Consider the following 56,756-nt stretch of genomic DNA (forward strand, 5'->3'; position numbering starts at 1 on the left):
GACTGCTTCAGATCGGCAACCGCTTTGCTGTCTCCGGCTTTCGCCGCGGCCAGCGCTTTAGCGTTTGCTTCCTGGGTCGCGTTCAGATCCGCGACCTTCTTCGTCAGGGCATCCACGCTGTTCTGGCGGTCAGACAGCGATTTTTTCAGTGCGGCGGCTTCTTTCTGGCTGAGATCCAGGGACTGCTTCAGATCGGCAACCACCTTGTTGCTACCGGTTTTTTCTTCCGCGAGGCTCCTGGCATTTGCTTCCTGAGCCGCCGTTAAGTCACTGACCTGCTGCATCAACCCCGAGGCTGTTTCCTGGCTCATCGCCAACGTTTTTTCATTCTCACGCTGTTTCGCATTTGCCGCTGAAAGTGACTTCTTCAGCGCTTCGGCTTCACGTTGACTTTGGCTTAACGACTGTTTTAAGGCGGTCAGCGCTTTACTTTCGCCACTGTTAGCCAGCGCCAGCGCTTTCTCATTCGCGGATTGTTTCGCCGTCAGCTCAGCAATCTGCTTGTCCTGCGCAGTGGCCCTGTTTTGGCTCTCCACCAACTGCTTTTTCAGTTGTGAAACAGCCTCGCTGTCGCGCGTTTTGACTGCGGCAAGCTCCAGCGAGTTGCTGATTTGGGCGGCAGTTAGCGCTGTAATCTGCTTTTTCAGCGCCGCATTTTGCGTTTGCAGGTCACCCAGCTGTACCTTCTGTGCATCGTCTGAAGCTTTCCCACTCGATTGCGCCTTAATGAGTGCCGCAAGCTGCTGACTTTTTTCATCAAGCTGCTGCTGTACGCTTTGCCGCTGGGTTTCCAGCTGCTCGATCTTTTTTTGCGACTCAACAAGTTTTTTCTGCAACGCAGCATAGTCTTGTGAATGGGCGTTCACCTGAGCCGGGGTGGACTCCTCAACGTTCGCTTTTTTGACGGGCTTTTTGGTTTTCTTTTCAGTAACGGCAGGTGGAAGAGAGATCGTTCTCTCCATTAATAATTCCGGGATATCACTGGATTGGGCAGTAATCACATTCAGTGAATCGACTGTCGCATTATTATCACTGGCATTAACACTAGCCGCCAGAATACTGGCGGTGACTATCGACAGTGTAAAAAAAAAATGCGCTTCCTGTTAAATATCATCTGAAGTTCTCTCCCTTGGCGATCAGCGATTCACGAACGGATTGTGCTATATCATTACAGAGCTTCTGCGTTTTATATTTATAAAGCGCATCCATCGTTCCCCGCGTCTCAGCGCCAATATCTTCACGTACTTCAGTATAAACAGCAGCATTTCTTAACAGTTCATCAAAAGCCGCTTTCTTCTGCACGTAGACGTTCTTGTTCACTTTAGAGAGGGCAAGCAGTTCGCGTTCACAGTTGGAGACCACGCCGCCCTTCGCAGCATTAGCCCTGCTCGTATTGTCACTCTGATCTTCTGTTATATTTGTCGACGAAGGGTATGTCCTCGGAACGGGGGGAATAACGGGAGTGACAGTGACTAGCGATTCAGAATCAGAATTTGGTTGTATATTTTTTTGGCAACCACTAATCATTCCTGCAACAAACAATAATAAAACGGCCCGCATTGACCATTTGCTAATACTGACGCTATTGACTAAATACATAATAATACAATCCTTGTGGCATCATGATGGCGCATGATGACTGGCAGCATTTAAGGTGAGAGATATCAACGATAAAACAGACTTAATTATCATTTCATAAAATGCTTAATTTTAACAATACCTTCAGATTCAAAACCCAGCACAAAGAATAAATGCCATGAATGATTAAAGCATCACAGCAACAATATAATTGTGATAAATCAGTGCATTACAATTACATCGACAATAGCGGGGCAAGTATCCAATAAGCTCCATGAATACATGAAGTGAAGCCCTGTGGAAAATAAGAAAAATCCCGGACCTTAATAATCCCTCGCTCACGATCGCCTGAAACGGATAACAGCGATATCGTGCCGCAACGGCGCAAAGCACAGAGAAATATCGGATGAGAGATTCTCCGCAGTGGATGTAGTTACCAGGATTATTGTGGCGGAGACGGAGATAAAAAAGGCCGGGTGGCGGCTACGCCTCACCCGGCCTGCTTTCTCTTCCAGCCCGGTTAGCATAAGTGCCACCAGGCATGACAGACTTACTTACGGCGCCAGGTAGTGCCCTGGGCACCATCTTCCAACACGATGCCCATCTCGTTCAGACGGTCACGCGCGGCATCCGCTGCGGCCCAGTCCTTCGACTGGCGCGCTTCCAGACGCTGCTTAATCAACGCTTCGATTTCCGCCACTTCGCCATCGTCAGCCTGCGCACCGCCCTGCAGGAAGAGCTCCGGATCCTGTGCCAGCAGGCCCAGTACGGCAGAGAGCTGACGCAGATGGGAGGCCATGGCGTTAGCCGCAGCCATCTCTTCGCCTTTCAGACGGTTCACTTCACGCGCCATATCAAACAGCACGGAGTAAGCTTCCGGCGTGTTGAAGTCGTCATCCATTGCCTCGCGGAAACGGGCTTCGAACGCTTCACCCCCTGCGGCTTCAACGGAAGGATCCGTCCCGCGAAGCGCGGTATACAGACGCTCCAGCGCCGAGCGCGCCTGCTTCAGGTTCTCTTCGCTGTAGTTCAGCTGGCTGCGGTAATGGCCGGACATCAGGAAGTAACGCACGGTTTCCGCGTCGTAATACTTCAGCACGTCACGCACGGTGAAGAAGTTGCCGAGCGATTTAGACATCTTCTCGCGATCGACCATCACCATCCCGGAGTGCATCCAGGTATTCACGTATTCGCCATCGTGCGCACAGGTGGACTGCGCAATTTCGTTTTCGTGGTGCGGGAACATCAGGTCTGAACCGCCGCCGTGAATGTCGAAATGCGACCCCAGCTGTTTGCAGTTCATCGCCGAACATTCGATATGCCAGCCCGGACGCCCTTCGCCCCACGGAGAAGGCCAGCTCGGCTCGTCCGCTTTCGACATTTTCCACAGCACGAAGTCCATCGGGTTGCGTTTTACGTCGACCACGTCAACGCGCGCGCCCGCCTGGAGATTCTCCAGATCCTGGCGCGACAACAGGCCGTAGTTGGGATCGCTTGGCACGGAGAACATCACGTCGCCATTTTCCGCGACGTAGGCGTGACCGCGGGCGATCAGCTTTTCGGTGATCTCAACGATCTCATGAATGTGGTGCGTCGCGCGCGGCTCGCTGTCCGGGCGCAGGATATTCAGCGCATCAAAATCTTTGTGCATTTCGACGATCATGCGGTCGACCAGCGCCACAAAATCCTCGCCGTTTTCATTAGCGCGTTTGATGATTTTGTCGTCAATATCGGTAATGTTGCGCACGTACTTCAGATCGTAGCCGAGGAAACGCAGGTAGCGTGACACCACATCGAAGGCAACGAAAGTCCGGCCGTGGCCGATATGACAGAGATCGTAAACGGTGATACCACACACGTACATGCCCACTTTTCCGGCATGAATAGGTTTGAATTCCTCTTTTTGGCGCGTCAGTGTATTAAAGATTTTTAACATTGAAGATTCCATGTGGACGTGTGTGATCGTAAACGGCGTATTCTACCCGTAATTCAATCCGGAAGCAGCACGCATTGCAAGGTGATCGAACCCGGCGGTTATGCTATAACAACCGCCTATACGTGACCCGTCAGCGGGTATTCGCACCACTATATCGGAACAGGATGCAAAAATGGTTACTTTCCACACTAATCACGGCGATATCGTTATCAAAACTTTTGATGATAAAGCGCCTGAAACAGTTAAAAACTTCCTGGACTACTGCCGCGAAGGTTTTTACAACAACACCATTTTCCACCGTGTAATCAACGGTTTTATGATCCAGGGCGGCGGCTTCGAGCCAGGCATGAATCAGAAAGCCACCAAAGATCAGATCAAAAACGAAGCCAACAACGGCCTGAAAAACACCCGTGGTACGCTGGCAATGGCCCGTACTCAGGCGCCACACTCTGCCACCGCACAGTTCTTCATCAACGTGGCTGACAACGACTTCCTGAACTTCTCCGGCGAAAGCATGCAGGGCTGGGGCTACTGTGTGTTTGCAGAAGTGGTTGAAGGCATGGACGTGGTTGATAAGATCAAAGCCGTGGCAACAGGCCGCAGCGGCATGCACCAGGACGTGCCTAAAGAAGACGTTATCATCACAAGCGTGACCGTCAGCGAGTAATTCGTGGCGACGCTTTTTATTGCAGATTTGCACCTGCATACAGAAGAACCGGCGATTACCGCCGGTTTTCTGCGTTTTTTACGCGGTGAAGCACGCAGCGCCGATGCGCTGTACATTCTTGGCGATCTGTTCGAAGCCTGGATTGGCGATGACGATCCCGAACCGCTTCATCGTGAAATAGCTCGTGAAATCAAAACGCTGGTGGATTCTGGCGTACCCTGCTACTTCATTCACGGCAACCGTGATTTCCTGCTCGGCAGGCAGTTCGCCCGCGAAAGCGGCATGATTCTGCTGCCGGAAGAACAACGTCTCAGCCTTTACGGTCGTCCGGTTTTAATTCTCCACGGCGATACGCTATGTACTGACGACGCTGGTTACCAGGCGTTCCGCGCCAAAGTACACCAGTCCTGGCTGCAGAAGCTGTTCCTCGCCCTGCCCTTGTTTATTCGCCGCCGCATCGCTGCCAAAATGCGCGACGGCAGCAAAGCCGCCAACAGCCATAAGGCCATGACCATCATGGACGTTAACCCGCAGGCGGTTGTTGAGGTGATGGAAAAACATCAGGTGCAATGGCTCATCCACGGGCACACCCATCGCCCGGCGGTACACGAACTGAATGCCAACGGTCAGCCCGCGTTTCGCGTGGTGCTTGGGGCATGGCACACGGAAGGATCGATGGTCAAAGTGACCGAAGATAACGTCGAACTCATCGCCTTCCCGTTCTGAATTACCCCAGACGCACCGAGATTTCCACATCGTCATTAAAAGGCATCGACAGATAGCCATTGGCCGGATTGCGGACCCACGCAACGTACTCCGGACTATGATCGGCATCGTCTGCGATCAGTAAAGCGCCCGGACGTAAGCGGGATTCCACACGGGCCAGAATCTCCGGGTAGAGCGCTTTCGCACCGTCCAGCAGCAGCAGATCGATTTGTGCAGGCAGATCGCGAGACAGCGTCTGTAGCGCATCCCCTTCACGAATGTCCACCAAATCACTCAGCCCTGCTTCGGCAATATGCTCGCGAGCGCGCAGCACTTTAGAAGGTTCGAACTCGCTGCTGATCAGCTGCCCGCCGCCGTTGTCGCGCAGCGCCGCCGCCAGATGCAGGGTTGAGATCCCAAACGAAGTGCCAAACTCAACAATCTGGCGCGCCTGACAGCTTCGGGCCAGCATATACAGCAGCTTCCCCGTTTCCCGTGATACCGGCAGCCACAGCGTTTTCAGCTGGCCGTAAAAGGCCGCATATTCCGTTTTACTGTGCATCAGGCGTGTGACTTCTTCGTCAGACCACTCCACGTTCTCCGCCAGGTTGGCTTCATCCGCCTGCGCAAAAAGGCGTGTCAGCAGCGGAGCCAGCGGCGCGGTCGTTAAGGTATTATTCATCTCTTTGTCCTCATAAATGTGAATAATTAATCGCATTACTATAATGAGGGGAGGTAAACTTTTAGGCTATTCGCATTCCAGAGAGGTCCAGTGATGCCGCAGAACGACAGGCTAACTCCGCGTATTTCCACAAGAAAAGAGCCAAAACAGATACGCTCTGCCAGCGTCGTAACCGCCATTTTGCAGGCGGCCACTCAGGTTTTAGCGCAGGAGGGCGCCGCCCGCTTTACTACCGCGCGAGTCGCCGAACGGGCCGGGATCAGCATTGGTTCGCTGTACCAATATTTTCCGAATAAGGCGGCAATTTTATTTCGCCTTCAGCAGGATGAATGGCAGCAAAATTCAGCGCTGCTTAAGAAGACGCTTCAGGATGAGCGACTGCCGCCTCTGGAGAGGCTAAGTCGGCTGGTGCATATCTTTGTGCGCTCTGAGTGCGAAGAGGCGGGAATGCGAGTGGCCCTGAACGACGCGGCACCGCTCTATCGCGATGCGCCCGAAGCCCAGGAGGCGAAAGCGGGTAACGAAAGCTTTTTTCAGGATTTTGTGACCGCCTTTTTACCGCTCACGCCGGAGGCAGATCGGGTGCAGGCGGCAGAATTACTGATGGTAACGCTCAGCGCCGTCGGGCACGCGTTTTCTCAGCGCCCGCGTACGGAAGAAGAGATTGAGCAGCGGGCGTCAGCGCTGGCAGACATGCTGTGTAGCTATCTTCAGTCACTTAAGCGGCAGGAGCCCCTTCCCTGACGCCCGCAAGATCAGCCGCGATCGTCTTTCGGCCCAAGGAAATAGAAACCAAACGGCAGCGAACCGATAATGGTGAACATAATGCTGTAGATGGCCGCCCATGCGCCCTGCATGAAGTACATCGATACGCTCCACTGATCCATCGGCAGATTGTACTGATCCTCAACGCCCTGGAACGTCACTTTCGATATCACCGTCACGGCAACGATAAAAACGATGGCGACGGCCGTGAGAAACTTTTTCCCGTCCGGGGTGCGAAGTATTTGCAGCATAGGTTCTCCTCATGTTCATGCTGTACTGCGCGCGTATCGCAGCAGTTTTCACAGTCAGGCAACAATTTTACCGCATTTCCCCTCACGGTGCGGCAAATTTACAGCAGCACAAACATCAGCCCTCTCTTCGCCTGATTATTACAGCGCATCGCCGTGGCGAATTGTGTTGATCTCTTCGAGGTTTTTCTTCCCGCAAGTCACGTATCCTCTCGTCTCTTTTTACCCGCTAGCGGGAAATGACCCTTCTGAGTTCAGAGGCATTTACTATGACATGGCAACACTTTAAACAAACCTGGCTGGTCAAATTCTGGTCACCGGTTCCCACCGTTATCGCCGCAGGCATTCTTTCCACCTACTACTTTGGTCTCACGGGCACCTTCTGGGCCGTGACGGGTGAGTTCACCCGTTGGGGCGGACAGCTGCTGCAGCTCGCAGGCGTTCACGCAGAAACATGGAGCTACTATAAGCTCATCCATCTTGAGGGTACGCCGCTGGAGCGTATCGACGGCATGATGATCCTCGGCATGTTCGGCGGATGCTTTGCCGCTGCGCTGTGGGCCAATAACGTGAAGCTACGTTTTCCCCGCAGCCGCATTCGAATTTTTCAGGCCATCGTCGGCGGCATTATTGCCGGTTTTGGCGCACGCATGGCCATGGGCTGTAACCTGGCAGCCTTTTTTACCGGCATTCCGCAGTTTTCCCTCCACGCCTGGTTCTTTGCCATCGCCACAGCCATAGGCTCCTGGTTTGGCGCCCGTTTCACCCTGCTGCCGATATTTCGTATCCCGGTGAAGATGCAAAAAGTCTCTGCCGCTTCGCCGTTAACCCAAAAACCGAATCAGGCCCGCCGTCGTTTTCGACTTGGCGTGATTTTCTTTTTCGGCATGATCGGCTGGGCGCTGCTGACCGCATCCAGTCATCCTAAACTCGGCATCGCCATGCTGTTCGGCATCGGCTTTGGGGTGCTTATCGAACGTGCGCAGATCTGCTTTACGTCCGCGTTCCGTGATATGTGGATCACGGGACGAACCACGATGGCGAAAGCGATTATTTTTGGCATGGCCGCCAGCGCCATTGGCATCTTTAGCTATGTGCAGCTGGGCATGGAGCCGAAAATCATGTGGGCGGGCCCGAATGCCGTGCTGGGCGGACTGCTGTTCGGCTTTGGTATTGTTCTCGCGGGCGGCTGCGAAACGGGATGGATGTACCGGGCGGTTGAAGGGCAGGTTCACTACTGGTGGGTGGGCCTGGGCAACGTGATTGGCTCCACCCTGCTGGCCTATTACTGGGACGATCTCTCCCCGCTTGCCACCCACTGGGATAAAGTCAATCTGCTGGACACCTTCGGCCCTTACGGCGGACTGCTGGTAACCTACTGCCTGCTGGCACTGGCGCTGCTGCTGGTGATCGTCTGGGAAAAACGCTTCTTCCGCCGTCGCACTTCACTCCCCCGCAATGAGCAGGAGGCCGTATGAAAACGCTCGTTCCTGATTACCGTCTGGATATGGTCGGTGAACCTTGTCCGTATCCTGCCGTGGCCACGCTGGAAGCGATGCCGTCATTGAAGAAGGGTGAGATCCTGGAGGTGGTCAGCGACTGCCCGCAATCCATCAATAACATTCCTCTCGACGCCGCCAATCACGGCTATACCGTCCTGGATATTCAACAGGATGGCCCGACCATTCGCTATCTGATTCAGAAGTAGTCTTTTGCCCCCGCGAGTAAAAGTCGGGGGCAAATTACCGCTTTTCTCTGGCATATATCTCCCCCCGACTTTATCCGCGCAACCGTTTTCCTTGCCGGTTTTCCGTGCTATTCTCTGTGGCCTTCAATGCCGTGTGATCCACACCCACAGGAGTTTTAAGACGCATGTCTTCCCGCAACAATCCGGCGCGTATCGCCATCGTAATGGGGTCCAAAAGCGACTGGGCGACCATGCAGTTTGCCGCTGAAATCCTCGATACCCTGAACGTACCGCACCACGTGGAAGTGGTTTCTGCACACCGCACGCCGGACAAACTCTTTAGCTTTGCCGAAACGGCAGAAGAGAAAGGTTACCAGGTCATCATCGCAGGGGCTGGCGGTGCCGCGCATCTGCCGGGCATGATCGCCGCAAAAACGCTGGTGCCCGTTCTGGGCGTTCCTGTGCAAAGCGCCACCCTGAGCGGCGTCGACAGCCTCTACTCCATCGTTCAGATGCCACGCGGCATTCCCGTTGGTACGCTGGCAATCGGTAAAGCAGGCGCAGCCAACGCCGCTCTGCTGGCCGCGCAGATTCTGGCGACCCATGACGCTGAACTGCATCAGCGCCTGGCGGACTGGCGCAAAGCGCAGACCGACGAAGTGCTGGACAACCCGGACCCAAGGGGTGCGGCATGAAGCAGGTCTGCGTTCTTGGCAACGGTCAGCTGGGCCGCATGCTGCGCCAGGCCGGTGAACCTCTGGGCATCAGCGTGTGGCCGGTTGGCTTAGAAGCCGATCCGGAGGCGGTTCCCTTTCAGCAAAGCGTCATCACCGCAGAAATCGAACGCTGGCCGGAAACCGCATTAACCCGTGAACTGGCGCTGCATAAAGCGTTTGTGAACCGCGACGTTTTTCCCGTCATCGCCGACCGCCTGACGCAAAAGCAGCTGTTTGACAAACTCGGGCTGGCGACCGCCCCGTGGCAATTGCTGGCAGAAAAAGCCGAATGGCCTGGCGTGTTCGATCGCCTGGGCGAACTGGCTATCGTTAAGTGCCGCACCGGCGGTTACGATGGCCGCGGGCAATGGCGTCTGCGCGCCGGGGATACGGATCAGCTGCCGGATGAGTGCTACGGCGAATGCATCGTCGAACAGGGCATCAACTTCAGCGGTGAAGTTTCGCTGGTTGGCGCTCGTGCGCACGACGGCAGCACGGTGTTTTATCCCCTGACGCATAACCTGCACCAGAACGGCATTCTGCGCGTCAGCGTAGCGTTCCCTCAGGCGAATGTTCAGCAGCAGTCGCAGGCGGAAACCATGCTGGCGGCAATCATGAACGAGCTGAACTATGTTGGCGTGATGGCGATGGAGTGCTTCATCACTCCGGCAGGCCTGCTGATTAACGAGCTTGCCCCACGCGTGCACAACAGCGGGCACTGGACGCAAAATGGCGCATCAATCAGCCAGTTCGAGCTGCACCTGCGCGGCATAATCGGCCTGCCGTTGCCGCCGCCGGTGGTGAACAGCCCTTCTGTGATGGTCAACCTGATTGGTACCGACCTGAACTATGACTGGCTGAAGCTGCCGCTGGTGCACCTGCACTGGTACGACAAAGAGGTGCGCGAAGGCCGTAAGGTCGGCCATCTGAACCTCAACGACAGCGACACTGGCCGCCTGAGTGCAACGCTTGAAGCGCTTGTTCCTCTGCTGCCGCCTGAATACGCCAGCGGCATCACCTGGGCGCAGTCAAAACTTGCTTAACCTTTCTGGCCGGGGATTGATCTTCGCCTTCCCCGGCCTCCTCTTCCGCGCGTAAAATCCCCCTATGCTTTTTCATTAAGGATTTTTCCATGACTAATGGGACGGATTTCCGCGCCATTTTGCGTACCGGAACGCCCATCATCGACGTGCGTGCCCCCGTCGAAGTTCAGCAGGGTGCGCTGCCAGCAGCCATCAACCTGCCGCTGATGAACGACGAAGAGCGCGCCGCAGTCGGCACCTGCTATAAGCGTCACAGTGCCGAGGCTGCACTCAAGCTCGGTCACTCTCTGGTGAAGGGGGAGAAGCGCCAACAGCGCATCGGGCGCTGGGTGGAGGCGTTTCACCAACATCCTGAAGCTTATCTCTGCTGCGCCCGCGGCGGTCAGCGCTCGCATATTACGCAAGCGTGGCTGCGCGAAGCAGGTATCGACGTGCCGCTGATCGTCGGCGGCTATAAGTCGCTGCGCCAGGCGGCCATCGCCGCAACAGCGGAAATCGTTCAGCGCCCGATGGTGCTGGTTGGCGGCTGTACGGGGAACGGTAAAACCGATCTTATACGGGCACATGCGGCGGGTATCGATCTGGAAGGCCTTGCCCATCACCGCGGTTCGTCGTTTGGCCGTACGCTGGTGCCGCAGCTTTCACAGGCCAGCTTTGAAAATGCGCTGGCCGTCGAGATGCTGCAACGCGATGCGCCGCGCTGGGTGCTGGAGGATGAAGGTCATATGATCGGTGCCAACCACTTGCCGGAATGCCTGCGAAACAGCATGGCGAAGGCTTCGATTGCGGTGGTGGACGACCCGTTTGAGATTCGCCTTGAACGCCTGCGCGAGGAGTATTTCACCCGCATGCATCGCGATTTTCTGCAGGCCAGTGGCGAAGAGAAAGGCTGGCAGGAGTACAGCGACTATCTGCACCACGGCCTGTTCGCCATTCGCCGTCGCCTGGGTCTCCAGCGCTTTGCTCAGCTGAAGGAAAAACTGGATTCCGCTTTAGTTGAACAACAGCGTGATGGTTCCACAGAAGCACACTTTAGCTGGCTCAAACCTCTGCTGGCCGAATATTACGATCCGATGTATCGCTATCAGCTTGAGAAGAAGGCGGAGAAGATTGTATTTAAGGGGAATTATGAGGAAGTGGCCGGGTGGCTCAGAGCCTGATTGATTGCCCGGTTGCCTGATTGTCAGGCGGCGCTGCGCTTACCTGATCTGGGGACTTCTGAAGCCCGGCGGCACTTCGTTTGCGCGGGCCTACAAATCAGCTGTAGGCCCGATCAGACAAAGCCGCCACCGGGCATTGTTCCAAATCAGAAATCGTAGCGCAGACGCACCAGATTCATGTCGCCAAGATCGTCGGTGCTTGAAGTGAAGACGTGTTCGTAGTCCACCTGGAAGCCATAGTCGAGCTTGAAGCTGATACCCACGCCGTTGTCGATGCGCTGGTAGTTCCGTCCGTTAACATATTCCAGACGGTCACCCATGAAGTATGGCTGCACGGATTTGAGTCCGTACTGACCAATTGGGAATTGGTAGCCCGCGAAGTACTCAATACCCCACGCATCGCCCGCAAAGTAGTCATTAACGGAGACTTTTTTGGTGGTCAGGTAGTTCTGATACCAGCCGCCGCCGAAGGAGAACGTCCAGTTATCCGGGGTATAGCTCAGCGCCGTGCCGAGGATATTCTGATCGTAGGTTTTACTGTCGTTGTTGTCCGGGTTACGCATATCGGCGCGGGTGTAGTTCCACGCGGAACCCCAGGTCAGATCGTCAGTGATGTGGTAATCCACGCCCAGAGAACCGCCGCCTTTACGCTTGTAGCGCAGACCGTTGCCCGGCAGATATTCACTGTCGTTGAACAGGTAAGAAGCGTACAGGTCAACGTCACCCACGGTTTTCTTGTATTTCAGCATTTTGCGGGAACGATAGGAGCCATCGTAGTCACCGTTAATGCCGTTACCCGGTGCCTGGCCAATCATGTCGTAATCCCAGATATCGGTTTTCACACCGACCACATCGTAATACACGCTGTTTTGCTGACCGAAGGTTAACGTACCCCAGGTATTACTTTTCAGGCCGGTATACAGCATACGACGCTGGGTATTATTAGCCCCATCTGCATAATGGCTATCCCAGTCGAACAACGCCGGAATATTCACGCCAAGTTCGTAATAGCTGATCCAGCTAATATCATCGAACAGATAATAATCGGCAGCAAAGCGGAAACGGGTGCCACCATCGAAGCCATTACGCTTATATGAACCTTTATCACCGTCGCCGGTCATCATATTAAACTGAGGACGGATACTGCCCCCAACGGTGAAATTCAGACGGCTCAGTGGATTGCCCGCCTGCGGGTCCTGTTTGAGCAGCGTGATTTCCGCCTGAGCGGCCATAGACGTTAACGCCACTGCGGCACCGACGGCGAGAGCCAGCGCATTTTTTGTTATTTTCATGTTATATCCCTGATAATTTTTGGTCCGGTAAATAAAAAGACGCGCATTTACTTATCGGATATTAACTTTTATTGTCCTTTTCGTATGCATGGTTTTTTAATAAAACGTGCGGTTAACAGAATTAATTTATCCTTTCGTGCGCTTAAAATAAAAAACCGGCACAATGGCCGGCTTTAATTAATAACGGTAATAAATCAACTACTGAACTGGCGGAATAACGCTTTGCCTTTCAGCAGACGTAATCCCAACCAGCCGCCGCACAGCGAGAGCAATATTCCCCCGCACAGCGGCAGCGTAATCCACAGACGCCAGTCAGGCTCCCACGGAAAATCAAACACTTTAGTTTGCAGCACGGCGAGTGCCGTCTCTGCGCCGATTGCGGCCACCAGACCAGACACCAGCCCGAGCAGCGCAAACTCCGCCCACAGCGTGGTACGCAGCAGTGACTTCCCGGCACCGAGCGTGCGCCATACCACCAGTTCCTGATGACGCTGGCGCATCCCAACCTGCACCTGCGCCAGCAGCAACAGTACGCCGCACAGCGTCACCAGCACCACCATCACCTCCAGCGCCCGACTGACCTGCTCAAGCACCTGCCCAACCTGTTTCAGAATCGCGCCGATATCCAGCAGGCTGACGGTCGGGAATTCGCGGTTAAGCTGCGTTAACAGCGCATTACCGCTATCCCAGCGGAAGCTGGTCAGCCAGCTTTGCGGCTGACCGTCGAGCGCACCGTTCGGGAAGATAAAGAAGAAATTAGGCCGCAGGCTTTCCCAGTCCACCTTGCGCAGGCTGCTCACCCTGGCGCTGAATGCCTGAGTATCGCCGGTGAAGGTCACCTTATCGCCAATACCCACGTTCAGACGCTTCGCCAGCCCTTCTTCAATCGACACCTCACCCACTTTCGGCGGCCAGCTCCCCGCAGTGACGGTATTGTGATCCAGCACCTGGCTCTGCCAGGTCAGGTTCAGTTCACGGTTGAGCGCTTCATCTTTGTTGCCGTCCGTCGACTGACCGTTAATCGCCGTCAGGCGTGCCCGGACGATAGGATAAAACGCGGACGGAATCACCTGATGGTCGGCCAGAAACGCTTTTACCGACCCCACCTGCTCCGGAGCAATATTGATCAGAAAATAATTGGGGCTCTCCGGCGGAAGCTGCTGCTGCCAGCGGTCCAGCAGATCGCCGCGCAGCACCAGCAGCAGCGCCAGCAGCATAAAGGAGAGGGAAAACGCCGCCAGCTGGCTGAGCGTGGACCACGGCTGGCGCAGCAGGCGACTCACCGCAAGGCGCAGCGCCAGCGACTTCAGCGTGACGCGCCGGAGCATCTTCAGCAGCAGCCAGCCCACCAGGCCACACAGCACGGCCAGCACTACCGCGCCTGCCAGCACCGACCACAGCAGCATCGAGCCCCCCATCAGCGCGGCCAGCAGGAGAACGACAACAATCGTCATCAGCGGAATATAGATTTTCAGCGGCCAGGCGTTCGCCACCGCATCACGCCTCAGCACGCGCAGCGGCTGGGTCGCCAGCAGCAAACGCCATGGTCGCATCCCCACCAGCGCCGAAATCACCACCATCGCACCGGTTGCCCACAGCCAGGGCCACAGGCTGGCCGGCGGCAGCGCCGCGGGCAGCACGGGTTTGAGCAACACCATCAGGATGTTTTCAAACACCCGCCCCATCACCCCGCCGGTGACCAGCGACAGCAGCAACAGCATCGCCCACTGCCCGAGGATCAGCTTGCGCAGCTGCGCGCGTCCGGCACCGAGCGTTTTCAGCACCGCCACTAAATCGTAGCGACTGCGGCAGTAATGCCCCATCGCCACCGCCACGGCGGCGACCGCCAGCAGCAGCGTCAGCAGAGCGGAGAGCAGAAGGAACTGCTGGGAGCGTTCGAGCGATTTACCGAGTGCACCTTCATCCTGATCGAGCCCAATCCAGCGCTGATCGGGTTTGAGCTGCGGCAGCAGCCATTTTTCGTAAGCACTGATTTGCTGCGGCGTTCCGCCAAACTTGTAGCGCCAGCCGACGCGGCTGCCGGGCTGAACGGCGCCGGTCTTCGCGACGTCGGCCATATTCATCATCAGGCGCGGTGCCATCTGGAAAGGATTGAAGCCAGAGTCAGGCTCCTGGACAACAGCACCGGCTATCCGCAACGTGGCATCGCCCACGTCGATGGTGTCGCCCGGTTTGAGGTTCAGGAGCGCCATCAGACGTGGGGCAAGCAGCACCGTTCCGGGCTGTGGTTTCAGGCCTGGCGGGTCGGTTTCCAGTTCGCCATACATCGGGTAAACATCCTCTACCGCTTTCACGTCTGCCAGCTGCGGCGTGTTGCCCGCATAAGTCATGGTGGCGAAACTCAGTTGCTCCCCGACTTTCAGCCCCTCTTCTCGCGCTTTTGCCAGCCACTCTGGCGGCACGGCACGAGCAGTACGCAGCGTTCTGTCTCCCGCCATAAACTCGCGGCTCTGCTGGCTGAGACCTTTGTCCATGCGGTCGCTTATGTTGCCGAGCGCCAGCACGCAGGCAACCGCCAGGCTCAGCGCCAGCCAGACAATCAGCAGCGAAGGCGAGCGCCACTCGCGCCAGAACCAGCGGGCAATCATGACTCCTCCCGCAGCTGTCCGTTCACCAGGCGCAGCCTTCTGTCGCAACGTGCCGCCAGCTCCGGATCGTGGGTGACCAGAATCAGCGTGGTGCCATGCTCGCGGTTAAGGGAAAACAGCAGTTCAGCGATACGATCGCCGGTTTGTCGGTCGAGATTGCCCGTCGGTTCATCGGCGAACAGCAAATCAGGCCGCCCGTTAAAAGCGCGGGCCAGCGCCACGCGCTGCTGTTCCCCACCGGAAAGCTGCGCCGGAAGATGATGCAGGCGTTTGCCGAGCCCGAGCTGTTCCAGCAGCGCTTTGGCGTGAACGCGTCCCTGGCTGTCGCTTTCTCCGCGCAATAGCGCCGGAAGCTCGACGTTCTCCAGCGCATTGAGCGTCGGGATAAGCATAAAGGACTGAAAGACAAAGCCGACATGGCGGGCGCGCAGCGCGGCGCGGGCCTCTTCGTCCATCCTGTGCAGCGGCTGACCGACCAGCGTAACTTCGCCACTGCTGCCGTCGTCGAGCCCGGCGAGGATCGCCAACAGCGTGGATTTCCCGGAGCCGGATTCCCCCACCAGCGCGAGCGTCTCCCCCCGTTTGACAAGCAGCTCAACTCCGGTAAGGATGGAAAGCTCCTGCTCCCCCTGACCGACGGATTTCTTAAGATGATGAACTTCAAGTATGTTTTCCGCTGGCATCTGCCGTTCCTGTTATTGTTGCTGTTAACCTGCCGCGCCGCGTTTGCCGACACGCTGTTAATCCTCGGTGACAGTCTGAGCGCCGGATATCGCATGGCGGCGAACGCCGCGTGGCCCGCGCTCCTGAATGAAAAGTGGCAGCCAAAGACCGAAGTTGTCAACGCCAGCATCAGCGGGGACACCTCTCAGCAGGGGCTGGCACGTTTACCGGCGCTGCTGAAACAGCACCAGCCGCGCTGGGTGCTGGTCGAACTCGGCGGCAACGACGGCCTGCGCGGATTCCAGCCACAGCAAACGGAACAAACGCTGCGCACCGTTATCAGCCAGGTGAAGGCCGCCAACGCCGAGCCGCTGCTGATGCAAATTCGCCTGCCTGCTAACTACGGACGTCGGTATAATGAGGCCTTTAGCGCGATTTATCCGCAGCTTGCGAAAGAGTTTGATATTCCTCTGCTGCCGTTTTTCATGGAAGAGGTCTATCTGAAGCCGCAATGGATGCAGGATGACGGTATTCACCCCAATCGTGACGCTCAGCCGTTCATCGCCGACTGGATGGCGACACGTCTGGCTCCCTTAGTTAAACACGACTCCTGAAACTCAGGCGTTGTCCTCAGGTAAAGTTATGCAAAAAACGGTCTTAATTACAGGATGTTCCAGCGGAATTGGGCTGGAAAGCGCGCAGGAACTGAAGCGTCAGGGCTTTCAGGTGCTGGCCGCCTGCCGCAAGCCGGAAGACGTAGCCCGAATGTCGGGTATGGGGTTCACGGGCATTCTGCTCGATCTGGATTCGCCGGAAAGCGTGGACCGTGCGGCCGACGATATCATTCAGCTCACCGGCAATCGCCTGTACGGCATTTTCAATAACGCCGGTTTTGGCCTGTATGGCCCGCTCAACACCATCACCCGCCCGCAGCTTGAGCAGCAGTTTTCCGCCAACTTCTTTGGTGCGCATCAGCTCACCATGCGCCTGCTGCCCGCCATGGTGCCGCATGCTGAAGGCCGTATCGTCATGACCTCTTCGGTAATGGGGCTGATTTCGACCCCGGGCCGCGGCGCTTATGCCGCCAGCAAATACGCGCTGGAAGCCTGGTCAGATGCTCTGCGCATGGAGCTGCGCCATAGCGGCATTAAGGTGAGCCTGATTGAACCGGGGCCCATCCGCACCCGCTTCACGGAAAACGTCAACCAGACTCAGGCCGATAAGCCCGTCGAAAATCCAGGTATTGCCGCACGCTTTACCCTTGGGCCGGAGGCAGTGGTTGAAAAAGTGCGCCATGCTTTCACCAGCGAGAAGCCGAAGATGCGCTATCCGGTGACGATGGTGACCCACGCGGTGATGGTGCTTAAACGCCTTCTGCCGGGCCGGATGATGGACAAAATTCTGCGGGGCTGAGTTGAAGGTTTCGCCTTCGCCCCCATGTAACAGAGAAATCGACTAAAGAGAACGCCTCATGTCTGCACAATATATCGTTAACATTACTGAAGCGAACCTGCACCAGACGCTGGAGCAGTCCGCGACCGTGCCCGTCCTGTTCTACTTCTGGTCGCCGCGCAGCCAGCACTGCGAGCAGTTAACCCCCGTGCTGGAAGGCCTTGCGAATCAGTACCAGGGCCAGTTTATTCTGGCGAAGCTCGACTGCGACGCCGAACAGATGATTGCCTCCCAGTTCGGCCTGCGCGCCATTCCAACGGTCTATCTGTTCCAGAACGGCCAGCCGGTAGACGGTTTCCAGGGCCCGCAGCCGGAAGAGGTTATCCGTAACCTGCTCGATAAAGTGCTGCCGCGTGAAGAAGAACTTAAGGCCCAGCAGGCAATGGCCCTGATGCAGGAAGGCAATTACACCGACGCGCTGCCGCTGCTGAAAGAGGCCTGGCAAATGTCAAATCAGGACAGCCAGATTGGCCTGTTGCTCGCGGAAACCCAGATTGCGCTGAACCGCTCGGAAGATGCAGAAGCAACGCTGAAAACCGTGCCGCTGCAGGATCAGGACACCCGCTATCAGGGGCTGGTCGCACAGATTGAGCTGCTGAAACAGGCCGCCGATACGCCGGAAATCCAGCAGCTGCAGCAGCAGGTGGAAGCCAACCCGCAGGATGCGGCGCTGGCTTCACAGCTTGCACTCCAGCTGCATCAGGTAGGGCGTAACGAAGAGGCGCTGGAGCTGCTGTTCAGCCATCTTAAAAAGGATCTTGGCGCGGCAGATGGCCAGGCGCGCAAGATGCTGCAGGAAATTCTGGCGGCGCTGGGCACCGGCGATGCGCTGGCGGCGAAATACCGCCGTCAGCTCTATTCTTTGCTTTATTAACTGACACATTGCCGGGTGGCGGCTTCGCCTTACCCGGCCTACAAAAACCAAATCTGCCTGGTGCCCCGTAGGCCTGATAAGCGAAGCACATCAGGCAATCAACCGCCGGGGGTATCAAACGACTACGGCTTTTTCAGCTGCTTCACCACCAGCTGATGGCGCGAGTTGTAGAATTTCCGGTAGGTCAGGTAGCAGGCAATAATGGTCGACAGGCTTGCGGTCGAGAGCAACATAAAGGTCACCATTATCTGGTACTTAATCGCCTTCACCGGGTCTATTCCGGCAAAAATCAGCCCCGACATCATCCCCGGTAAGCTCACCAGCCCCACCGTTTTAGCGGAATCCACCGTCGGGATCAGCGACGCGCGAATGCTCTCGCGAATCAGATGCTGCGAAGCCACTTTCGGCGTAGCGCCGAGGCTCAATTTTTCCTGAATTTGCTGCTGTTGGCTGCTAAAGCGCTGGCCGAGATTGTTGTAGCACAGCCCTACGGCAATCATCGCATTGCCCGCAATCATCCCGGAAATCGGGATCACCTGCATCGGCGTGAAGGTAATCGCCCCGGAAAAAATCAGCACGGCCAGGGTCAGCCCGGCCCCGGTGGTAATGGCGATAAAAGAAGAGACAAACGCATGGCTGATGTATTTACTGCGCTTTTGCGCGTTGTACGCGGCGTTGAAGCAGATGAACAGCACCATCAGCAGGGTGAGGATCGCATCGTTAACGCTGAAAATCGTTTTCAGCACGTACCCCACCGCAACCAGCTGCACCACCGCCCGGCAGATGCTCCAGAGAATGTCTTTTTCCAGCGCCAGCTTTTCCCGGTAGCTGACGATAATCGCCACCAGCACCAGCACCATGGATAACGCCAGCGATTCATTGGAAATGTTATGCCCGGTCATGAATCTGCTCCTCCATGCCACCCGCATGCGGTTTAAGGGTAATCACATCGTCCGCATGACCGATTTCACCAGCGTCATGGGTGACCCACAGCACGCCCACGCCCTGCTCTTTCACGTAGCGCTGAATAATCTCGTTCACGTTATGCTTATTACTCTCATCCAGTGCGCTGGTTATTTCATCCAGCAATAATACTCTGGGTAAAAATTGCAGATTCCGAATCAGCGAAATACGCTGTTTTTCCCCGCCAGACAGTTCATTAATTGATTTTTTCAGCGTCTCTTCCGGCAAATTAAATTGCGCCAGATCGGCCAGCAATTTTTCCGGCTGTGGGCGCCGATCGCGTATTTGCCACGGAAAAAGTAAATTGTCGTATACCGTATCGCCAAACAGCGCAGGGGTTTGCGCGCAGTACGAAACCTGCTGGCGATAGGTTTCAGGAGAGAGGCGCGTAATATCCTCACCGCAATAAAGGATGGATCCTGACGTCGGGCTCAGCAGCGAAGCGATAATTTTTAGCAGCGTACTTTTCCCACTGCCGGAAGGGCCCGTTATCAGAGTGAACTGCCCTTCGCGTAATACCAGATTGATGTTATTTAACAGCGGAATGCCGTCGGGCTTAAAACCCAGTTGGTTGACCTGTAATAATGCCTTCATTCTTTTCTCATTTTTCGCGCTTATCCCGTCGGTATTGTAGGCCTGCGCCCTTCGCGCTGAGAAGGATAAAAGTTATACTTTCAGGTATCGGGCTGACGAAGGCAGTCGGCCGCCTTGCAAAAACAGGAGGTTTTTCATGCTCGTCTTTATTCCCGTCCTGATCTTCGTCGCGCTGGTGATTGTCGGCGCCGGCGTCAAGATTGTTCCTCAGGGCTATCAGTGGACCGTTGAGCGTTTTGGTCGTTATACCAAAACCTTGCAGCCCGGCCTGAGCCTGGTGGTGCCGTTTATGGATCGCATCGGCCGCAAAATTAATATGATGGAGCAGGTGCTGGATATCCCTTCTCAGGAAATCATCTCTAAAGATAACGCCAATGTAGCCATCGACGCAGTCTGCTTTATTCAGGTGATTGATGCCCCCAAAGCGGCGTACGAAGTGAGCAACCTGGAGCTTGCGATCATCAACCTGACGATGACCAATATCCGTACCGTGCTTGGCTCGATGGAGCTCGATGAAATGCTCTCCCAGCGCGACAACATCAACACCCGTCTGCTGCATATCGTCGATGAAGCCACGAATCCGTGGGGGATTAAAATCACCCGTATCGAAATTCGCGACGTGCGTCCACCGGCCGAGCTGATTGATGCGATGAACGCCCAGATGAAAGCTGAACGAACCAAGCGTGCCTATATTCTGGAGGCCGAAGGGATCCGCCAGGCGCAGATCGTCAAAGCCGAAGGTGAGAAGCAGTCGAAGATCCTGAAAGCGGAAGGCGAACGTCAGTCCGCATTCCTGCAGGCTGAAGCCCGTGAACGTTCCGCCGAGGCGGAAGCCCGCGCCACGCAGATGGTATCCGAAGCCATCGCCGCCGGGGATATTCAGGCGGTGAACTACTTCGTGGCACAGAAATACACCGACGCGCTGCAGCAGATTGGCTCCGCCAACAACAGCAAAGTGGTGATGATGCCACTGGATGCCAGCAGCCTGATGGGCTCCATTGCCGGGATCGCCGAGCTGGTGAAAGACAGCGCCAGCGAACGGAGAAAATGATGATCGACGCCCTGCTCGTTCACCCGCATATTTTCTGGTTAAGCCTCGGTGGCGTGCTGCTGGCGGCGGAAATGCTCGGCGGGAATGGCTATCTGCTGTGGAGCGGCGTGGCGGCGATCGTCACCGGACTACTGGTCTGGCTACTGCCGTTTGGCTGGGAGTGGCAAGGCGCGCTGTTTGCCGTCTTAACGCTGCTGGCCGCATGGCTCTGGTGGCGCTGGCTGGCAAGCCGAGTCAGACAGCAGCCGCGCGCCGACAGCCAGCTCAATCAGCGCGGTCAGCAGCTTGTCGGAAAAGTCTTTACCCTGGACTCCGCACTCAGCAACGGACGCGGGCATATGCGCGTGGGCGACAGCTCATGGCCGGTGACCGCCGATGACGATCTCCCTGCGGGCTCCCGCGTGGAGGTGATTGCCGTGGAGGGGATTACGCTAAAGGTTCGCCTGCACTAACCTTTTTTACGATGACAGCAGCCGGAAAGATTATCGATAATCGGGCAGTCGGCGCTGTCATCGCCCGGACAGGCCTCCGCCAGCGCCAGCAGCTGTTCACGCATTCCCTGCAGTTCCTTAATATGCTGCTCAATATCCGCCACCTTCTGCAAGGTACGCGCTTTGACATCCGCGCTGTGGCGAGCCGGATCGTTAAACAGATTCACCAGTTCCCCGCACTCTTCCAGGTTGAATCCCACCTGGCGGGCCTGACGCAGCAGCGTCAGCTCATCCAGATGTTTTTGTGAGTAGCTGCGGTAGCCGTTATCGCTGCGCAGCGGTGGCGTGACCAGGCCCTTCTCCTCGTAAAAACGAATCGCTTTACTGGTCAGGCCGGTTTTTTTCGCCACATCGCTGATATTCATTTTTCCCCCCACAGGGCTGTCACCTCGCAGACCCACCTCTGCTTATTGTAAGGCCAACCCGGTAAGAACCAACCTCTTACGAAGACAATCTGCATGTTTAAAAAATATATCCCTCATGTTTCAATCGGTTGTCAGCCGCACTGTCTTTTCTCACCGTGATGCAGCTCACGAAAAACGGCTTACCTTCCGTTACGAATTGACGCAAATCAAAGTTGCATTCGTTTTACACCTTTAAATCTGGACGTCCCCGCACGCCTTTTATATAAATGCGAACGATATTAATTATCATTAAAATTAAGGTTCACGTTTATGATGCGAAGGACTTGTCAGGGGCGCGTTATGCTCTCCACAATTTCAGTTTTGATGGCAGGCACAGCCAGTGCCGCTTCTTTGACGACAGCACAGACGAAAGCGAGCACTGAAGAGACGCTGGTGGTTACCGCGAATCGTTCGGAAAGCACCCTCTGGAACAGCCCGGCGACAGTCCAGGTTATCGATCGCGAGACGCTGGAGAAATCCACGAGCACCTCTATTGCCGACGACCTGCAGGACATTCCCGGCGTTGAAGTTACGGACAACGCCCTGGCGGGCCGCAAACAAATTCGCATCCGCGGCGAAGCTTCTTCACGCGTGCTGATCCTGATTGATGGTCAGGAGGTTACCTACCAGCGCGCAGGTCAAAACTACGGTGCGGGGCTGCTGATAGATGAATCCGCATTAGAGCGTATTGAAGTGGTGAAAGGCCCCTACTCGGTTCTGTATGGCTCACAGGCGATTGGCGGTGTCGTCAACTTCATCACGAAAAAAGGGGGCGACAAACCGTTAGCCGGCGTGGTGAAGGCCACCTACAACTCAGCGACCGCGGGCTGGGAGGAATCTGCCGCCGCCAGGGGCAGCATCGGGCAATTCGATTATCGTATCAACGGGAGTTACTCCGATCAGGGCAACCGGGATACGCCGGATGGTCGCCTGCCGAACACCTCTTTTCGTAACAACAGCCAGGGCGTATGGCTGGGTTACACCGTAGACCGCCACAAGTTCGGGCTCTCGGTCGACCGCTATGAGCTGAGTACCCAGACCTGGTACGACGATCCCACCTACGAAGAGTTCAGCGTTAAGCTCCCGGAGCTAAAGCGTGAAAAAGTGGGCCTGTTCTATGATTTTGACGTCGCGGGCGACTACCTGAAAACCCTGCACGTTGATGCCTACACGCAAAATATCAAACGTAAATTTGAGAATAATGTTGCCGTCAACACGCCAACCGGTAGCCCGATGATCGGCGATCTGCGCGTGGCGAACCGGACCCGTTCGCAAGATAAGCAGGAGACGCAGGGCGTTACGCTGCAATCAAACTTCAGCCTTCCGGGCGATAACAATCTGGTGCTGGGCGCTCAGTATCAGCGAGACACGGTTAAGCAGACATCCCAAAGCTCGACGGACTCCTCCAGCACCAGCGGCTTCCCGGCCGCCGTCAACTACAGTAAAAACACGCTCGCACACAACCGCTCCGAACAGACAAACTGGTCGGTGTTTGGGCAGAACGACTGGAAGTTTGCCGATAGCTGGACCTGGACGCTGGGCGCTCGCCAGTACTGGCTCTCCTCAAAGCTCACCTCCGGCGATGAAACCACCACGCACTCGCAGACCGGGACAACCTCTTCTTCCCTCGGGGGCGACAGCGCACGCGATAATGAATGGGTGACCTCCACCAGCCTGCGTTACTCCGGTATCGATAATCTGGAGCTGCGCATGGCCTTTGCGCAAGGCTACGTCTTCCCGACGCTGAGCCAGCTGTTTATGCAAACCTCTGCGGGCGGTGGCGTGAATTATGGCAATCCGGATCTTAAAGCAGAACACTCAAACAACTATGAGATTGGCGCGCGTTACAACGGCAACCTCTGGGTCGTGGACGGCGCGGTTTACTATTCTGAGGCGAAAGATTACATCGCCTCGATGGCCTGTTCCGGTCAGAGCATCTGTGACGGCAACAGCAATAGCTCACGTACTGGCTATTACCACTATGACAACATCGATCGCGCCAAAACCTGGGGGATGGAGCTTACCGCGGAGTACAACGGCTGGGCGGTTTCCCCCTATCTGAGCGGGAATATTCTGCGCCGCCAGTATGAAGGCAGCACGCTCAAAACATGGGATACCGGTGAACCGTTGATCAGCGGTCGTGTCGGCGTGAAGCGCACTCAAATGTGGAATACCCTGAACATCACCACCGATCTCTTTGTGCGTGCCGCCTCCAGCGCCTCGGACAAAACCAGCGATGCCGGGACACGCTACCCGGGCTGGGCAACGCTTAACCTGGCCTTCAACACCGAGTTTGGACCGCAGGATCGGTACCAGGTCAACCTTGCCCTCAATAACCTGACCGACAAACGTTATCAAACCGCCCATGAATCCATTCCGGCAGCAGGCTTTAACGCCGCAGTGGGCTTTGCATGGAAGTTCTGACCATGAAAAAAAAGCTTACCGCTCTTTTGCTGCTTTGCGTTGCTGCGGCCAGCCACGCCGGTGACCGTATTGTGGTTGCCGGCGGTTCGCTCACCGAAATTGTTTTTACCCTTGGTGCCGGAGAGCGCGTCGTCGGCGTGGATGAGACAACTTCCTGGCCTCCGGAAACCGCCCGCCTGCCTCACATCGGCTACTGGAAGCAGCTCAGCAGCGAAGGCATTTTATCGCTGCATCCGGATACCTTTATTACCTGGCAGGATGCCGGTCCGGATGTGGTGCTGAATCAGCTACGAGCACAGAAGATCCACGTTGTTACGCTCCCGCGCGTTCCCGCCACGCTGGACAGGATGGTTGCCAATATTCAGACGCTGGGCAACGTTCTGGGCGCTGAGGATAACAGCAATGCGCTTATCGCAAATATCCGCCAAAGGCTGGAACGGGTTAAACAGGCAAACCGCGGTAAAACGCCGGTTCGCGCAATGTTCATTCTTTCTGCTGGCGGCAGCGCCCCACAGGTTGCGGGTAAGGGCAGCGTGGCCGATGCCATTCTGACCCTTGCCGGTGCTCAAAATGTGGCAACCCATACGCAGTATAAAAGCTACAGCGCAGAGGCCATCCTGGCGGCAAATCCTGATGTCATCATCGTCACGAACGAAATGGTTCAGGGCGATGTGAATCGCCTGAGCACCATCGCAGGCATGACCCGCACCGCCGCATGGAAAAAACAGCGCATTATCACCATCGACCAGGCGTTAATCCTGGGCATGGGGCCGCGCATTGCCGACGCCGTGGAAACGCTGCACCAGCAGCTCTGAGTAAAAAAGGACTTAACGCAGTAATGATTACTCCCCTCGATCTCACCCCGCACTTTGCGCAGGAAGGCGGGCAGCCATTTAAAGATCGTCATGCCACCATGCCGTGGCGCGGCGCGATGCCTGTCGCCAAAGAAGCCCTTCAGTCCAGCTGGCAGGGGCTGCTGAACCAGGCAACGCCTGCCCGCAAACGACTTCTTTATTTGCATATTCCCTTTTGCGCCACGCACTGCACCTTTTGTGGCTTCTACCAGAATCGCTTTGAAGAAGATCATTGTGCCCTTTACACCGATGCCCTGCTGCGTGAAATCGCGATGGAAGCCGACAGTCCTCTTCATCAGTCGGCCCCCATTCATGCTGTCTATTTCGGCGGCGGGACTCCTTCCGCCCTCTCTGCGCGCGATCTTGGCCGTATTATCACCGCCTTGCGTGAACAGCTGCCGCTGGCGCCCGATTGCGAAATCACGATTGAAGGCCGGGTACTGAATTTTGATGATAATCGCATTGATGCCTGCCTGGATGCGGGCGCCAATCGGTTCTCCATTGGTATTCAGTCTTTCAACAGCAAAATCCGTAAAAAAATGGCCCGGACCTCCGATGGCCCGACGGCACGCGCCTTTATGGAAGGGCTGGTGAAGCGCGATCGCGCAGCGGTAGTGTGCGACCTGCTGTTTGGTCTGCCGGGGCAGAGTGCAGAATTGTGGGCGGAAGATTTAGCCATTGCCCGGGATATCGGCCTGGACGGTGTCGATCTGTACGCGCTAAACCTGCTGCCACAAACCCCGCTGGGTAAAGCTGTGGCCGCCGGACGCGTCACCCTTCCCTCCCCCGCCGGGCGTCGCGATCTCTATCTTCAGGGCTATGAATTTATGGAGCAGGCTGGATGGCGCTGCATCAGCAACAGCCACTGGGCGCGTACCACCCGTGAGCGCAACCTGTACAACCTGCTGATAAAACAAGGTGCAGACTGCCTGGCGCTGGGATCAGGGGCTGGCGGATCGGTCAACGGCTGGTCGTGGATGGTCGAGCGCAACCTTAACGCCTGGCATGACGCTATCGCCGCCGGAAAAAAACCGCTCATGATGATGATGCGTACTTCGGAGCAAGGCTTTCAGTGGCGGCACGCGCTGCAGGCTGGCGTCGAAACCGCTCGTATCCCGCTGGCTGAACTCACCCCTCACGCAGCGGAACTCGCCCCGCTGCTGGCGCAGTGGCATAAAGCAGGCCTGACCAAAGATGCCTCCGATTGCATCCGCTTAACGCGCGAAGGCCGCTTCTGGGCCAGCAATATTTTGCAGTCGCTTCAGGAACTGATTCAGCAACTTAATACGCCACGCATTGTGGTCAGACAATCATAAAAAGGAGTAACCCATGAGCCATGTCTCTTTACACGATTTCATGAAAACCGAGCCTGACGGCACCCTGGAAGCGATTGCTGCACAGTATGGCGTGACGCTGCTGGAGGTGGTGAAAAACCTGCCGTCGCATACGCTGCTCAACGGCGATCGATTCGATGCCGTATGGGACAGCATCGCCGAATGGGGTAACGTGACCACGCTGGTGCACACCGCTGACGTGATTCTGGAATTCACGGGTGAATTGCCCTCCGGTTTTCATCGCCACGGTTACTTCAACCTGCGGGGTAAAAAGGGGATGACGGGCCATATCAAAGCAGAGAACTGCACCCATATCGCGCTGGTCGAACGTAAATTTATGGCAATGGATACCGCCTCGATTCTGTTCTTCAACGCCGCAGGCAGTGCGATGTTTAAAATTTTCCTCGGACGCGACGACCACCGTCAGTTGCTGGCCGCACAGGTTGAGGCTTTCCGCGCGCTGGGGCAGACGCTCAAAGAGGCAACGGTATGAAACCATGGTTAATTTTTGGGGCTGGTGGCACGGGCGTCGGTGCGCTGACGGCTGACATCGCGCTTCAGCAGCAACGCCCGGTTTACGCGCTGGTACGCAATCCACAAGCAGCAGAGCGCCTGCGGGCAAAAGGCGTTCAGGTTGTTGTAGGAGATGCCTGCGACGGTGAACGAGTGGCGGAAATTTGCGCGCGGGCGGGAAACCGCGCTCTGGTTATCTCAACCCTGGGTGGCGAGGCTGAATATCTGGCGAACCGCACCATCATTGATACAGCTGAACGCGCCGGTCTCAACCAGATGATTCTGGTGACCTCACTGGGCTGCGGCGACAGCTGGTCCTGGCTATCCGATCGCGCCAAGGCGGCCTTTGGTCAGGCGGTTCGTGAAAAGTCACTGGCCGAAAGCTGGCTGCAAACCAGCCCGCTCGATTTTGCCATTGTGCGCCCGGGCGGTCTGCTTAACGGCGCGCCAACGGGTAAAGCTGAACGCTCGCAGAGAAAAGAGGCTCATGGTCTGGTGATGCGTGCCGACGTTGCCGCACACGTTGCTGAGCTGGCTGGGCAGCCGTTGTTGAACAACCAGATTTATAGCCTGACTGAGCCGGGGCTGAAACCCGCCTGATGTCCTGGCGGCAGTGAAAGCTGCCGTCCCGGAGGGAGATTTGCCTGTTGAAGGATTCACTTTCATCGCTGAGCGTCTGTATTGGGCTGGCCTTCATCCTCTTCGCGCTGACGCTGGTGGCAGCCAGCCAGGGGGCGATGAAGATTGGTTTACTGTCCCTGATGGACGAGACCCGTCGCGATATCTGGCTCAACATCCGTTTGCCGCGCGTACTGCTGGCCGTTCTGGTTGGCGGTGCGCTGGCGGCGTCCGGCGTGTTGATGCAGGGGCTGTTTCGTAACCCCATGGCGGACCCCGGTCTGCTGGGGGTAAGCAGCGGTTCCGCGCTGATGGTTGGTGTAGCGATTGTCTTCCCCGTCGCGCTGCCCGCCGTATTTATGCTCTATGAGCAGATGATGTTCGCCATTGGCGGCAGCCTCATCGTCTGCGCGGTCATTTTTTTAATCAGCATGCGTCATTCCCACGGCGGAATGATGCAGCTTTTACTGGCGGGCATTGCCATTAATGCCGTGTGTGGTGCAGCCATTGGCGTACTGAGCTACGTCGGCGACGAACAGCAGCTGCGCCAGCTCACCCTGTGGATGATGGGCAGCCTCGGTCAGGCACAATGGCCGACGCTGGCAGTAGCGGCAAGCGTGATTCTGCCAGCGCTTATTGGGACGCTGTGGCTGGCTAACGCCCTGAATCTCCTTCAGTTGGGTGATGAAGAAGCCCACTATCTTGGCGTTAACGTCAGTCGCAAAAGGCAGCAGCTGTTGCTGCTCAGCTCAGTGCTGGTCGGCACGGCGGTCTCCGTCAGCGGCGTCATCGGATTTATTGGGCTGGTCGTGCCTCATCTTGTGCGCATGCTCCTCGGTGCCGATCACCGCTGGCTGCTGCCCTGCTCAACCCTTGCGGGCGCCTGCCTGCTCCTGGTGGCAGACACGCTGGCACGCACGCTGGTACAGCCAGCAGAGATGCCGGTGGGCTTACTCACCAGCCTGCTTGGCGGGCCCTGGTTTCTGTGGCTGATTTTGCGGACAAGGAGGGGGATGTGATTGAAGCGCATAAGCTTAGCTACAGCATTCAGGGACGCAAGCTGACCGATAACGTCTCTTTCACCCTGCTCGGTGGCGAAATCGTGGCCATCCTTGGCCCTAACGGTGCAGGAAAATCAACCCTGCTGCGCCAGCTGACCGGCTACCTGAAACCTGATACCGGCGAATGCCGGCTGTTTGGCAAACCGATCGCAGCATGGCAGACCGCCGAGCTGGCAAAAACGCGGGCCGTGATGCGGCAAAACAGCCACATGGCTTTCCCGTTTAGCGTACTGGAAGTGATTCGCATGGGGCGACACCCGCACCGTTCCCGCAATGGACGTGATGAGACCGGACACATCATAGCCCTGTGCGGCTGCGAAACGCTGCTCTCGCGTGATTATCGTCATCTGTCAGGCGGAGAGCAGCAGCGCGTTCAGCTCGCGCGTTTGCTGGTCCAGCTCTGGGAGCCCGTGCCGTCGCCAAAATGGCTGTTTCTCGACGAGCCCACCTCAGCGCTCGATATTCATCACCAGCAGCAACTGTTTCGCTTACTGCGAACGCTGGTGAATGAGCGGCAGTTTAACGTCTGCTGCGTGCTGCACGATCTCAACCTGGCTTCCCGTTATGCGGACAGGCTCCTCCTGCTGGAAGAAGGAAAAGTCGTGACCAACGGTACGCCGCAGGCGGTTCTCACCCAGAGCCAGTTAACACGGCTGTATCGCGCGGATTTGTCTGTCCAGACCTCGCCAGACGATCCTGCACCGCTGATTGTGCTCGAACGTTAATCCCTTTGACAAAACCCCTTGACCTTCCAGTTGCTGGAAGGTTTAACCTTTATCACAGTTGGTAAATTCACTGAGGTAAAAGGAGCCTGAGTATGTCTCAAACTATCAATCTGACGCTGGATGGCCTCTCCTGTGGCCACTGCGTCAAACGCGTGAAAGAAAGTCTGGAGCAGCGTCCTGATGTCGAAAGCGCTGAAGTGACCATCGACCATGCCGCCGTCACCGGCAGTGCCAGCGCCGGGCAGCTGATCGAAACCGTTAAACAGGCCGGATACGGGGCGGAGCTCAGCCACCCAAAGGCTAACCCGCTGGCAGAGTCATCACTCCCGTCGGAAGCACTGACAGCGGCCCCAACCGAGCTTCCGGCAGCCGATGACCTCGACGACAGCCTGCAGCTGTTGATCAACGGCATGAGCTGCGCCAGCTGTGTCTCCCGGGTACAAAATGCGCTTGCCGCAGTACCGGGCGTCACCCAGGCACGGGTCAATCTGGCGGAACGCACGGCGCTGGTTATGGGCAGTGCGTCCGCCTCTGATTTAGTCCAGGCGGTGGAAAAAGCGGGCTACGGCGCCGAGGCCATCGAAGATGATCTGAAGCGCCGTGAACGCCAGCAGGAAACCGCGATCGCCACCATGAAACGGTTCCGCTGGCAGGCCATTGTCGCCCTGCTGGTCGGTATTCCGGTGATGGTCTGGGGCATGCTCGGCGACAACATGATGGTCACCGACGCCAACCGTACGCTGTGGCTGATCATCGGCCTGATTACGCTCGGCGTGATGGTCTTCGCGGGCGGCCACTTTTATTCCAGCGCGTGGAAAAGCCTGAAAAATCGCACCGCGACTATGGATACCCTTGTAGCACTCGGCACCGGTGTGGCGTGGCTCTATTCGATGAGCGTCAACCTGTGGCCGCAGTGGTTCCCGATGGAGGCACGGCATCTCTACTATGAAGCCAGTGCAATGATCATCGGTCTGATTAATCTCGGCCATATGCTGGAAGCCCGCGCCCGCCAGCGCTCCTCCAAAGCGCTGGAAAAATTGCTCGACCTCACCCCGCCAACCGCACGCGTGGTGACGGAGGAAGGTGAAAACTCCGTGCCGCTGGCAGACGTTCAGCCGGGCATGACGCTGCGCCTCACGACCGGCGATCGCGTGCCTGTCGACGGGGAAATCACCGAGGGCGAAGCCTGGTTTGACGAAGCGATGCTAACCGGCGAGCCCGTACCGCAGCAAAAAAGCAGCGGTGAAAGCATTCATGCCGGGACGGTGGTGCAGGACGGTAGCGTACTGTTCCGCGCAAGCGCCGTCGGTAGCCACACCACGCTGTCGCGCATTATCCGCATGGTGCGCCAGGCGCAAAGCAGTAAGCCGGAAATCGGCCAGCTGGCAGACAGAATTTCCGCCGTGTTTGTGCCCACGGTGGTGGCAATTGCGCTGTTCAGCGCCGCTATCTGGTACTTCTTCGGCCCGGCGCCGCAGATTGTCTACACCCTGGTGATTGCCACCACGGTGCTGATCATCGCCTGCCCTTGTGCGCTGGGTCTGGCAACGCCGATGTCGATTATCGCCGGGGTCGGGCGCGCTGCGGAATACGGCGTGCTGGTCCGCGATGCCGATGCGCTACAGCGCGCAAGCGAACTCGATACGCTGGTGTTCGACAAAACAGGCACGCTGACCGAAGGGAAACCTCAGGTCGTGGCGGTAAAAACCTGGGGTGATATTACGCAGAGCGAGGCGTTGCGACTCGCCGCCGCGCTGGAGCAGGGTTCAAGCCACCCGCTGGCCCATGCCATCATCGAAAAAGCAGCCGCTGAGTCGCTGCCAAAGGTCAATGCATTCCGTACGCTGCGAGGTCTTGGCGTGAGCGGTGAAGCGGACGGTCATGCACTCTTATTAGGAAACCAGGCGCTGCTGAGTGAGCAGCAGGTGGCGAACGCCGAGGCTGACGCTGAGGTTCAGGCGCAGGCAGCGAAAGGTGCCACGCCGGTGCTGCTGGCGGTTGATGGCAAAATCGCCGCGCTGTTTGCCATTCGCGATCCGCTGCGTAAAGACAGCGTTACGGCACTCACTCGTCTGCATCGCGAAGGCTATCGCCTGGTAATGCTGACCGGGGATAACCCGACGACCGCCAACGCGATTGCAAAAGAAGCCGGTATTGATGAAGTGATTGCCGGCGTGCTGCCGGACGGCAAAGCCGAAGCCATTAAAACGCTTCAGGCAGAAGGCCGCAAAGTGGCGATGGTCGGCGACGGCATCAACGATGCCCCGGCGCTGGCGCAGGCGGAAGTGGGCATTGCGATGGGCGGTGGCAGCGACGTCGCCATCGAAACCGCAGCTATCACCCTGATGCGCCACAGCCTGACGGGCGTGGCCGACGCACTGGCGATTTCACGCGCCACGCTGCGCAACATGAAGCAGAACCTGCTGGGGGCGTTTATCTATAACTCGCTCGGTATCCCCATTGCCGCCGGGATCCTCTGGCCGCTGACCGGCACGTTGCTGAACCCCGTGGTTGCCGGGGCGGCGATGGCGCTGTCGTCCATCACCGTGGTCAGCAACGCCAACCGCCTGCTGCGCTTTAAGCCAAAAGCGTAACGCAAACGCCAGCCCAAAAGGCTGGCGTTTGCACCTGTGCAGGCAACGCGCTAGCATGATCTTTTCTTCAGGGAGCGCGTATGGGACTGTTTCACCGGATAAAAACTTCGCTGTGCGCTCTGGTTAGTGGGCGCTACGCGTGGCCCGGGCTCGACATATCGCTGCCTGGTGGGCAGCGCCTGCATCTGGTCGGCAGCATTCATATGGGCACGCGCGATATGGCGCCGCTGCCGCCGCGGCTGATCAAACTGATTCATCAGGCCGATGCGCTGATCGTAGAAGCGGATATCTCAGGTAACGAAACCCCTTTTCGCGATCTTCCGCCCTGCCCGCCGCTTCGCGAGCGTTTAAGCAAATCCCAATATCAACATCTGGAAACGTTGAGCGACGAACTCGGCCTGTCACTTGCCCTGTTTGATACACAGCCACTGTGGCAAATCGCCATGGTGCTGCAGGCGACTCAGGCACAAAAACTTGGTTTGCGCCCCGATTACGGTATTGATTATCAGCTGCTGAACTGCGCACGCGAAACTCAGCGCCCGGTGATCGAACTGGAAGGATCGGAGAGTCAGATTGCGCTACTGCGCGAACTGCCGGACGGTGGACTCTCTTTACTCGACGATACGCTGATCCACTGGCACACCAATGCCCGGTTGCTGCAGGTGATGATCGGCTGGTGGATGGAGCAACCGCCCATTGAGCCGCCGTCGCTTCCCAACACGTTCAGCCATTCGCTGTACGACGTGCTGATGCATCAGCGCAATCTGGCCTGGTGCGACAAACTGCATGCTCTGCCGCCCGGACGCTACGTCGTGGCCGTGGGCGCGCTGCATTTATATGGGGAAGGGAATCTGCCGTCGATGCTGAAAACATAGCCGGGATAAAAAAGCGGCCAATATTTCTATTGGCCCGTCAAAGAGGAATTTCATCATTATTATTATCCCGAAGTTAGCACTCCGGATCTTTCGATTGTCGCTCAAAGTGTCCATCACTGCCAACACAATTGCGCAAGATAGTACTATTTTTTCAGCAATCTTCAGGCGTATGCTGTTTCCCGTTTACTCCGGCTGTAAGAAGGATTGTTATGACGCCCGCCGTTAAGTTACTCGAAAAAAACAAGATTGCTTTTCAGGTTCACAGTTACGATCACGATCCCAACGAAACCAACTTTGGCGATGAAGTGGTGCGCAAACTCGGCCTGAACGCCGACCAGGTTTACAAAACCCTGCTGGTGGCCGTAAACGGGGACATGAAGCATCTCGCCGTTGCCGTCACGCCGGTTGCCACGCAGCTCGATCTGAAAAAAGTCGCTAAAGCTTTAGGGGCAAAGAAAGTGGATATGGCCGATCCGATGGTTGCTCAGCGCACCACCGGCTACCTGGTAGGCGGCATCAGCCCGCTCGGTCAGAAAAAACGCCTGCCGACGCTGATCGATGCCCCGGCACAGAGCTTCCCGACGATCTATGTTTCTGGCGGCAAACGAGGGCTGGATATCGAACTGGCGGCAGACGATCTGGCGAAGATACTGGACGCGAAGTTTGCCGATATTGCGCGACGGGATTAAACACCGTGCCAGGATTAGTTCTGTAAGCCGCATCCGGCACCGGTGTTTTCCGTTTTGCCTGATGCGCTACGCTTATCAGGCCTACAAAACTGACGGGTATGCACCAGACGTTTTTCGTAGGCCGGATAAGGCGAAGCCGCATCCGGCATTTTTCAGGCTACTGCCAGCTCACTTCCCCTTTCGGTTCGTAAGCATTCACATCCAGCGGTGAATTCTGTTCGATATATTGCTTCAGCACTTCGGCATCGATAAACCCGGTATTTACATAGCCCGGTTTGGTGTCGATATGCGGATAGCCATCGCCGCCCGTGGCGTTAAAGCTGAGCGTTGCCATACGGTATTTTTTGTTCGGGTCGACCGGCTCGCCTTTGATTTTCAGGTCATTCAGCTGGCCGCCTTTCGCCACAAAGCTGACGTTGGCAAACTGCGGATACGCGCCGGAGTCCGGCTTCATTTGCGCAACGGCAGTCAGGTATTCTGTCACCTCTTTGCCCGTCATATCGACATACACCACAATATTGCCGAACGGCTGAACCTTCAGGACGTCTTTGTAGGTGATTTTTCCCGCCTCGATGGAGTCGCGGATCCCGCCGCCGCTCATGACCGCGAAGTCTGCGTTAGTGCGCGCCATTTGCGCCGCGAGGATCAGATGGCCCATGTTCGTCTGGACGAAGCGCACCTTGCTGCGATCGCCTTCAAGATGGCCATTTACGTCACCCACTTTCACGGACAGCTGTGCTTTACCTTTGTTCTGGAACGGCGTCAGCAGCGACAGCATCTGTGGGTTCTCCGGGATTTGCGGCGTGTAAAGTACGCGCTCACTTTGCCCGTTGTCATAGGTGATCTTCTTCTTCAGATTGACCGGAATCAGCTGATAGTGCACCAGCTTCATCTCACCGTTGCGGAACTCGAAGTCTGCGCGGCCCACGTATTTCCCCCATTCGTGAGCCTGCACAATCCAGATACCGTTTTGCTTATCCGGCGCACAAGGCGTGCCCGGCACGTAATCAACCTGCTTTTTGTTTTCGGAGGCCATGCAAACCGGATCCTGTGAGTGACCACCCACAATCATCGCCAGCGAACCGGCAGGCAGGCTGCGCGCCATTTCGACGTCGCCCGGCGCGTTCGAGCCGTGGTTACCGTTGTCGTAATGCCCCATGTGGGTGGCGGCGAGGATCACGTCAGGTTTCTGCGTCTGCTGCAGCTCCTGGATAACCAGCTTCGCTTCTTCCGCCGGGTTGCGGAATTCGATATCGGTGAAGTTTTCCGGATTACCGATTTTTGCGGTATCGTCGGTGGTTAAGCCAATCACGGCAATTTTCAGCCCCTGGCGGTTGAACAGCGCCCAGGGTTTAAACAGGCGCTCGCCGGTACTTTTCTGGTAAATATTGGCGGAGAGGAACGGGAATTTGACCCACTTTTCCTGCTGGCGAATCACGCTCAGCGGATGATCGAATTCGTGGTTGCCGACGGCCATCGCATCATAGCCAATCAGGTTCATGCCGCGAAAATCGGGCTCGGCATCCTGCAGGTCCGACTCCGGCACGCCGGTGTTGATATCACCGCCGGACAGCAGCAGCACGCTGCCGCCTTCTGCTGCAACCTCTTTACGGATCCCGTCCACCAGCGTCTTTTGCGCGGCCAGGCCGTATTCACCGTACTCGCTGCGCCAGAAATGCCCGTGGTGATCGTTGGTGTGCAGGATGGTTATTTTATAGGTTTTATCCTGCTCATAAGCGCTGGCCTGCAGGCTACCCAGCAGACCCGCCGCCAGCATCGCCAGCACCACGCCGCGTTTCAACAATGTCATGACTCTCTCCCTGAATAAATTTCAACTGCCGAAATTACAATGAGTAACAAGCATAGACAAATATGTTTTCAGAATTGAGACTTTCTTCAAACGGCGGAGACCGTTATCTTAGTCTGATAATTATTACAGATAAGATTTTACCCAACGTCGCTATCGCTCCATTAACTTAAGTGAACTTCTATGGCAATCAGTGAAACCAGTCCGACGCTGCCCGGCAGCGCTGCGCCGAAGCCAAAATCAAAAACCTCCTTTGGCATCCTCGGGGCAATCAGTCTTTCTCACCTGCTCAACGATATGATCCAGTCGCTGATTCTGGCGATTTATCCGCTATTGCAGTCTGAGTTTTCGCTCACCTTTGTGCAGATCGGGATGATTACGCTCACCTTCCAACTGACCTCTTCTCTGCTACAGCCGGTAGTGGGCTACTGGACCGACAAATATCCGATGCCGTGGTCGCTGCCGATTGGTATGTGCTTTACCCTGAGCGGCCTGGTGCTGCTGGCCATGGCGGGCAGCTTTGAGGCCGTGGTGCTGGCCGCCGCGCTGGTGGGCACCGGTTCTTCTGTATTCCATCCGGAATCGTCGCGCGTGGCGCGTATGGCTTCTGGCGGACGCCATGGCCTGGCGCAGTCGCTGTTCCAGGTTGGCGGCAACTTCGGTAGCTCGTTGGGCCCTCTGCTGGCGGCGCTGATCATCGCGCCTTACGGGAAAGGTAACGTAGGCTGGTTCGTGCTCGCCGCGCTGCTGGCCATTGTCGTGCTGGCGCAAATCAGCCGCTGGTACGCCGCACAGCACCGTATGAACAAAGGCAAACCCAAAGCGGCCATTGTTAACCCGCTGCCGCGGAACAAAGTGATTCTGGCCGTTTGCGTGCTGCTTCTGCTGATTTTCTCAAAATACTTCTATATGGCGAGCATCAGCAGCTATTACACCTTTTATCTGATGCATAAGTTTGGATTATCGGTACAAAATGCCCAGTTTCATTTGTTTGCATTCCTGTTTGCCGTTGCTGCAGGAACCGTCATTGGCGGGCCCGTTGGCGATAAGATTGGGCGTAAATATGTGATTTGGGGCTCTATCCTGGGCGTTGCACCATTCACGCTTGTTTTACCTTATGCATCACTCGAATGGACCGGTATTCTGACGGTGATCATTGGTTTTATCCTCGCGTCGGCGTTTTCCGCCATCCTGGTGTACGCTCAGGAGCTTTTACCGGGCCGAATTGGCATGGTTTCAGGTCTGTTCTTTGGTTTTGCTTTCGGCATGGGTGGCTTGGGGGCTGCGGTTCTCGGCGTGGTTGCTGACCATACCAGCATCGAAGAAGTCTACAAAATCTGCGCTTTCCTGCCATTACTGGGGATGTTGACCATATTCCTGCCTGACAATCGTCATAAAGCCTGAATAACTTGCCGTCAGAGTGAAATTCTGACGGCTATTTACCTACGTTTTATCAGCATTCCCGACCATTAATAGCCTCTCTTTTTCCCATCTGTGCGTTTTCCCTCTTTAATTCTGTTTTTCTTCAAAATTCAACAATTATTCATAAACAGATTGCTGAGAATTGTCATAAACTATTACCTGGTTTTTTGGCGTTTTCGCCAGAAATGGATCTACCAGCCACGAAAGGAGACGGAATGCACCACGCCACACCGCTAATCACCACCATTGTAGGGGGGCTTGTCCTCGCCTTTATCTTCGGCATGATTGCCAACAAACTGCGCATTTCACCTCTGGTGGGTTATTTGTTAGCCGGTGTGCTGTCAGGGCCGTTTACTCCAGGCTTTGTAGCCGATACCAAACTGGCGCCGGAGCTGGCGGAGCTCGGCGTCATCCTGCTGATGTTCGGCGTCGGCCTGCACTTCTCTCTGAAAGATTTGATGGCGGTAAAGGCCATCGCCATTCCCGGCGCAATTGCCCAGATTGCGGTGGCAACGTTGCTGGGTATGGCGCTTGCAGCGGGATTAGGCTGGTCGCTGATGACCGGCATCGTCTTTGGACTGTGTCTCTCAACCGCCAGTACCGTGGTGCTGCTGCGTGCGCTTGAGGAGAGGCAGCTGATAGACAGTCAGCGAGGGCAAATCGCTATCGGCTGGCTGATCGTGGAAGATCTGGTGATGGTGCTGACGCTGGTCATGCTGCCGGCCATCGCCAGCATGATGGAACAGGGCGACGTGGGCTTTGCCACGCTCGCCCTCGATTTAGGCCTGACAATCGGTAAAGTCATCGCGTTTATCGCCGTAATGCTACTGGTGGGTCGCCGCCTGGTGCCGTGGATCATGGCGCGGAGCGCTGCTACCGGCTCCCGCGAGCTGTTCACCCTTTCCGTGCTGGCGCTGGCGCTGGGCATCGCTTTCGGTGCTGTCGAACTGTTTGACGTTTCCTTCGCGCTCGGCGCATTCTTCGCCGGAATGGTGCTGAATGAATCCGAACTGAGCCACCGTGCCGCCCACGACACGCTGCCGCTGCGCGATGCCTTCGCGGTACTGTTCTTTGTTTCAGTCGGCATGCTGTTCGATCCGATGGTGCTGGTTAACCAGCCGATGGCGGTACTCGGCACGCTGGCAATCATCATCTTCGGTAAATCTCTTGCCGCCTTTATTCTGGTGCGCCTGTTCGGCCACTCCCAACGTACCGCGCTGACCATTGCCGCAAGCCTTGCGCAGATTGGTGAGTTTGCCTTTATCCTGGCCGGGCTTGGCATCGCGCTGGATCTGCTGCCGCAGGCCGGACAGAATCTGGTGCTGGCGGGTGCGATCCTGTCAATTATGCTCAACCCGATACTGTTTGCGGTGCTGGAAAAATACCTCGATAAAACCGAAACCCTTGAGGAACAAACGCTGGAAGAAGCGCTGGAAGATGAGAAGCAAATTCCGGTGGATATCTGCAATCACGCGCTGCTGGTCGGTTATGGCCGCGTCGGCAGCCTGCTTGGTGAGAAGCTGATGGCGCAGGGTATCCCGCTGGTGGTCATTGAAACCTCACGTACGCGCGTGGACGAGCTGCGAGAGCGCGGCATCCGTGCGGTGCTGGGGAACGCGGCAAGCGAAGAGATCATGAACCTGGCGCACCTCGACTGCGCCCGCTGGCTGCTGCTGACCATCCCGAACGGCTACGAAGCCGGGGAAATTGTCGCCTCCGCTCGCGAGAAATGCCCAAATATCGAGATTATCGCCCGTGCGCATTACGACGATGAGGTGGAGTACATCACCGAACGCGGCGCGAATAAGGTGGTAATGGGCGAACGTGAGATTGCCAATACGATGCTGACGCTGCTGGAAAGCCCGCCGGTGGACGAAGCGGTGACGGGATAATTCACATTGCCTGCTGGCGCTCCGCTTAGCAGGCCTACGAAAAACCGTAGCCCCGGCCAGCAGAGCGCCGCCGGGGAAATCTTATCGATCCCAGTAAGCTTCTTCCAGGCTGTCTTCCCGCTCCGGCAGGCCACGCGTCAGGCGCGGTGAATGCTGGTTCAGCACCTGATAGCTCACGCGGTTGGCATACTTACACACCTGCGCCAGCGATGAATAGGTCAGCCAGGTAAACGCGTGCTTGCTGGAATTCGGCACGTTGTTACGGTGATAATTATTTGCCGTAATATCGTGCAGGAGCGCCGCCAGCGCACCGTCGCCTGCGCCGTTGGTGTTCATGATTTTCTCAGGGCCGCCCATGTACGGCGCAATGTGCGAGTAAATACGCAGCGGATTCTGGCAGTCTTTGTAGCGCATCGCGCGGCTGAATTCGTACTGGTTAAATTCGGCAATCGCCCCCGGCAGCAGCGGATGCTGCGTCAGGCGCTTCTTCTCTTCTTCCGTAAAGCCTGCCATATACAGGCCAACCGGTCCTGCGGTACATAAAACCAGGTCAACCCAGTCCAGCGCCTTATCGGAGGCCAGTAGCGGGTCGGCAATGCCGGTAAGCGCCTCGGCCTCTTCTTCGTTCATCGCCAGAATCGACACGTGCTCTTTCAGAAAGGCCTGCCACCACTCAGGATTATCGGCGATGACAAATTTCGTCCCGAGCGTCAGCACCACCGGCACGTCATGCTTTTTGGCGTATTCGATGGCCTTCATGGTTGCTTCCGGCATCGGTTCACCCGGCTTACAGCGCACGAGGTAGGATGTGAGCACCAGCGCAGAAGCCCCGGCAATGACCTCTTCCGGAATGCTGTCGGCACGCAGCCGGTTCATGTGGCCAGGGCTGATGGCAAAGGTGCGCTCGCCGCTGTCGCTGATAAGGGTGAAGCAGCGGCCAATCGGGCCGTTTACGCCCTGCAGATAGTTCAGGTCGGTACGGCTGGAGGTATTGCAGAGGTAGCGGTAGGCATAGCCGCCGATTTCGATGTTGCTGCACATTACACCTAGCAGCACCGAGCGGTCATCTGCCAAAACGGAGTAGTTGTGCATGGTGTTACCGATGGTACCGCCGGCAAACTGATGGGTGATCAGATTCTCGCGCACCAGCTCCTGATAAAGCGCTTCCGCCACATCGTCCTCGATCACCAGAGAATGGCCGCTGCTCAGGCCGTAGCGGGCGACAAAGGCATCGTCTACCCTGGCTTCAATATCCACCAGCGTCTGATCGATACCCACCACCCAGGAGGTGCCGGTTTCGGCTTCGGGCTGAATTTGCTGTAACAGCGGGTCGCGGGCGTTAACGGGGAAATAGTGTTTGGATTTGCGTTTACCGGGAAATTTCATGGGCTGCGATCGAATGGCTGAGAATAAGCGAAGAATAGTAGCATATTCCCCGCTTATTCGCTGCTTCCCACGCGCTTAGCGATACGGCGCTGTGAGGTTCACCATCATCTCGATATGTTCAGCATTCGCATTGAGCGCTGGAATGTATTCATACTTTTTGCCGCCCGCTTCGAGGAAGAACTCTTTATTCTGTACGGCAATCTCTTCCAGCGTTTCCAGGCAGTCCGCCGAAAAGCCCGGGCACATCACCTGCACGTGCTTCACCCCTTTTTCGCCAAGCATCTTCAGGGTTTCATCGGTGTACGGCGTGAGCCATGGCTCACGGCCAAAGCGCGACTGGAACGTCATCATCACTTTGTCGTGGGAAATGCCAAGCGCCGACACCAGCTCGCGAGTCGTGTCACGGCAGCGCTGCGGATAGTCATCGCCCTCGTCCGCGTAGCGCTGCGGTATACCATGATAAGAGAGCAGCAGCACGTCCGGCTCGCCATGTTCGGCAAACGAAGCTCTCACGCTGCTGACCAGCGCCTGAATATAGTCGCTGTCGTCGGCATAATCGCGGATAAAGGAGACACCCGGAATGCGGCGACGGGTCGCGAGGATACGCGCCAGTTCATCCCACACCGCAGCAACCGTTGAGCAGGAGTACTGCGGATAGAGCGGCAGCACGACGATATGGTCCACATCCTGTGCCAGCAGCTCTTCCACAGCGCTTTCCAGCGATGGCGAACCATAGCTCATACCCAGCGCCACGGGTACTTCCGGCAGGCGCTTCGCCAGCGCGGCCTGCTGACGACGGCTGTAGACCATCAGCGGCGAGCCCTCTTCCATCCACACGGACTGATAGAGTTTTGCCACTCGCGGGGAGCGCAGAGGCAGAATAACGCCACGCAGCAGCGGCCACCACAGCGCACGCGGCGTATCCACAACGCGGGAATCGCTCAGGAACTGACGCAGATAGCGTTTGACCGCTTCGGGGGTGGGCGCATCGGGCGTGCCGAGGTTCGCTAACAGAATACCGGTTTTCGTCTGACGCATTACCGCCTCTTAACTGGGTAAATGGCTGATAATTGTAACGGAAAAGGGAGAAAGAAGAACTAATTGCTGTGAGAGGTGCCAGTGAAGGTTGCCTGATGGCGCTGATTGCCAGGTGGCGGCTAATGCCTTACCTGGCCTACAAATGCATCGCAGACCGGGTAAGCTTGCGCCACCCGGCAATGACCGCGGTATCAGCCGAGGATTTTAGCCAGTTCAGCGCGAACATCAGCCACGGCTTTGGTGCCGTCCACTTTGACGTATTTGGTGTTACCCGCCTGCGCTTCTTTGGAGTAGTAGCCGATCAGCGGCGCGGTCATCTGATGGTATTCCACCAGGCGTTTACGCACAGTTTCTTCCTGATCGTCTTTACGGGTGGTCAGCTCTTCGCCGGTCACGTCGTCTTTGCCTTCAACCTTAGGCGGGTTGAATTTGATGTGGTAAACGCGGCCGGAGGCAGCGTGTACGCGACGACCAATGATACGGTCAACGATCAGTTCATCAGGAACGTCGAACTCCAGAACGTAGTCCACGTTGATGCCCGCTTCTTTCATCGCGTCTGCCTGCGGAATAGTACGCGGGAAGCCGTCGAGCAGGAAACCGTTGCGGCAGTCTTCCTGCGCAATGCGTTCTTTCACCAGGGCAATCACCAGCTCATCGGTCACCAGCTTACCAGCGTCCATGATGTCTTTTGCCTGTTTGCCCAGCTCGGAGCCTGATTTCACTGCGGCACGCAGCATATCGCCGGTGGAGATTTGCGGAATACCGTACTTCTCCATGATGAACTGCGCCTGAGTTCCTTTACCCGCGCCCGGAGCGCCAAGCAGAATAATACGCATTGCGAAAATCCCCTCAAATGTTGGTTCAATTTTTCAAAAGCGCTAAACGATACCACCAGACGGCGGCTCGCTCAAGGAAGGCGGGACGGCTGAAACGGTTAACGAGAGGGAAATACTACAGCGCCGGTGATTTGGCAAAGAAAATGCCGGATGCGGCGTAAGCCGCATCCGGCATAATCACAGGACTATCAGGAAACCAGCAGCTGGTTCATGCGTTTGATAAACAGGTTAGGATCTTCCAGCGTGCCGCGCTCGGCGAACAGCGCCTGGTCCAGCAGCAGCTCAACCCATTCGCCAAACTGTGCATCGTCCTGGGTATCGGCCGCGCGTTTTACCAGCGTATGATCCGGGTTCAACTCGAAGATGTACTTCACTTCCGGAACGCTCTGGCCCGCGGCGGCAAACAGCTTCGCCATCTGAGTGCTCATTTCGTCCGCTTCGGTGGTGACGATGGCCGGCGTGTCGGTCAGGCGATGCGTCAGACGAACCTCTTTCACGCGCTCACCCAGCAGGGTTTTCACACGCTCGATAAACGGCGTCAGCGCTTTTTCCGCTTCTTTGGTGGATTCATCCACTTCATCGGCGAGCTTATCCAGCGACTCGTCGGTTTTCGCGACGGACTGGAACGGTTTGCCGTCGAACTCGGTGAGATAACTCATCATCCACTCGTCGATGCGGTCGGAAAGCAGCAGCACTTCGATGCCTTTCTTACGCAGCAGCTCCAGATGCGGGCTGCTCTTCGCCGCCGCGTAGCTGTCCGCGGTGATGTAGTAGATCTTCTCCTGCCCTTCCTTCATGCGCGCCACGTACTCTTCCAGCGATACGGTCTGTTCGGAAGAATCGTTATGTGTGGAAGCAAAGCGCAGCAGCTTAGCGATGGTCTGCTGGTTAGCGCTGTCTTCCGCCGGGCCCTCTTTCAGCACGAGGCCGAACTGTTTCCAGAAGGTCTGGTATTTTTCCGCATCGTCTTTTGCCAGTTTTTCCAGCATCTGCAGCGCACGTTTGCTGAGCGCATTGCGCAGATTGCGGGTCACGCTGCTGTCCTGAAGGATTTCGCGTGAAACGTTCAGCGGCAGATCGTTGGAATCCACGAGGCCACGCACAAAGCGCAGGTAGTTCGGCATGAACTGCTCCGCTTCATCCATGATGAATACGCGCTGCACGTACAGCTTCAGGCCATGCTTGTGATCGCGGTTCCACATGTCCCACGGTGCCTGCGCCGGGATATACAGCAGGCTGGTATACTCCTGTTTACCTTCGACGCGGTTGTGGCTCCAGGCCAGCGGGTCGGTAAAGTCGTGGGCAATGTGCTTATAGAATTCGTTGTACTCTTCGTCTTTGATTTCAGACTTGCTGCGGGTCCAAAGCGCCTGGGCCTTGTTAATTTTCTCCCAGGAGACAACGGTTTCGCCGTCAACTTCTTCGGTTTTCTCAATTTCAACCGGCAGCGCGATATGATCGGAATATTTGCTGATGATCGAGCGCACGCGCCAGTCATTCAGGAAATCGTCTTCGCCTTCGCGCAGATGCAGAGTGATCTCGGTGCCGCGATCGGCTTTGGTGATATCGGCTACGGTGTATTCACCTTCGCCTTCGGATTCCCAGAACACGCCGTTTTCAGTGCTGTCGCCCGCCGCGCGGGTGCGAACGGTGACTTTGTCCGCCACGATGAACGCGGAATAGAAGCCGACGCCGAACTGACCAATCAGCTGACTGTCTTTCGCCTGGTCGGAGCCCATGGATTGCAGGAAGGCTTTGGTGCCGGATTTAGCAATGGTCCCCAAGTGATCGACCGCCTCGTCACGGTTCATGCCGATACCGTTGTCGGCGATGGTCAGGGTGCGTTTTTCTTTATCAAACGACACGCGCACGCGCAGGTCGCCGTCACCTTCGTACAGGGAGGCGTCAGACAGCGCACGGAAGCGCAGCTTGTCCGCCGCATCGGAGGCGTTGGAAATCAGCTCGCGCAGGAAAATTTCTTTATTTGAATAGAGAGAATGGATCATCAGGTGCAGCAGCTGCTTCACTTCTGACTGGAAACCGCGGGTTTCTTGTCCTTTCATCGGAAAATTCCTCAATGCCAAATTAAACAATAGAGTAAAAAAGCGTTGAGGGGGAGATGGGGTTGGGTGGGGACATTTTCAAGCACGGGGAGATAAATCTCCTCGCGCCTGTTAAAAACGAATTTTGTGACGCCCGGCAAGAGAGTGCGACAGCGTGGTGCCATCAACCATTTCCAGCTCGCCGCCGACCGGCACGCCGTGGGCGATACGGCTGGCTTCAACGCCATATTGTCCGCAGAGCTCAGCGATGTAGTTGGCGGTCGCTTCTCCTTCCACCGTCGGGTTGGTGGCGAGGATCACTTCCTTCATCTGCTCGCTGCTTAAGCGCTGCTCAAGGCGGTCGAGGCCGATATCATCCGGCCCGATGCCGTCGAGCGGCGACAGATGTCCCATCAGCACGAAGTAGCGGCCGGAGAACTGCCCGGTCTGTTCAATGGCGTAGATGTCCGCCGGGCTCTCCACCACGCAAATCTGGCCGTTTTCCTGACGACGCGGGTTCGAACAGATGTTGCACACGTCCTGCTCGGTGAACGTCCGGCAATCGGCACAGTGGCCGATTTCAGACATCGCCCGGGTCAACGCCTGCGCCAGGCGCATCCCGCCGCTGCGATCGCGCTGCAGCAGGGTGAACGCCATACGCTGCGCCGACTTCGGGCCAACGCCCGGCAGACAGCGCAGCGCTTCCATAAGGGTGGTAAGTAAAGGACTGGTTTGCATCACTCAGACTTCTGGAAAAAGAATGGGGCATAGCCTAACACTAGCCCCCGCGACGGGCATAGGAAAAGATTCCTCTGCGCCGTCGCTCGCGCAGAGAAGATGACTCAGGTACGCTGCGAATCCAGTGTTTCCTGATTCGTCACCACCTCTTGCGCCTTCTGATAGCTTTCCATCAACAGCGGATATTCGGTGAATACGCCTGACCACAGGTTTGCCCATTCCATCGCATCATCACGGTTCCAGGTGTGCTGAATTTCCGCCACGACGGCAGCCATATCCAGCGGCACAACCCCCGCCTGCACCACGCGCGCCAGGCTGATTTCCTCGGCCATTTTGGAATACGTCCCGGACGCATCAATCACCGCGAAAACTTTAAAGCCGTCAGCCACCGCGCTGATGGCCGGGAACGCCATACAAACACTGGTGACGGTACCGGCAATAATGAGCGTCTTACGTCCGGTGGCTTTCACCGCAGCGACGAATTCAGGGTTATCCCAGGCGTTTATCTCACCTTTGCGCGGCACGTACTGCGCATGCGGCGCATATTTGTGGATCTCTGGGATCAGCGGCCCGTTCGGCCCCTGGGGTACAGAGGCGGTGGTAATAACCGGGATATTGGCCAGAGTCGCCATTTTGGCGAGCACCGTGGCGTGAGTACGCAGCGTGGTCATTGGCATATCGTGGACAAGCTGGAACAAACCGCTCTGGTGATCGATAAGCAACAGCACCGCATCGTTCGGGTCGATCATTGGCTTTTGGCCATTAAAATTTGCAGGGGTCATGATTGTGTTCTCCGACTGATTAAAATTGAACGGCTACCGGGTCGGTAGCCGTTATCGCTTACCCGGCCTGCTGGCCGAATCGTCCCTGATTGAAATCGTCGATGGCCTGGTTGATTTCCTCACGGGTGTTCATCACAAACGGGCCATAGCCAACCACTGGCTCATTCAGCGGTTCGCCACTGAGCACCAGCACGGTGGCGTCGTTGTTGGATTCAAGCGTTACGCTTTCGCCTTTCGCATCCAGTACGACCAGCTGCGCTTCCCGCGCAATTTCCTGACCATTCACCTGCACCGTGCCTTTCAGCACCACCAGCGCAGTGTTCCAGCCATCCGGCAGAGACAGAGTGGTTGTGCTGTCGGGGTTAAGGCGCAAATCAAGAATGCGCATCGGCGAGAAGGTTTTCGCCGGGCCTTTATGACCGTCCAGCTCACCGACAATCACTCGCGCCAGACCGGCGTTATCCGGCAATGCCACCTGCGGAATATCGCCGTCGGTTATCGATTGGTACGCCGCTGGGGTGGATTTGTTCTTCGCCAGCAGGTTCACCCAAAGCTGTACCATTTCCAGCGTTCCGCCTTTTTCACTGAAGGCCGGAGAGTGAAACTCTTCATGCAAAATTCCGCTCCCGGCGGTCATCCACTGAACGTCGCCTGGGCCAATCACGCCGCCGCTGCCGGTGGAATCGCGATGCGCGACTTCGCCTTTATAGACGATCGTCACCGTTTCAAACCCACGGTGTGGATGAACGTCTACCCCGCGCTGGCCTTTATTGCTCGCTTTGAATTCCGCAGGCCCGGCATAGTCCAGCAGCAAAAAAGGGCTGAGCTGTTGGGCAAATTTTGCATAAGAAAACAGGGAACGAACCGGGAACCCGTCACCCACCCAATGGGATTTCGGTGCTGAGTAAACGCCAAGAATTGATTTCATTTTTCTCTCCGGTACACAGTTGTTCGATGCGTTAAAGCTTATCGACAAGACAATGATTGCGGTAGACTGAAAAAATGAACTCAGCGTTCCAATAACAGGACAATCCTATGCAGGATCTCAACGATTTGTGGTACTTCGCGCAGGTGGTGGAGCACGGCGGATTTTCGCCGGCGGGCCGGGCTATCGGGGTGCCAAAATCTCGCCTCAGCCGGCGTATTGCCCTGCTGGAAGAGCGGCTGGCAACTCGCCTGATTCAGCGCTCAACCCGCAGCTTTACCATCACCGATGCCGGGCAGCTGTTCTATCGTCACTGCAAAGCAATGATCATCGAAGCGGAGGCCGCGCAGGAGGCCATGGAAAGCCTGCAAGCCGAACCCTGCGGGCTGATTCGCCTGACCTGCCCTGTCGCACTTTTGCATGTCCATGTGGGCGAGATGCTGGCGCAGTTTATGCTGAAGTATCCGAAGGTGACGGTGCAGCTCGAAGAAACCAACCGCAGGGTGGACGTCCTGAATGAGAACATCGACCTTGCGATTCGCGTCCGTCCTCTGCCCCTTGAAGACAGCGAACTGGTTATGCGTAAACTGGCGACGCGTAATATGTGCCTGGTTGCCAGCCCGGATTTAGTCACCCGCTTCGGCCTGCCCGCCTCACCTGCCGATTTGCAGCACTGGCCGAGCCTGGCACGGGCTCGCGCGCAAAATCACTATCGCTGGGTTTTGACAGGGCCTGAGGGGCAGGAAGCCACTCTTCATCATCAGCCACGTTTTATCACCACCGATATGCTTGCGCTGAGGGCAGCCGCCGTAGCGGGAGTCGGCGTGGTCCAGCTGCCTTTATTGATGCTGGATGAACAGATGAGAGACGGGAAACTGGTGCGGCTGCTGCCGGAGTGGCGGGCGAAACCAGAAATCATTCATGTTGTATATCCTTCACGCCGTGGGCAACTGCCGGCGGTGCGGGCACTGATTGATTTTCTGGCTGAAGGTTATAACGCGTTAGTGGAAAGCTAAAGCAAAAAGGGCGACATTTCTGTCGCCCTTTCACCGTCATCAGAACGGCATCTTAAAGCCTGGCGGCAGCTGCATCCCGGAGGAGACAGAAGCCATTTTTTCTTTCTGGGTTTCTTCGATGCGGCGCGCGGCGTCGTTAAACGCGGCGGCAACCAGATCTTCCAGCATATCTTTGTCATCTTCGAGCAGGCTTGGGTCAATCTCAACGCGACGGCAGTTGTGCGCACCGTTAATGGTGACCTTCACCAGGCCTGCGCCAGACTCACCGGTCACTTCCAGTTGAGCGATCTCTTCCTGCGCTTTCTGCATTTTTTCTTGCATCTGCTGGGCCTGTTTCATCAGGTTACCCAGGCCGCCTTTTCCACCAAACATAGGCTTATCTCTCAGTCAGTCATGTTAATAGGTTCAACCGCAAGACGGGCTTACGGTCAAATGGGTCGAATACTCTCTTCATCCAGATCCGCATCGAAAAAGCGGCGCAGGGTCTGGATGTTGTTATCGGCACTGATGGCCTCGCGCGCCTGCGCGAGCTTCTCTTCGTAAATGGCCTGACGCCACTCCAGCGGCGTTAATACCGCCGGATTATCATCTTCCACGATGGTCAGTTCAACCGCCGTGCCGTTTAACTCGCTCAGCGCATCCGTCAGCACCTTCTGCGCGCTGCCGTTATTGAGATGGCGCTGGCTCGGTCGCAGATGCAGGCAAACTGCCGCGCCGTTTTGCTCTTTCCAGGCGTTAAGCGCCACCTGTTCTACCAGTTTAGGCAATTTCATGCGGCTGATTTCTGCCGCCCAACCGTCGCGCTCGATGGATTCCACTGCCAGCTTCGCGGCGAGCTCCGGGGTTTTCTCATGCTCCAGCGCTTTTTTCAGCGCCTTCGGCGTGGCAACCGCTTCCTTCACCTCTTCCACAACGGTGGTTGCTTTCCAGCGGTAGGCTTCTTTTTTCTTTGGCTGCTGCTCTTCGAGCGCCGAAGGAGACGGGCGCGCCTGAACGCGTTCCGTGACCGAGGCCAGTCTCTCTAACGCAGCACTGTTCACCGGCCGCGCGCGGGATGCGGTGGCCGGTTCACTCTTTTTTGCTTTGGGTGCTCCCTGAGCGCGTTGCAGTTGGCTGCGGGCCGCCAGCACGGAGCTGGTGGAGTCCGGCAACGTTTCGCTTTGATACGCGGGTGCGGCAGGTGCCTGCTGCTGCGAAACCTGCGTCGGGTGCATCACCGCCGTGGGTGCCACAGGCGCGAACGACTGCGGCTGAACGTCCGGCTCAGGTAGCGGCTGACGAGGATGGAACGCCAGCGCACGCAGCAGGGTCATCTCAATACCCATTCTGCGGTCCGGCGCATAGGGCAGCTCTTTGCGGCCCATCAGCAGCGTCTGGTAATAGAGCTGAATATCGGCTGGCGGCACGGTTCGCGCCAGCTCGCGCATGCGGTGTTCGACCGCCGCCATGTCGCTGCCCAGCGCCGACGGCGACAGCTGCACCATTGCGATGCGGTGCAGCAGGCTTTGCATTTCCACCAGCAGCGCTTCCCACTCAATACCGCGGGATGCCGCTTCGTGAATAAGCGACATAACCTGTTCGCCGTTGGCGGCCACCAGCGCTTCAATCAGGGAAAGCGCCTGATCGTCATCCAGCGTGCCGAGCATGGTGCTGACAGTCGCGGCGGTCAGCTGCCCGTCACCGCTGGCAATCGCCTGATCGGTAAGGCTTAATGCGTCACGCAGGCTGCCGTCGGCGGCGCGCGCCAGCAGCTGCAGCGCGCGCGGCTCAGAAGCGATGTGCTCCTCGCCCAGAATATGTTCCAGCTGCTCGCGGATCTGATCGACGTCGAGCGCTTTAAGATGGAACTGCAGGCAGCGGGAAAGGATCGTCACCGGCAGCTTTTGCGGATCGGTGGTGGCCAGCAGGAATTTGACGTGCGACGGCGGCTCTTCCAGCGTTTTCAGCAGCGCGTTGAAGCTGTGACGGGAGAGCATGTGCACTTCATCGATCAGGTAGACCTTGAAGCGACCGCGGGCAGGCGCGTACTGCACGTTGTCCAGCAGGTCACGGGTATCTTCAACTTTGGTGCGCGAGGCGGCGTCAATCTCAATCAGATCGACAAAGCGCCCCTGCTCGATTTCACGGCAGTTATCACACACGCCGCACGGCGTGGCGGTGATGCCGCTTTCGCAGTTCAGCCCTTTCGCCAACAGACGCGCGATGGAGGTTTTCCCCACCCCACGAGTGCCGGAAAACAGGTACGCATGATGGATACGACCGGACGCCAGGCCGTTCGCCAGTGCGGTCAGCACATGTTCCTGGCCGACGACGTCAGCAAAGGTTTGTGGTCGCCATTTTCGGGCTAAGACCTGATAACTCATTGGCAGGCTCTGAAACGCTGGAAGGTGGAATACAGGAGGGTAATGCTAACATAGCCTCGCGAATACGGCGAGGCTATGTGGGGATTTGATCAGTGTCCCGGGAAGGGTACCAGGCTGTAGCAATGAATACCCTGGCTTTCCAGACGCTGTTCACCGCCCAGGTCGAACAGATTGATGATGAAGGCCGCGTCGGTCACTTCACCACCGAGACGGCGAATCAGCTTGACGGTGGCTTCAATGGTGCCGCCAGTCGCCAGCAGATCGTCAACCACCAGCACTTTATCACCCGGCTTGATGGCATCAACGTGGATTTCCAGCTGATCGGTGCCGTATTCCAGCTCATAGCTCTCTGCAATGGTTTCACGCGGCAGTTTGCGCGGTTTACGTACCGGCACGAATCCTACGCCCAGCGCCAACGCGACCGGTGCACCAAACAGGAAACCACGCGCCTCGGTACCCACCACTTTGGTGATACCCGCGTTTTTAAAGCGCTCCGTCAGCAATTCAATGCTGAGGGCATAGGCTTTCGGGTCTTCCAGCATGCTGGTGACATCGCGGAAAAGAATGCCAGGCTTTGGATAGTCCTGGATGCTTTTGATGCTGTTTTTCAGAAATTCAAGCTGCTGTGCAGTTGCGGTCATAGGTGTATGCCTGATTAAAACGGTGTAACTCACAAGGCGTATTTTGCTTAAGGTTAAAGTTACATTCGATTAACCTTTAACCAGCTTCGCCCGTGCTCGAAAACGCCAGAATGTACTGGCACTCAACGTTAAATGCAATAACTCAGACGAGCATTATTATTTTTGTTGTTTTGCATCAACCACCGGAATGCGCCACAAGAAAATCAGCAGGCAGGTGAGGATCGCCAGCAGCAAAAAGCGTACCCACACAATTTTCACCAGCCACAGCGAGATAGCAAAGGTTGCAATGGTGATGACGATCGCTCGCGGCTTTGCGCCAGGCGGCATCGCTTTATACTGCTGCCAGTGACGCAGATAGCCGCCGAACCACGACCTGTAGAGCAGCCATTCATGAAAACGTGGCGATGACTGAGCGAAGCACCAGGCCGCCAGCAGAATAAACGGAGTGGTTGGCAACAGCGGTAAAAACACGCCCAGCGTGCCTAACGCTACCGCCAGCCAGCCAATGATGTTTAGAATAGTCCGTTTCATCGTGAGAATCGTTATCAAACTGAACGGCAAATGTAGCACAGGCCACGGTCCTTTCGAGGGAGAAAATATGAAAACTGACCTGTTACTGCAATCGCTGGACACGCAGCTTTCCCGGCTTGAAGCAGAGGTGGCACCGATGGCGTTTCACGCCACCCTCGGGCCGCGTTTTGACAGACAGCTTTTCCGCACGCAGAGCGCTTTTTTGCAGGCGTGTGTAGAAGAAGCACGGAGTAACCTGAAGGCGCTGCGGCATGCCGTTGAGCAGCAGCAGATTGAGCAGGTGCAGTGGCTGGCAGAGCGTCTGGTTTCACAGCTCGAAGCGATTGCAAGAGAAAGTGCGGCCTGGCAGCTGCGGGGCTGGGATAACGGCTCGCCCGCCCTGACGCGCTGGCAGCGCAAACGTCTTCAGCATCAGGAATATGAGCGTCGCCTGCTGGAGATGACGCAGCAGCGACGTCAGCTACTGGCACAGGCATCAACGCTTGAGGAGCAGCAACGGCTTGCGCGGGAAGTGGAGGCATTCAGCGCCAGGCTCACGCGTTGCCGCAGCGCACTGGAGAATATTGAAAATGTACTGGCGCGCATGACGCGCTGACAGGAGAAGCTATGTCGCTGGAAAACGCCCCGGACGATGTCAAACTGGCGGTCGATTTGATTATGCTGCTGGAAGAACACGCCATTGCGCCGGAAACGGTGCTGAGCGCGCTGGAAATAGTAAAGCGGGATTTTGAGCGGAAAATAGAGACTGCCGCTCAAAACCTTTAGGCCCGATAAGCAAAGCGCCATCTGGCGTCGAATCAAAATGCCCGGCGGCGCTTGGCTTTCCGGGCCTACAACTGTAGCACTTAAGCCCCTGCTGGCGTCGGATCGTCACCCTTCACGTCACGCTTCACTTCCGTCACTTCATCACCTTTTTCATTACGCAGGTGAACTTCGAGCTGGTTAAAGGCGATGTTGATGCCGTTTTCACGACAGAGTCTGTCGATGGTGCGGTTAATCTCATCCACAGTATAGCTGCGGTCACGCAGTTCACGCACGTACAGGCGCAGTTCGTGATCCAGCGTGCTCGGACCAAAGGTGGTAAAGAAGACCGACGGTTCCGGCTCGTGCATCACTTTCGGATGCTCCGAGGCCGCTTTCAGCAGCACTTCTTTGACCTTATCCAGATCCGATCCATACGCCACGCCGAGGCGGATCACCACGCGGGTGATGGTGTCGCTGAGCGACCAGTTGATCAGACGCTCGGTCACAAACGCTTTGTTGGGAATGATCACTTCTTTGCGGTCAAAGTCGGTGATCGTGGTGGCACGAATACGGATCTTACTGACCGAGCCCGAGAAGGTGCCGATCGTAACGGTATCGCCGATGCGCACCGGACGTTCGAACAGAATAATCAGGCCAGAAACGAAGTTCCCGAAGATTTCGCCGAGGCCAAAACCAAGACCGACCGACAGCGCCGCCGCCAGCCACTGCAGCTTATCCCACGACACCCCAAGCGAACCGAACACCGTCATCGCACCAACGGCAATAATGACGTAGTTGAGGATCGTGGTGATGGCGTAAGACGCGCCCTGGCGCATCTTAAGGCGTGAAAGGACCAGCACTTCCAGCAGGCCCGGCAGGTTGCGGATCAGCGCCCAGGAGACAACCGCAGCGATTAGCGCAAACAGCAGGCTACCGAGCGTGACGTTGCGCAGCACTTCCGTCCCCGCTTCGGTGGCGTTGTAGTGCCACAGCGTGATGCTGTCGAGATAGGCGAAGACGGTGATTAAGTCAGACCAGATAGCCCAGAACATCACGCCGAACAGCGCCACCATCACCAGCATGGTGATGCGCAGCGTCTGCTGGTTCACATCTTCCAGCGCAATCGCCGGCTCTTCCGTCGGCTCAGCGCCTTCCGCGCCCTCTTTCACCAGATGCTGGCGGCGTGCCAGCGCACGGCGGTAGGCAATACGCCGGGCCGCCACGCTCAGGCCACGCAGAACCGTCTGGTAAATCAGGTTCCAGATAATGACCAGATAGACGGTTTCAATCCAGCGCCCGGCCAGACGCAGCGTGGTGTAGAAATAGCCCGTGGCGGTGAGCACCAGCAGCGCAACCGGCACGATGGCGAGTGTGGTGATCGTCACCAGGCGCAGGCTATGTGATTCCTTATCACGCCAGCTGTCCCGACACATCGGCCATATCAGTACGGTGATCAGCAGCAGGTTGAGGAAAATGGCGAACTGACCGAGTACGTCATCCATCAGATGCAGTGGCGACAACTCTGCCTCAACAGACCAGAAGTGCAGCGGCAGCAACGCCAGACTGATACGGACAATCTGGCGACGCCAGTGGCTCGTCAGCTGCGGCGGCATGTTGAAGTGTGAAATCGCCACGCCATCCTTTTCCAGCACTTTCCAGCACAGGCCGAAAATCAACCAGAACAGCGCCAGCTTTTTACTGAACGCCCACAGCAGATCGCTGATGTTCAACTGCATTGTCAGCAGAATCAGCCCCACGGCAAGGATAATCATCACCACCGGCAGCGCGCGGATCAGGTCGAGAAGGATTGCCTTAGGCGTATGAAGCTGACTGTCGTTACGCAGCTGTCCGACTTCAGACGCCAGCTGCTGCTGATAGCCTTTCAGCCACGACAGACGCCAGCGAATCAGCCCGGCGATCAGCAGCAGAGGAAGCCCCGCCAGAAACGCGATGAACACCGCGGGCCAGGCTTTTTCCCAGTTCACGGTGATGCTCATTTTGCTGAACTGCTCTTTCAGCGCTGACGGGAAAGATTTGATCCAGTCCCAGTCCATAGGCTTGTTACTGTTCACCCAGAAAATTTGCTGAGTGAGAATAGAGCGCAGGCTTTTTGAGACGCTCATCAGCTGCTGCTGATTCACCTGCAGGTTGATGGCCATCATCAGTTGGCTACCCAGCTGTTTGTTCATCTGATCCAGCAGTTCACGACGCATGTCGATAACCTGGTTCAGCGCATCGGTCACTTCATCATTGACGTCGCTGCTGTGGCCCTCTTCCAGCTTCGCAACGTAATCCTCGTTCTGAAACAGCGCATCGCGCTGCTGATTCACTTCAAACTGTTCCAGGCGCAGATCCGCGATGCGGTTGGTCATGTCTTCCAGTTCGTCGGCAGACGGCAGCGTCTGTTGCTCCTGATAAAGAATGCGCGACAGCAGCAGGCTGCCCTTAAGCATTGAGATCTGTTCTTTAATATTGCGTTCGGACTGCAGCGCGCGGTCGAGCCAGGTTTTGACGCGAATGTTTTGCTGCACCAGCTGGTTGCCGCTTTCCGTCGCCTTGATTAACCGTTCGCTCAGCTGATGGTTAATGTCCAGCTCCTGTTTCACCAGCGGATTAGCCTGAATGCGGGCTGCATCATCAGGGGAAACGGCTTCCTGTGCCGTTTTCTCCGTCAGCGTCAGTCGCTTGCTGCTGACGGCTTCCTGTAACAGCTGCAGCTGGTGCTGCAGGCGGTTACTGTTGGCGGTCACGTAATCTCGCTGTTTTTGCAGGGTATCCTGAAGCGTGGTGTTACCGGCGAGGCTTTTACGCTGCTGATCGAGTTCAGCATTGAGCAACGCCTGCTGCACCAACAGCATGGTTTGCTGCGTCGGACGCAGAGCGTCCTCACCGACGGTGGTGCCATTCAGGCGATTGCGGATTTGCTGTAGCTGTTGCGAGGCGTTGTACATCGTATTCTGTACGCGCTCTGGCTGAGTTTGCAGCGACACCAGCTGACTGTTGTAGGTTGAAAGATCGTTTTGCGCGGTTTGAAGCTGGTCGAGCACATCGTTGATGCGGGCTTCAAGCTGGCGAACAGAAAGCGTATTCAGTACTTTGCGCGTTTCGTCGTCGTTGTCCACATCGCCCAGCGCGCTCAGGCTGTCGGTGGCCTGACGCATTTTGGCTGGCGCCTGGTCTATCTGCTGCTTGAGCAGCGCGGTTTCATCTTTGATGCGATCGATTTTATCGAGCAGCTGCAGGGTATCCGACAGATCCTGCTCAACAAGTTTGTCCTGTGGCGTGAGCTCTTTTTTCCTGGTCAGCGTGGTGAGCTGTTTTTGCACGTCAGCGCGTTCGGGCAGATCGTTCGGCCCCTGCGCCCGCGCCGGGCTGATTCCCAGGACGGTAAAAGAGAAGATAAGGACGACAATTAACGCGGAGAGTGATTTCCGCCAGAATGTGTTGTGCAGCATAGTGTCAGCATGAATGAGTTCAGGGCCGGAATCGCCGGAAGAAAATGCCTGCGCAGAATAGCACTTCTCCTTTGCGCCGAATAGCGGCCCACCTTAGGAATATTCCCGTACTTTTGGGTCATGCGGCTCAGGCAGGCTGATGGGCTCGTAGCGTTGGGCAGAACTGGTACATTTCCAGCAGGATAGCAACGTAATCACGGGCTTCGGTTTTCAGGTTGAAGGTGTCCGGTGAGAAAAGCCAGTTTTCAACGATGCCGGAGATATAGCTACGCATCAAAATAGCGGCGCGGCGGGTCAGTAAATCCACAGGGAGCTGCCCCGCTTTAATGCACTCGTTCAGCGTCGCCTCAATGCGGTCATAGCTTTCCAGACAAAGGTCGCGCTGAGCCTGCTGCACCACGGCCATCTCACCCACAAATTCACATTTGTGAAAGATAATCTCCATCATCAAACGTCGGCGTTCTTCAATCACTGTGGCTTCAAGAATATAGACTAGAATCTCCCTAAGAACTGAGAGTGGATCGCCAGGGAATTTTGCCTGATACTCTGATTCGAGACTGCCGATACTGGATTCTGAGAGCTGCCAGATCTCGCTGAACAAATCTGATTTGTTCTTGAAATGCCAGTAGATTGCGCCTCGGGTGACGCCAGCCGCCTTTGCAATCTCAGCCAACGAGGTGGATGATACCCCCTGTTGAGAAAACAATCGCAGGGCAACATCGAGAATGTGTTGCCGTGTTTCCAACGCTTGTTGTTTGGTTTTTCGTGCCATAGGTTGGTGAATTTACAGAGGTTAGATTTACATACATTTGTGAATGTATGTACCATAGCACGACCATAATATAAAGCAGCAATGGGTTTGTGGACATTTGATCCATTGATCAATTTGAAATCGGACACTCGAGGTTTACATATGAACAAAAACAGAGGGTTAACGCCTCTGGCGGTCGTTCTGATGCTTTCAGGCAGCTTAGCGCTTACAGGATGTGACGACAAACAGGCTCAGCAAGGAGCAGCGCAGACCCCAGAAGTCGGTGTTGTGACGCTCAAAACTGAACCTCTTCAAATCACCACTGAATTACCTGGCCGCACCAGTGCTTTCCGTATCGCAGAAGTTCGCCCTCAGGTGAGCGGTATTATCCTGAAGCGTAACTTTACGGAAGGCGGCGAAATTAAGGCCGGTGAGTCTCTTTATCAGATTGATCCCGCAACCTATCAGGCCTCTTACGACAGCGCTAAAGGCGATTTAGCCAAAGCCGAAGCCGCAGCGAAAGTGGCTCAGCTGACTGCGAGCCGCTACCAAAAGCTGCTGGGCACACAGTACGTCAGCCGTCAGGACTATGACACCGCGCTGTCTGATTCCCTGCAGGCAAATGCTGCCGTCGTGGCTGCAAAAGCCGCAGTGGAAACGGCGCGCATTAACCTCGCCTATACCAAGGTGACTTCACCCATTAGCGGTCGTATCGGTAAATCTTCCGTCACGGAAGGTGCGCTGGTGCAAAACGGCCAGGCTGATGCACTCGCCACCGTTCAGCAGCTCGATCCGATTTATGTTGACGTGACGCAGTCCAGCAACGATTTCCTGCGTCTGAAACAGGAACTCGCCAGCGGGACTCTGCAGCAGGTGAACGGTAAAGCGAAAGTCGATCTCGTCACGCAGGACGGCATCAAATATTCGCAGAGCGGTTCTCTGGAATTCTCCGACGTCACCGTCGATCAGACCACCGGTTCTATCACGCTGCGCGCCGTCTTCCCGAACCCGGACCATACCCTGCTGCCGGGTATGTTCGTACGCGCGAAGCTTGAAGAAGGGACGAACCCTAACGCATTGCTGGTTCCTCAGCAGGGCGTAACCCGTACTCCGCGTGGCG

54 protein-coding genes and 1 other annotated feature (1 of these 55 cut by a window edge) are annotated in these 56,756 nt (G+C 56.5%); of the genes, 29 read left to right on the forward strand and 25 right to left on the reverse strand.

Features of this window, described 5'->3' with window-relative positions:
* The 3 genes from AB1287_RS01780 to cysS form a co-directional block, all read right to left on the reverse strand.
* Positions 1–962: hypothetical protein (locus AB1287_RS01780; RefSeq protein ID WP_436799813.1), on the reverse strand; the 962-nt coding region annotated here is incomplete at its 3' end.
* A gap of 148 nt (positions 963–1,110) precedes the next feature.
* Complete coding sequence (locus tag AB1287_RS01785; protein ID WP_435616769.1) at positions 1,111–1,599, reverse strand: hypothetical protein; 489 nt, start codon at positions 1,597–1,599, stop codon at positions 1,111–1,113.
* A 529-nt stretch (positions 1,600–2,128) separates the two neighbouring features.
* On the reverse strand, positions 2,129–3,514 hold the full coding sequence (gene cysS, locus AB1287_RS01790) for a cysteine--tRNA ligase (RefSeq protein ID WP_435616770.1): 1,386 nt from the start codon (positions 3,512–3,514) through the stop codon (positions 2,129–2,131).
* A 172-nt stretch (positions 3,515–3,686) separates the two neighbouring features.
* Between cysS and ppiB the strand changes: the two genes are divergently transcribed.
* Both ppiB and lpxH read left to right on the forward strand, forming a co-directional pair.
* A complete protein-coding gene (ppiB, locus tag AB1287_RS01795; RefSeq protein WP_312624645.1) occupies positions 3,687–4,181 on the forward strand; it encodes a peptidylprolyl isomerase B in 495 nt (164 codons plus the stop codon).
* Positions 4,182–4,184: 3 nt separating this feature from the next.
* Positions 4,185–4,907, forward strand: a complete 723-nt coding sequence (gene lpxH, locus AB1287_RS01800) for a UDP-2,3-diacylglucosamine diphosphatase (RefSeq protein ID WP_312624646.1) — start codon at positions 4,185–4,187, stop codon at positions 4,905–4,907.
* Between the two features lies 1 nt (position 4,908).
* Here the strand turns inward: lpxH and AB1287_RS01805 are convergent, their stop codons facing one another.
* Positions 4,909–5,568 (reverse strand): O-methyltransferase, encoded by a 660-nt coding sequence (locus AB1287_RS01805; RefSeq protein WP_312624648.1) that lies wholly within the window; start codon positions 5,566–5,568, stop codon positions 4,909–4,911.
* Positions 5,569–5,661: 93 nt separating this feature from the next.
* Between AB1287_RS01805 and AB1287_RS01810 the strand changes: the two genes are divergently transcribed.
* Entirely contained in the window at positions 5,662–6,312 is a 651-nt protein-coding gene (locus tag AB1287_RS01810) for a TetR family transcriptional regulator (RefSeq protein WP_312624650.1), read from the forward strand.
* An 11-nt stretch (positions 6,313–6,323) separates the two neighbouring features.
* On the opposite strand, the gene AB1287_RS01815 is transcribed toward AB1287_RS01810, so the two are convergent.
* Positions 6,324–6,584 carry a DUF2534 family protein gene (locus AB1287_RS01815; protein ID WP_312624653.1) on the reverse strand — a complete coding sequence of 87 codons (261 nt, stop codon included), beginning with the start codon at positions 6,582–6,584 and terminating at the stop codon, positions 6,324–6,326.
* 266 nt (positions 6,585–6,850) lie between these two features.
* On the opposite strand from AB1287_RS01815, the gene yedE reads away from it, so the two are divergent.
* The 5 genes from yedE to mnmH all read left to right on the forward strand — a co-directional run bounded on the left by yedE (position 6,851) and on the right by mnmH (position 11,187).
* On the forward strand, positions 6,851–8,059 hold the full coding sequence (gene yedE / locus AB1287_RS01820) for a selenium metabolism membrane protein YedE/FdhT (protein ID WP_435616771.1): 1,209 nt from the start codon (positions 6,851–6,853) through the stop codon (positions 8,057–8,059).
* A complete protein-coding gene (gene yedF / locus AB1287_RS01825) occupies positions 8,056–8,289 on the forward strand; it encodes a sulfurtransferase-like selenium metabolism protein YedF (RefSeq protein ID WP_312624655.1) in 234 nt (77 codons plus the stop codon). The genes yedE and yedF overlap by 4 nt, the downstream gene beginning before the upstream one ends.
* Before the next feature lie 164 nt (positions 8,290–8,453).
* Entirely contained in the window at positions 8,454–8,963 is a 510-nt protein-coding gene (gene purE / locus AB1287_RS01830; RefSeq protein ID WP_435616772.1) for a 5-(carboxyamino)imidazole ribonucleotide mutase, read from the forward strand.
* On the forward strand, positions 8,960–10,027 hold the full coding sequence (gene purK / locus AB1287_RS01835) for a 5-(carboxyamino)imidazole ribonucleotide synthase (RefSeq protein WP_312624658.1): 1,068 nt from the start codon (positions 8,960–8,962) through the stop codon (positions 10,025–10,027). Before purE ends, purK begins: the two co-directional genes overlap by 4 nt.
* 89 nt (positions 10,028–10,116) lie before the next feature.
* A complete protein-coding gene (gene mnmH / locus AB1287_RS01840; protein WP_435616773.1) occupies positions 10,117–11,187 on the forward strand; it encodes a tRNA 2-selenouridine(34) synthase MnmH in 1,071 nt (356 codons plus the stop codon).
* A 146-nt stretch (positions 11,188–11,333) separates the two neighbouring features.
* On the opposite strand, the gene AB1287_RS01845 is transcribed toward mnmH, so the two are convergent.
* The 3 genes from AB1287_RS01845 to ybbA form a co-directional block, all read right to left on the reverse strand.
* Positions 11,334–12,479, reverse strand: a complete 1,146-nt coding sequence (locus tag AB1287_RS01845) for a porin (protein ID WP_435616774.1) — start codon at positions 12,477–12,479, stop codon at positions 11,334–11,336.
* Positions 12,480–12,673: 194 nt separating this feature from the next.
* Entirely contained in the window at positions 12,674–15,088 is a 2,415-nt protein-coding gene (gene ybbP / locus AB1287_RS01850; protein ID WP_435616775.1) for a putative ABC transporter permease subunit YbbP, read from the reverse strand.
* Positions 15,085–15,771, reverse strand: coding sequence for a putative ABC transporter ATP-binding protein YbbA (gene ybbA / locus AB1287_RS01855; protein WP_312624666.1), 687 nt, complete (start codon positions 15,769–15,771; stop codon positions 15,085–15,087). The genes ybbP and ybbA overlap by 4 nt, the downstream gene beginning before the upstream one ends.
* Here ybbA and tesA point away from each other — a divergent pair.
* From tesA to AB1287_RS01870, 3 genes are read left to right on the forward strand one after another with little or no spacing between them, the layout of a single operon-like run.
* Positions 15,739–16,365 (forward strand): multifunctional acyl-CoA thioesterase I/protease I/lysophospholipase L1, encoded by a 627-nt coding sequence (gene tesA, locus AB1287_RS01860; protein WP_435616776.1) that lies wholly within the window; start codon positions 15,739–15,741, stop codon positions 16,363–16,365. The genes ybbA and tesA overlap by 33 nt on opposite strands.
* Positions 16,366–16,393: 28 nt before the next feature.
* Positions 16,394–17,164: an SDR family oxidoreductase gene (locus AB1287_RS01865; protein ID WP_435616777.1), complete on the forward strand. Its 771-nt coding sequence runs from the start codon at positions 16,394–16,396 to the stop codon at positions 17,162–17,164.
* Positions 17,165–17,222: 58 nt separating this feature from the next.
* The gene (locus AB1287_RS01870; RefSeq protein ID WP_435616778.1) at positions 17,223–18,077 is read left to right on the forward strand and encodes a co-chaperone YbbN; all 855 of its coding nucleotides are present in this window, start codon (positions 17,223–17,225) and stop codon (positions 18,075–18,077) included.
* Positions 18,078–18,199: 122 nt separating this feature from the next.
* On the opposite strand, the gene AB1287_RS01875 is transcribed toward AB1287_RS01870, so the two are convergent.
* Both AB1287_RS01875 and fetA read right to left on the reverse strand, forming a co-directional pair.
* Positions 18,200–18,979, reverse strand: a complete 780-nt coding sequence (locus AB1287_RS01875; protein ID WP_435616779.1) for an iron efflux ABC transporter permease subunit FetB — start codon at positions 18,977–18,979, stop codon at positions 18,200–18,202.
* Positions 18,966–19,634, reverse strand: a complete 669-nt coding sequence (gene fetA, locus AB1287_RS01880; protein WP_435616780.1) for an iron efflux ABC transporter ATP-binding subunit FetA — start codon at positions 19,632–19,634, stop codon at positions 18,966–18,968. Before fetA ends, AB1287_RS01875 begins: the two co-directional genes overlap by 14 nt.
* A gap of 136 nt (positions 19,635–19,770) precedes the next feature.
* Between fetA and AB1287_RS01885 the strand changes: the two genes are divergently transcribed.
* Together AB1287_RS01885 and AB1287_RS01890 are read left to right on the forward strand one after the other, a co-directional pair.
* On the forward strand, positions 19,771–20,685 hold the full coding sequence (locus AB1287_RS01885; RefSeq protein WP_097161571.1) for an SPFH domain-containing protein: 915 nt from the start codon (positions 19,771–19,773) through the stop codon (positions 20,683–20,685).
* Positions 20,685–21,137, forward strand: coding sequence for an NfeD family protein (locus AB1287_RS01890; protein WP_435616873.1), 453 nt, complete (start codon positions 20,685–20,687; stop codon positions 21,135–21,137). Before AB1287_RS01885 ends, AB1287_RS01890 begins: the two co-directional genes overlap by 1 nt.
* Here AB1287_RS01890 and cueR read toward each other — a convergent pair.
* Complete coding sequence (cueR, locus tag AB1287_RS01895) at positions 21,134–21,541, reverse strand: Cu(I)-responsive transcriptional regulator (RefSeq protein WP_435616781.1); 408 nt, start codon at positions 21,539–21,541, stop codon at positions 21,134–21,136. The two genes, AB1287_RS01890 and cueR, sit on opposite strands and share 4 nt — an antisense overlap.
* A 339-nt stretch (positions 21,542–21,880) precedes the next feature.
* Here cueR and AB1287_RS01900 point away from each other — a divergent pair, with 339 nt between their 5' ends.
* From AB1287_RS01900 to ybaK, 10 genes are all read left to right on the forward strand, one after another.
* Positions 21,881–24,004: a TonB-dependent receptor plug domain-containing protein gene (locus AB1287_RS01900; protein ID WP_436799814.1), complete on the forward strand. Its 2,124-nt coding sequence runs from the start codon at positions 21,881–21,883 to the stop codon at positions 24,002–24,004.
* Positions 23,992–24,819 carry a hemin ABC transporter substrate-binding protein gene (locus AB1287_RS01905; RefSeq protein WP_435616783.1) on the forward strand — a complete coding sequence of 276 codons (828 nt, stop codon included), beginning with the start codon at positions 23,992–23,994 and terminating at the stop codon, positions 24,817–24,819. The genes AB1287_RS01900 and AB1287_RS01905 overlap by 13 nt, the downstream gene beginning before the upstream one ends.
* A gap of 23 nt (positions 24,820–24,842) precedes the next feature.
* Positions 24,843–26,174, forward strand: coding sequence for a heme anaerobic degradation radical SAM methyltransferase ChuW/HutW (gene hutW, locus AB1287_RS01910; RefSeq protein WP_435616784.1), 1,332 nt, complete (start codon positions 24,843–24,845; stop codon positions 26,172–26,174).
* 13 nt (positions 26,175–26,187) lie between these two features.
* Complete coding sequence (gene hutX / locus AB1287_RS01915) at positions 26,188–26,685, forward strand: heme utilization cystosolic carrier protein HutX (protein WP_312624678.1); 498 nt, start codon at positions 26,188–26,190, stop codon at positions 26,683–26,685.
* Positions 26,682–27,305: an SDR family oxidoreductase gene (locus tag AB1287_RS01920; protein ID WP_312624679.1), complete on the forward strand. Its 624-nt coding sequence runs from the start codon at positions 26,682–26,684 to the stop codon at positions 27,303–27,305. The genes hutX and AB1287_RS01920 overlap by 4 nt, the downstream gene beginning before the upstream one ends.
* Before the next feature lie 44 nt (positions 27,306–27,349).
* The gene (locus AB1287_RS01925) at positions 27,350–28,342 is read left to right on the forward strand and encodes a FecCD family ABC transporter permease (protein WP_435616874.1); all 993 of its coding nucleotides are present in this window, start codon (positions 27,350–27,352) and stop codon (positions 28,340–28,342) included.
* Positions 28,339–29,109, forward strand: a complete 771-nt coding sequence (locus AB1287_RS01930) for a heme ABC transporter ATP-binding protein (RefSeq protein ID WP_435616785.1) — start codon at positions 28,339–28,341, stop codon at positions 29,107–29,109. Before AB1287_RS01925 ends, AB1287_RS01930 begins: the two co-directional genes overlap by 4 nt.
* Positions 29,110–29,201: 92 nt before the next feature.
* Positions 29,202–31,703 carry a copper-exporting P-type ATPase CopA gene (gene copA / locus AB1287_RS01935; protein WP_435616786.1) on the forward strand — a complete coding sequence of 834 codons (2,502 nt, stop codon included), beginning with the start codon at positions 29,202–29,204 and terminating at the stop codon, positions 31,701–31,703.
* An 80-nt stretch (positions 31,704–31,783) separates the two neighbouring features.
* The gene (locus AB1287_RS01940) at positions 31,784–32,578 is read left to right on the forward strand and encodes a TraB/GumN family protein (protein ID WP_435616787.1); all 795 of its coding nucleotides are present in this window, start codon (positions 31,784–31,786) and stop codon (positions 32,576–32,578) included.
* Between the two features lie 209 nt (positions 32,579–32,787).
* On the forward strand, positions 32,788–33,267 hold the full coding sequence (gene ybaK, locus AB1287_RS01945) for a Cys-tRNA(Pro)/Cys-tRNA(Cys) deacylase YbaK (RefSeq protein ID WP_312624683.1): 480 nt from the start codon (positions 32,788–32,790) through the stop codon (positions 33,265–33,267).
* Between the two features lie 157 nt (positions 33,268–33,424).
* Here the strand turns inward: ybaK and ushA are convergent, their stop codons facing one another.
* Positions 33,425–35,077, reverse strand: a complete 1,653-nt coding sequence (gene ushA, locus AB1287_RS01950) for a bifunctional UDP-sugar hydrolase/5'-nucleotidase UshA (RefSeq protein ID WP_435616788.1) — start codon at positions 35,075–35,077, stop codon at positions 33,425–33,427.
* A gap of 180 nt (positions 35,078–35,257) precedes the next feature.
* Here ushA and AB1287_RS01955 point away from each other — a divergent pair, with 180 nt between their 5' ends.
* Positions 35,258–36,478 carry an MFS transporter gene (locus AB1287_RS01955; RefSeq protein ID WP_435616789.1) on the forward strand — a complete coding sequence of 407 codons (1,221 nt, stop codon included), beginning with the start codon at positions 35,258–35,260 and terminating at the stop codon, positions 36,476–36,478.
* 233 nt (positions 36,479–36,711) lie between these two features.
* Entirely contained in the window at positions 36,712–38,388 is a 1,677-nt protein-coding gene (gene ybaL / locus AB1287_RS01960) for a YbaL family putative K(+) efflux transporter (protein WP_435616790.1), read from the forward strand.
* Between the two features lie 81 nt (positions 38,389–38,469).
* On the opposite strand, the gene AB1287_RS01965 is transcribed toward ybaL, so the two are convergent.
* From AB1287_RS01965 to AB1287_RS01995, 7 genes are all read right to left on the reverse strand, one after another.
* Positions 38,470–39,774 (reverse strand): inosine/guanosine kinase, encoded by a 1,305-nt coding sequence (locus AB1287_RS01965; RefSeq protein ID WP_312624688.1) that lies wholly within the window; start codon positions 39,772–39,774, stop codon positions 38,470–38,472.
* Positions 39,775–39,849: 75 nt separating this feature from the next.
* Complete coding sequence (hemH, locus tag AB1287_RS01970; protein WP_312624690.1) at positions 39,850–40,812, reverse strand: ferrochelatase; 963 nt, start codon at positions 40,810–40,812, stop codon at positions 39,850–39,852.
* A 191-nt stretch (positions 40,813–41,003) separates the two neighbouring features.
* Positions 41,004–41,648: an adenylate kinase gene (gene adk, locus AB1287_RS01975; protein ID WP_312624691.1), complete on the reverse strand. Its 645-nt coding sequence runs from the start codon at positions 41,646–41,648 to the stop codon at positions 41,004–41,006.
* A 188-nt stretch (positions 41,649–41,836) separates the two neighbouring features.
* Positions 41,837–43,711, reverse strand: a complete 1,875-nt coding sequence (htpG, locus tag AB1287_RS01980) for a molecular chaperone HtpG (RefSeq protein WP_435616791.1) — start codon at positions 43,709–43,711, stop codon at positions 41,837–41,839.
* 111 nt (positions 43,712–43,822) lie between these two features.
* Positions 43,823–44,428, reverse strand: a complete 606-nt coding sequence (gene recR, locus AB1287_RS01985) for a recombination mediator RecR (RefSeq protein WP_154160186.1) — start codon at positions 44,426–44,428, stop codon at positions 43,823–43,825.
* A gap of 104 nt (positions 44,429–44,532) precedes the next feature.
* Positions 44,533–45,213 carry an isochorismatase family protein gene (locus AB1287_RS01990; protein ID WP_435616875.1) on the reverse strand — a complete coding sequence of 227 codons (681 nt, stop codon included), beginning with the start codon at positions 45,211–45,213 and terminating at the stop codon, positions 44,533–44,535.
* A 55-nt stretch (positions 45,214–45,268) separates the two neighbouring features.
* Positions 45,269–46,138 (reverse strand): pirin family protein, encoded by an 870-nt coding sequence (locus AB1287_RS01995; protein WP_435616792.1) that lies wholly within the window; start codon positions 46,136–46,138, stop codon positions 45,269–45,271.
* A 107-nt stretch (positions 46,139–46,245) separates the two neighbouring features.
* Here AB1287_RS01995 and AB1287_RS02000 point away from each other — a divergent pair, with 107 nt between their 5' ends.
* The gene (locus AB1287_RS02000; protein ID WP_312624695.1) at positions 46,246–47,151 is read left to right on the forward strand and encodes a LysR family transcriptional regulator; all 906 of its coding nucleotides are present in this window, start codon (positions 46,246–46,248) and stop codon (positions 47,149–47,151) included.
* A 39-nt stretch (positions 47,152–47,190) separates the two neighbouring features.
* Here the strand turns inward: AB1287_RS02000 and AB1287_RS02005 are convergent, their stop codons facing one another.
* The 4 genes from AB1287_RS02005 to AB1287_RS02020 form a co-directional block, all read right to left on the reverse strand.
* A complete protein-coding gene (locus AB1287_RS02005; RefSeq protein WP_097161555.1) occupies positions 47,191–47,523 on the reverse strand; it encodes a YbaB/EbfC family nucleoid-associated protein in 333 nt (110 codons plus the stop codon).
* A 56-nt stretch (positions 47,524–47,579) separates the two neighbouring features.
* Entirely contained in the window at positions 47,580–49,514 is a 1,935-nt protein-coding gene (dnaX, locus tag AB1287_RS02010) for a DNA polymerase III subunit gamma/tau (protein WP_312624696.1), read from the reverse strand.
* Positions 48,186–48,250: a sequence feature (DnaX frameshifting element), on the reverse strand. Its footprint overlaps the gene before it by 65 nt.
* An 89-nt stretch (positions 49,515–49,603) precedes the next feature.
* Complete coding sequence (gene apt, locus AB1287_RS02015; RefSeq protein WP_312624697.1) at positions 49,604–50,155, reverse strand: adenine phosphoribosyltransferase; 552 nt, start codon at positions 50,153–50,155, stop codon at positions 49,604–49,606.
* 156 nt (positions 50,156–50,311) lie between these two features.
* Positions 50,312–50,686: a DUF454 family protein gene (locus AB1287_RS02020; protein WP_435616793.1), complete on the reverse strand. Its 375-nt coding sequence runs from the start codon at positions 50,684–50,686 to the stop codon at positions 50,312–50,314.
* A 67-nt stretch (positions 50,687–50,753) separates the two neighbouring features.
* Here AB1287_RS02020 and priC point away from each other — a divergent pair, with 67 nt between their 5' ends.
* Positions 50,754–51,281 carry a primosomal replication protein N'' gene (priC, locus tag AB1287_RS02025; RefSeq protein ID WP_312624699.1) on the forward strand — a complete coding sequence of 176 codons (528 nt, stop codon included), beginning with the start codon at positions 50,754–50,756 and terminating at the stop codon, positions 51,279–51,281.
* 11 nt (positions 51,282–51,292) lie between these two features.
* Complete coding sequence (gene rsmS / locus AB1287_RS02030; RefSeq protein ID WP_435616794.1) at positions 51,293–51,451, forward strand: pleiotropic regulatory protein RsmS; 159 nt, start codon at positions 51,293–51,295, stop codon at positions 51,449–51,451.
* Between the two features lie 80 nt (positions 51,452–51,531).
* Here the strand turns inward: rsmS and mscK are convergent, their stop codons facing one another.
* The gene (gene mscK, locus AB1287_RS02035) at positions 51,532–54,885 is read right to left on the reverse strand and encodes a mechanosensitive channel MscK (RefSeq protein WP_435616795.1); all 3,354 of its coding nucleotides are present in this window, start codon (positions 54,883–54,885) and stop codon (positions 51,532–51,534) included.
* A 127-nt stretch (positions 54,886–55,012) separates the two neighbouring features.
* Positions 55,013–55,657 carry a multidrug efflux transporter transcriptional repressor AcrR gene (acrR, locus tag AB1287_RS02040; RefSeq protein ID WP_312624702.1) on the reverse strand — a complete coding sequence of 215 codons (645 nt, stop codon included), beginning with the start codon at positions 55,655–55,657 and terminating at the stop codon, positions 55,013–55,015.
* 141 nt (positions 55,658–55,798) lie between these two features.
* Between acrR and acrA the strand changes: the two genes are divergently transcribed.
* Positions 55,799–56,756 carry the 5' portion of a multidrug efflux RND transporter periplasmic adaptor subunit AcrA gene (gene acrA, locus AB1287_RS02045; RefSeq protein ID WP_312624703.1) on the forward strand. It continues 236 nt past the right edge of the window, so the window shows 958 of its 1,194 coding nt (coding positions 1–958); it begins with the start codon at positions 55,799–55,801; the stop codon falls past the right edge of the window.

Source organism: Scandinavium sp. UTDF21-P1B (assembly GCF_040750395.1).
Classification (GTDB): Bacteria; Pseudomonadota; Gammaproteobacteria; order Enterobacterales; family Enterobacteriaceae; genus Scandinavium.

What these genes read in the sequence shown, in the direction of transcription:
- dnaX (WP_312624696.1), bottom strand. Translation starts at nt 49,514, where the DNA reads ATGAGTTATCAGGTCTTAGCCCGAAAATGGCGACCACAAACCTTTGCT.
- AB1287_RS01870 (WP_435616778.1), top strand. Translation starts at nt 17,223, where the DNA reads ATGTCTGCACAATATATCGTTAACATTACTGAAGCGAACCTGCACCAG.
- mscK (WP_435616795.1), bottom strand. Translation starts at nt 54,885, where the DNA reads ATGCTGCACAACACATTCTGGCGGAAATCACTCTCCGCGTTAATTGTC.
- ushA (WP_435616788.1), bottom strand. Translation starts at nt 35,077, where the DNA reads ATGACATTGTTGAAACGCGGCGTGGTGCTGGCGATGCTGGCGGCGGGT.
- AB1287_RS01845 (WP_435616774.1), bottom strand. Translation starts at nt 12,479, where the DNA reads ATGAAAATAACAAAAAATGCGCTGGCTCTCGCCGTCGGTGCCGCAGTG.
- apt (WP_312624697.1), bottom strand. Translation starts at nt 50,155, where the DNA reads ATGACCGCAACTGCACAGCAGCTTGAATTTCTGAAAAACAGCATCAAA.
- AB1287_RS01805 (WP_312624648.1), bottom strand. Translation starts at nt 5,568, where the DNA reads ATGAATAATACCTTAACGACCGCGCCGCTGGCTCCGCTGCTGACACGC.
- hutX (WP_312624678.1), top strand. Translation starts at nt 26,188, where the DNA reads ATGAGCCATGTCTCTTTACACGATTTCATGAAAACCGAGCCTGACGGC.
- ybbA (WP_312624666.1), bottom strand. Translation starts at nt 15,771, where the DNA reads ATGCCAGCGGAAAACATACTTGAAGTTCATCATCTTAAGAAATCCGTC.
- purK (WP_312624658.1), top strand. Translation starts at nt 8,960, where the DNA reads ATGAAGCAGGTCTGCGTTCTTGGCAACGGTCAGCTGGGCCGCATGCTG.
- cysS (WP_435616770.1), bottom strand. Translation starts at nt 3,514, where the DNA reads ATGTTAAAAATCTTTAATACACTGACGCGCCAAAAAGAGGAATTCAAA.
- acrR (WP_312624702.1), bottom strand. Translation starts at nt 55,657, where the DNA reads ATGGCACGAAAAACCAAACAACAAGCGTTGGAAACACGGCAACACATT.
- purE (WP_435616772.1), top strand. Translation starts at nt 8,454, where the DNA reads ATGTCTTCCCGCAACAATCCGGCGCGTATCGCCATCGTAATGGGGTCC.
- AB1287_RS01955 (WP_435616789.1), top strand. Translation starts at nt 35,258, where the DNA reads ATGGCAATCAGTGAAACCAGTCCGACGCTGCCCGGCAGCGCTGCGCCG.
- tesA (WP_435616776.1), top strand. Translation starts at nt 15,739, where the DNA reads ATGATGAACTTCAAGTATGTTTTCCGCTGGCATCTGCCGTTCCTGTTA.
- copA (WP_435616786.1), top strand. Translation starts at nt 29,202, where the DNA reads ATGTCTCAAACTATCAATCTGACGCTGGATGGCCTCTCCTGTGGCCAC.
- AB1287_RS01875 (WP_435616779.1), bottom strand. Translation starts at nt 18,979, where the DNA reads ATGACCGGGCATAACATTTCCAATGAATCGCTGGCGTTATCCATGGTG.
- yedF (WP_312624655.1), top strand. Translation starts at nt 8,056, where the DNA reads ATGAAAACGCTCGTTCCTGATTACCGTCTGGATATGGTCGGTGAACCT.
- AB1287_RS01815 (WP_312624653.1), bottom strand. Translation starts at nt 6,584, where the DNA reads ATGCTGCAAATACTTCGCACCCCGGACGGGAAAAAGTTTCTCACGGCC.
- hemH (WP_312624690.1), bottom strand. Translation starts at nt 40,812, where the DNA reads ATGCGTCAGACGAAAACCGGTATTCTGTTAGCGAACCTCGGCACGCCC.
- priC (WP_312624699.1), top strand. Translation starts at nt 50,754, where the DNA reads ATGAAAACTGACCTGTTACTGCAATCGCTGGACACGCAGCTTTCCCGG.
- hutW (WP_435616784.1), top strand. Translation starts at nt 24,843, where the DNA reads ATGATTACTCCCCTCGATCTCACCCCGCACTTTGCGCAGGAAGGCGGG.
- yedE (WP_435616771.1), top strand. Translation starts at nt 6,851, where the DNA reads ATGACATGGCAACACTTTAAACAAACCTGGCTGGTCAAATTCTGGTCA.
- cueR (WP_435616781.1), bottom strand. Translation starts at nt 21,541, where the DNA reads ATGAATATCAGCGATGTGGCGAAAAAAACCGGCCTGACCAGTAAAGCG.
- AB1287_RS01885 (WP_097161571.1), top strand. Translation starts at nt 19,771, where the DNA reads ATGCTCGTCTTTATTCCCGTCCTGATCTTCGTCGCGCTGGTGATTGTC.
- ybbP (WP_435616775.1), bottom strand. Translation starts at nt 15,088, where the DNA reads ATGATTGCCCGCTGGTTCTGGCGCGAGTGGCGCTCGCCTTCGCTGCTG.
- fetA (WP_435616780.1), bottom strand. Translation starts at nt 19,634, where the DNA reads ATGAAGGCATTATTACAGGTCAACCAACTGGGTTTTAAGCCCGACGGC.
- AB1287_RS01965 (WP_312624688.1), bottom strand. Translation starts at nt 39,774, where the DNA reads ATGAAATTTCCCGGTAAACGCAAATCCAAACACTATTTCCCCGTTAAC.
- ybaL (WP_435616790.1), top strand. Translation starts at nt 36,712, where the DNA reads ATGCACCACGCCACACCGCTAATCACCACCATTGTAGGGGGGCTTGTC.
- ppiB (WP_312624645.1), top strand. Translation starts at nt 3,687, where the DNA reads ATGGTTACTTTCCACACTAATCACGGCGATATCGTTATCAAAACTTTT.
- AB1287_RS02005 (WP_097161555.1), bottom strand. Translation starts at nt 47,523, where the DNA reads ATGTTTGGTGGAAAAGGCGGCCTGGGTAACCTGATGAAACAGGCCCAG.
- AB1287_RS01785 (WP_435616769.1), bottom strand. Translation starts at nt 1,599, where the DNA reads ATGTATTTAGTCAATAGCGTCAGTATTAGCAAATGGTCAATGCGGGCC.
- AB1287_RS01865 (WP_435616777.1), top strand. Translation starts at nt 16,394, where the DNA reads ATGCAAAAAACGGTCTTAATTACAGGATGTTCCAGCGGAATTGGGCTG.
- AB1287_RS01995 (WP_435616792.1), bottom strand. Translation starts at nt 46,138, where the DNA reads ATGAAATCAATTCTTGGCGTTTACTCAGCACCGAAATCCCATTGGGTG.
- adk (WP_312624691.1), bottom strand. Translation starts at nt 41,648, where the DNA reads ATGCGTATTATTCTGCTTGGCGCTCCGGGCGCGGGTAAAGGAACTCAG.
- AB1287_RS01905 (WP_435616783.1), top strand. Translation starts at nt 23,992, where the DNA reads ATGGAAGTTCTGACCATGAAAAAAAAGCTTACCGCTCTTTTGCTGCTT.
- AB1287_RS01810 (WP_312624650.1), top strand. Translation starts at nt 5,662, where the DNA reads ATGCCGCAGAACGACAGGCTAACTCCGCGTATTTCCACAAGAAAAGAG.
- AB1287_RS01900 (WP_436799814.1), top strand. Translation starts at nt 21,881, where the DNA reads ATGCTCTCCACAATTTCAGTTTTGATGGCAGGCACAGCCAGTGCCGCT.
- recR (WP_154160186.1), bottom strand. Translation starts at nt 44,428, where the DNA reads ATGCAAACCAGTCCTTTACTTACCACCCTTATGGAAGCGCTGCGCTGT.
- AB1287_RS01920 (WP_312624679.1), top strand. Translation starts at nt 26,682, where the DNA reads ATGAAACCATGGTTAATTTTTGGGGCTGGTGGCACGGGCGTCGGTGCG.
- AB1287_RS02000 (WP_312624695.1), top strand. Translation starts at nt 46,246, where the DNA reads ATGCAGGATCTCAACGATTTGTGGTACTTCGCGCAGGTGGTGGAGCAC.
- mnmH (WP_435616773.1), top strand. Translation starts at nt 10,117, where the DNA reads ATGACTAATGGGACGGATTTCCGCGCCATTTTGCGTACCGGAACGCCC.
- ybaK (WP_312624683.1), top strand. Translation starts at nt 32,788, where the DNA reads ATGACGCCCGCCGTTAAGTTACTCGAAAAAAACAAGATTGCTTTTCAG.
- rsmS (WP_435616794.1), top strand. Translation starts at nt 51,293, where the DNA reads ATGTCGCTGGAAAACGCCCCGGACGATGTCAAACTGGCGGTCGATTTG.
- htpG (WP_435616791.1), bottom strand. Translation starts at nt 43,711, where the DNA reads ATGAAAGGACAAGAAACCCGCGGTTTCCAGTCAGAAGTGAAGCAGCTG.
- AB1287_RS02020 (WP_435616793.1), bottom strand. Translation starts at nt 50,686, where the DNA reads ATGAAACGGACTATTCTAAACATCATTGGCTGGCTGGCGGTAGCGTTA.
- AB1287_RS01890 (WP_435616873.1), top strand. Translation starts at nt 20,685, where the DNA reads ATGATCGACGCCCTGCTCGTTCACCCGCATATTTTCTGGTTAAGCCTC.
- AB1287_RS01940 (WP_435616787.1), top strand. Translation starts at nt 31,784, where the DNA reads ATGGGACTGTTTCACCGGATAAAAACTTCGCTGTGCGCTCTGGTTAGT.